Annotated in this window: 48 protein-coding genes (2 of these 48 running past the window's edge); 21 read left to right on the forward strand and 27 right to left on the reverse strand. The window is 63.4% G+C overall.

Going from position 1 to position 57671, the window contains the following annotated elements:
• Together ASF00_RS08065 and ASF00_RS08070 are read right to left on the reverse strand one after the other, a co-directional pair.
• On the reverse strand, window positions 1–345 hold the 5' portion of the coding sequence (locus tag ASF00_RS08065; RefSeq protein WP_055876770.1) for a carboxymuconolactone decarboxylase family protein. It extends 264 nt beyond the left edge of the window; the window shows 345 of its 609 coding nt (coding positions 1–345); its start codon is at window positions 343–345; its stop codon lies beyond the left edge, outside the window.
• 87 nt (window positions 346–432) lie between these two features.
• The gene (locus ASF00_RS08070; RefSeq protein ID WP_055876773.1) at window positions 433–1554 is read right to left on the reverse strand and encodes an alpha/beta hydrolase; all 1122 of its coding nucleotides are present in this window, start codon (window positions 1552–1554) and stop codon (window positions 433–435) included.
• 94 nt (window positions 1555–1648) lie between these two features.
• Here ASF00_RS08070 and ASF00_RS08075 point away from each other — a divergent pair, with 94 nt between their 5' ends.
• Window positions 1649–2428, forward strand: a complete 780-nt coding sequence (locus tag ASF00_RS08075; RefSeq protein WP_156348238.1) for a Crp/Fnr family transcriptional regulator — start codon at window positions 1649–1651, stop codon at window positions 2426–2428.
• A gap of 222 nt (window positions 2429–2650) precedes the next feature.
• Here ASF00_RS08075 and ASF00_RS08080 read toward each other — a convergent pair whose 3' ends face one another.
• Together ASF00_RS08080 and ASF00_RS08085 are read right to left on the reverse strand one after the other, a co-directional pair.
• Window positions 2651–3397 (reverse strand): FadR/GntR family transcriptional regulator, encoded by a 747-nt coding sequence (locus ASF00_RS08080; RefSeq protein WP_055876779.1) that lies wholly within the window; start codon window positions 3395–3397, stop codon window positions 2651–2653.
• An 87-nt stretch (window positions 3398–3484) separates the two neighbouring features.
• Window positions 3485–6193 (reverse strand): TonB-dependent receptor, encoded by a 2709-nt coding sequence (locus tag ASF00_RS08085; RefSeq protein ID WP_200910500.1) that lies wholly within the window; start codon window positions 6191–6193, stop codon window positions 3485–3487.
• 381 nt (window positions 6194–6574) lie between these two features.
• Between ASF00_RS08085 and ASF00_RS08090 the strand changes: the two genes are divergently transcribed.
• Window positions 6575–7615 (forward strand): sugar kinase, encoded by a 1041-nt coding sequence (locus ASF00_RS08090; protein WP_055876787.1) that lies wholly within the window; start codon window positions 6575–6577, stop codon window positions 7613–7615.
• A 5-nt stretch (window positions 7616–7620) separates the two neighbouring features.
• On the opposite strand, the gene ASF00_RS08095 is transcribed toward ASF00_RS08090, so the two are convergent.
• The 5 genes from ASF00_RS08095 to ASF00_RS08115 are packed head-to-tail and all read right to left on the reverse strand — an operon-like array spanning window position 7621 to window position 15058.
• Entirely contained in the window at window positions 7621–8475 is an 855-nt protein-coding gene (locus ASF00_RS08095) for a rhamnogalacturonan acetylesterase (RefSeq protein WP_055876789.1), read from the reverse strand.
• Window positions 8476–8507: 32 nt separating this feature from the next.
• Complete coding sequence (locus tag ASF00_RS08100; protein ID WP_055876793.1) at window positions 8508–9260, reverse strand: SDR family NAD(P)-dependent oxidoreductase; 753 nt, start codon at window positions 9258–9260, stop codon at window positions 8508–8510.
• Window positions 9257–10597: an MFS transporter gene (locus tag ASF00_RS08105; protein WP_055876797.1), complete on the reverse strand. Its 1341-nt coding sequence runs from the start codon at window positions 10595–10597 to the stop codon at window positions 9257–9259. Before ASF00_RS08105 ends, ASF00_RS08100 begins: the two co-directional genes overlap by 4 nt.
• Window position 10598: 1 nt before the next feature.
• Window positions 10599–12761, reverse strand: coding sequence for an alginate lyase family protein (locus ASF00_RS08110; RefSeq protein ID WP_200910501.1), 2163 nt, complete (start codon window positions 12759–12761; stop codon window positions 10599–10601).
• A 56-nt stretch (window positions 12762–12817) separates the two neighbouring features.
• Window positions 12818–15058: a polysaccharide lyase 6 family protein gene (locus tag ASF00_RS08115; protein ID WP_327196352.1), complete on the reverse strand. Its 2241-nt coding sequence runs from the start codon at window positions 15056–15058 to the stop codon at window positions 12818–12820.
• Window positions 15059–15605: 547 nt separating this feature from the next.
• Here ASF00_RS08115 and ASF00_RS08120 point away from each other — a divergent pair.
• A complete protein-coding gene (locus ASF00_RS08120; protein ID WP_156348239.1) occupies window positions 15606–15926 on the forward strand; it encodes a hypothetical protein in 321 nt (106 codons plus the stop codon).
• A gap of 490 nt (window positions 15927–16416) precedes the next feature.
• On the opposite strand, the gene ASF00_RS08125 is transcribed toward ASF00_RS08120, so the two are convergent.
• The 7 genes from ASF00_RS08125 to ASF00_RS08155 all read right to left on the reverse strand — a co-directional run bounded on the left by ASF00_RS08125 (window position 16417) and on the right by ASF00_RS08155 (window position 23566).
• Window positions 16417–17331 carry an SMP-30/gluconolactonase/LRE family protein gene (locus ASF00_RS08125; RefSeq protein ID WP_055876808.1) on the reverse strand — a complete coding sequence of 305 codons (915 nt, stop codon included), beginning with the start codon at window positions 17329–17331 and terminating at the stop codon, window positions 16417–16419.
• Entirely contained in the window at window positions 17331–18308 is a 978-nt protein-coding gene (locus ASF00_RS08130) for an alpha/beta hydrolase (RefSeq protein WP_055876813.1), read from the reverse strand. Before ASF00_RS08130 ends, ASF00_RS08125 begins: the two co-directional genes overlap by 1 nt.
• 88 nt (window positions 18309–18396) lie before the next feature.
• Complete coding sequence (locus tag ASF00_RS08135; protein WP_156348241.1) at window positions 18397–19446, reverse strand: hypothetical protein; 1050 nt, start codon at window positions 19444–19446, stop codon at window positions 18397–18399.
• Between the two features lie 60 nt (window positions 19447–19506).
• Window positions 19507–20025: a hypothetical protein gene (locus ASF00_RS08140; protein WP_055876820.1), complete on the reverse strand. Its 519-nt coding sequence runs from the start codon at window positions 20023–20025 to the stop codon at window positions 19507–19509.
• Window positions 20026–20070: 45 nt separating this feature from the next.
• Entirely contained in the window at window positions 20071–21180 is a 1110-nt protein-coding gene (locus ASF00_RS08145) for a glycoside hydrolase family 130 protein (protein ID WP_082463302.1), read from the reverse strand.
• Window positions 21177–22073, reverse strand: a complete 897-nt coding sequence (locus ASF00_RS08150) for an ROK family protein (RefSeq protein WP_055876823.1) — start codon at window positions 22071–22073, stop codon at window positions 21177–21179. The genes ASF00_RS08145 and ASF00_RS08150 overlap by 4 nt, the downstream gene beginning before the upstream one ends.
• On the reverse strand, window positions 22070–23566 hold the full coding sequence (locus tag ASF00_RS08155; protein ID WP_055876827.1) for an MFS transporter: 1497 nt from the start codon (window positions 23564–23566) through the stop codon (window positions 22070–22072). The genes ASF00_RS08150 and ASF00_RS08155 overlap by 4 nt, the downstream gene beginning before the upstream one ends.
• A gap of 136 nt (window positions 23567–23702) precedes the next feature.
• Here ASF00_RS08155 and ASF00_RS08160 point away from each other — a divergent pair, with 136 nt between their 5' ends.
• The 7 genes from ASF00_RS08160 (at window position 23703) to ASF00_RS18395 (ending at window position 31699) form a co-directional block, all read left to right on the forward strand.
• A complete protein-coding gene (locus ASF00_RS08160) occupies window positions 23703–25991 on the forward strand; it encodes a TonB-dependent receptor (RefSeq protein WP_055876830.1) in 2289 nt (762 codons plus the stop codon).
• A complete protein-coding gene (locus ASF00_RS08165; protein ID WP_055876834.1) occupies window positions 25978–26970 on the forward strand; it encodes an alpha/beta hydrolase in 993 nt (330 codons plus the stop codon). Before ASF00_RS08160 ends, ASF00_RS08165 begins: the two co-directional genes overlap by 14 nt.
• Window positions 26967–27671 carry a TetR/AcrR family transcriptional regulator gene (locus tag ASF00_RS08170; protein ID WP_082463303.1) on the forward strand — a complete coding sequence of 235 codons (705 nt, stop codon included), beginning with the start codon at window positions 26967–26969 and terminating at the stop codon, window positions 27669–27671. The genes ASF00_RS08165 and ASF00_RS08170 overlap by 4 nt, the downstream gene beginning before the upstream one ends.
• Before the next feature lie 10 nt (window positions 27672–27681).
• The gene (locus ASF00_RS08175) at window positions 27682–28917 is read left to right on the forward strand and encodes a glycoside hydrolase family 1 protein (RefSeq protein WP_055876835.1); all 1236 of its coding nucleotides are present in this window, start codon (window positions 27682–27684) and stop codon (window positions 28915–28917) included.
• A complete protein-coding gene (locus ASF00_RS08180; RefSeq protein ID WP_200910503.1) occupies window positions 28917–30170 on the forward strand; it encodes a serine hydrolase domain-containing protein in 1254 nt (417 codons plus the stop codon). The genes ASF00_RS08175 and ASF00_RS08180 overlap by 1 nt, the downstream gene beginning before the upstream one ends.
• A gap of 106 nt (window positions 30171–30276) precedes the next feature.
• Window positions 30277–31230 carry a hypothetical protein gene (locus ASF00_RS08185; RefSeq protein WP_156348242.1) on the forward strand — a complete coding sequence of 318 codons (954 nt, stop codon included), beginning with the start codon at window positions 30277–30279 and terminating at the stop codon, window positions 31228–31230.
• A gap of 61 nt (window positions 31231–31291) precedes the next feature.
• The gene (locus ASF00_RS18395; RefSeq protein WP_156348243.1) at window positions 31292–31699 is read left to right on the forward strand and encodes a hypothetical protein; all 408 of its coding nucleotides are present in this window, start codon (window positions 31292–31294) and stop codon (window positions 31697–31699) included.
• A gap of 744 nt (window positions 31700–32443) precedes the next feature.
• On the opposite strand, the gene ASF00_RS08190 is transcribed toward ASF00_RS18395, so the two are convergent.
• Entirely contained in the window at window positions 32444–33370 is a 927-nt protein-coding gene (locus tag ASF00_RS08190; protein WP_082463304.1) for a DMT family transporter, read from the reverse strand.
• A gap of 248 nt (window positions 33371–33618) precedes the next feature.
• On the opposite strand from ASF00_RS08190, the gene ASF00_RS08195 reads away from it, so the two are divergent.
• Window positions 33619–34500, forward strand: a complete 882-nt coding sequence (locus ASF00_RS08195; protein WP_055876841.1) for a LysR substrate-binding domain-containing protein — start codon at window positions 33619–33621, stop codon at window positions 34498–34500.
• Window positions 34501–34732: 232 nt separating this feature from the next.
• On the opposite strand, the gene ASF00_RS19155 is transcribed toward ASF00_RS08195, so the two are convergent.
• From ASF00_RS19155 to ASF00_RS08205, 4 genes are all read right to left on the reverse strand, one after another.
• Window positions 34733–34855: a hypothetical protein gene (locus ASF00_RS19155; RefSeq protein ID WP_268795092.1), complete on the reverse strand. Its 123-nt coding sequence runs from the start codon at window positions 34853–34855 to the stop codon at window positions 34733–34735.
• Window positions 34856–34906: 51 nt separating this feature from the next.
• On the reverse strand, window positions 34907–35794 hold the full coding sequence (locus ASF00_RS17940) for an SGNH/GDSL hydrolase family protein (RefSeq protein WP_082446296.1): 888 nt from the start codon (window positions 35792–35794) through the stop codon (window positions 34907–34909).
• Window positions 35795–35833: 39 nt separating this feature from the next.
• Window positions 35834–36025 (reverse strand): hypothetical protein, encoded by a 192-nt coding sequence (locus tag ASF00_RS08200; RefSeq protein WP_055876845.1) that lies wholly within the window; start codon window positions 36023–36025, stop codon window positions 35834–35836.
• A gap of 96 nt (window positions 36026–36121) precedes the next feature.
• Window positions 36122–38353: a beta-glucosidase gene (locus ASF00_RS08205; RefSeq protein ID WP_200910504.1), complete on the reverse strand. Its 2232-nt coding sequence runs from the start codon at window positions 38351–38353 to the stop codon at window positions 36122–36124.
• Window positions 38354–38444: 91 nt separating this feature from the next.
• Here ASF00_RS08205 and ASF00_RS08210 point away from each other — a divergent pair, with 91 nt between their 5' ends.
• Window positions 38445–39104, forward strand: a complete 660-nt coding sequence (locus ASF00_RS08210) for a TetR/AcrR family transcriptional regulator (RefSeq protein WP_082446298.1) — start codon at window positions 38445–38447, stop codon at window positions 39102–39104.
• Window positions 39105–39315: 211 nt separating this feature from the next.
• Here ASF00_RS08210 and ASF00_RS08215 read toward each other — a convergent pair whose 3' ends face one another.
• On the reverse strand, window positions 39316–40458 hold the full coding sequence (locus tag ASF00_RS08215) for an FAD-dependent monooxygenase (protein WP_055876850.1): 1143 nt from the start codon (window positions 40456–40458) through the stop codon (window positions 39316–39318).
• Window positions 40459–40539: 81 nt separating this feature from the next.
• Between ASF00_RS08215 and ASF00_RS08220 the strand changes: the two genes are divergently transcribed.
• The gene (locus tag ASF00_RS08220; RefSeq protein ID WP_055876853.1) at window positions 40540–41190 is read left to right on the forward strand and encodes a TetR/AcrR family transcriptional regulator; all 651 of its coding nucleotides are present in this window, start codon (window positions 40540–40542) and stop codon (window positions 41188–41190) included.
• A gap of 73 nt (window positions 41191–41263) precedes the next feature.
• Window positions 41264–41509, forward strand: coding sequence for a hypothetical protein (locus tag ASF00_RS18400; protein WP_156348244.1), 246 nt, complete (start codon window positions 41264–41266; stop codon window positions 41507–41509).
• A gap of 434 nt (window positions 41510–41943) precedes the next feature.
• Here ASF00_RS18400 and ASF00_RS08230 read toward each other — a convergent pair whose 3' ends face one another.
• From ASF00_RS08230 to ASF00_RS08245, 4 genes are all read right to left on the reverse strand, one after another.
• On the reverse strand, window positions 41944–43350 hold the full coding sequence (locus tag ASF00_RS08230) for an efflux transporter outer membrane subunit (RefSeq protein ID WP_055876861.1): 1407 nt from the start codon (window positions 43348–43350) through the stop codon (window positions 41944–41946).
• Window positions 43347–44513: an HlyD family secretion protein gene (locus tag ASF00_RS08235; protein ID WP_055876866.1), complete on the reverse strand. Its 1167-nt coding sequence runs from the start codon at window positions 44511–44513 to the stop codon at window positions 43347–43349. The genes ASF00_RS08230 and ASF00_RS08235 overlap by 4 nt, the downstream gene beginning before the upstream one ends.
• 4 nt (window positions 44514–44517) lie before the next feature.
• Window positions 44518–46134 (reverse strand): MFS transporter, encoded by a 1617-nt coding sequence (locus ASF00_RS08240; protein WP_055876871.1) that lies wholly within the window; start codon window positions 46132–46134, stop codon window positions 44518–44520.
• Window positions 46135–46199: 65 nt separating this feature from the next.
• Window positions 46200–46907, reverse strand: coding sequence for a TetR/AcrR family transcriptional regulator (locus ASF00_RS08245; RefSeq protein ID WP_082446300.1), 708 nt, complete (start codon window positions 46905–46907; stop codon window positions 46200–46202).
• A gap of 52 nt (window positions 46908–46959) precedes the next feature.
• Here ASF00_RS08245 and ASF00_RS08250 point away from each other — a divergent pair, with 52 nt between their 5' ends.
• The 3 genes from ASF00_RS08250 (at window position 46960) to ASF00_RS08260 (ending at window position 50661) form a co-directional block, all read left to right on the forward strand.
• The gene (locus ASF00_RS08250) at window positions 46960–48279 is read left to right on the forward strand and encodes an NtaA/DmoA family FMN-dependent monooxygenase (protein WP_055876875.1); all 1320 of its coding nucleotides are present in this window, start codon (window positions 46960–46962) and stop codon (window positions 48277–48279) included.
• Between the two features lie 26 nt (window positions 48280–48305).
• The gene (locus ASF00_RS08255) at window positions 48306–49010 is read left to right on the forward strand and encodes a nitroreductase (protein WP_055876878.1); all 705 of its coding nucleotides are present in this window, start codon (window positions 48306–48308) and stop codon (window positions 49008–49010) included.
• A gap of 622 nt (window positions 49011–49632) precedes the next feature.
• A complete protein-coding gene (locus ASF00_RS08260; protein WP_055876880.1) occupies window positions 49633–50661 on the forward strand; it encodes an alpha/beta hydrolase in 1029 nt (342 codons plus the stop codon).
• A gap of 46 nt (window positions 50662–50707) precedes the next feature.
• Here ASF00_RS08260 and ASF00_RS08265 read toward each other — a convergent pair whose 3' ends face one another.
• On the reverse strand, window positions 50708–51589 hold the full coding sequence (locus ASF00_RS08265; RefSeq protein ID WP_055876883.1) for a LysR family transcriptional regulator: 882 nt from the start codon (window positions 51587–51589) through the stop codon (window positions 50708–50710).
• Window positions 51590–51750: 161 nt separating this feature from the next.
• Between ASF00_RS08265 and dctA the strand changes: the two genes are divergently transcribed.
• The 4 genes from dctA to ASF00_RS08285 form a co-directional block, all read left to right on the forward strand.
• A complete protein-coding gene (gene dctA / locus ASF00_RS08270; protein ID WP_055876886.1) occupies window positions 51751–53067 on the forward strand; it encodes a C4-dicarboxylate transporter DctA in 1317 nt (438 codons plus the stop codon).
• A gap of 37 nt (window positions 53068–53104) precedes the next feature.
• On the forward strand, window positions 53105–54268 hold the full coding sequence (locus tag ASF00_RS08275) for a mandelate racemase/muconate lactonizing enzyme family protein (protein ID WP_055876890.1): 1164 nt from the start codon (window positions 53105–53107) through the stop codon (window positions 54266–54268).
• A 94-nt stretch (window positions 54269–54362) separates the two neighbouring features.
• Window positions 54363–55862 (forward strand): alginate export family protein, encoded by a 1500-nt coding sequence (locus tag ASF00_RS08280; RefSeq protein ID WP_055876894.1) that lies wholly within the window; start codon window positions 54363–54365, stop codon window positions 55860–55862.
• Between the two features lie 36 nt (window positions 55863–55898).
• Window positions 55899–57671, forward strand: the 5' portion of a protein-coding gene (locus ASF00_RS08285) for an NADP-dependent malic enzyme (RefSeq protein ID WP_055877267.1). Its footprint extends 501 nt past the window's final position; the window shows 1773 of its 2274 coding nt (coding positions 1–1773); the start codon lies at window positions 55899–55901; its stop codon lies beyond the right edge, outside the window.

The following is a 57671-nucleotide window of genomic DNA, read 5'->3' on the forward strand; positions in this document are numbered from 1 at the left end:
GGCGATCGTCGCGACCTTCTCGGGGGACAGACCCGCCGCCTCGCCGACTCGCTCGTGCGCGTAAAGTTCGTAGCGCGAGTTGAAGACCGCGCCGGTCGCCAGGACCGCGACCTCGTGCGCCGCCTTGGGCAGCGTCGCGTTGTCGATCAGCGCCTTGGTATACGTCCAGGCGGCGCGACCGAACGCGGGAAAGCGTAGCATCGGCGCGAACGGCCCGACCAACGCACCATCCGCCCGATGCGAGACGAAGCCCTTGAGATGCTCGGTGATGTAAGCGTCCATCTCGTCGTGAAGCGGACGCAGATCCGCGGGCATGGCCGCGGGCGGATAAGGTGGGGTACGCATCGCTGGCTCTCCGTTGTCAGACCGCGCCGGCCGGATGCCGGTCACGCAATGATCGACGGGGCGGCACCAGCCACCCCGTCGAACTGATTAGCGGCGGGGCGCCCCTGCGAACGCTGCCTTCAGGCGCGCGACCGCCAGTTCGTTGGCGTCCTTGGCACCGCGAACGACCTTCGCCATGCCGAAGAACTCATGCGTCACGCCGGGGAAGGTCTTCTGCTCGACCTTCACGCCCGCGGTGCGCATCGCCGCGGCCAGCGTCTCGCCGTCCGAGCGCAGCGGATCGATCTGCGCATTAATGATCGTCGTCGGCGGCAGGCCGCGCAGGTTGGCGGCAACAACGTTCAGCCGCGGATCCTGCGCATCGGCGGCGCTGGTCTGGTAATAATAGCCGAACCACTTCAGCATCGCGGCGTTCAACGGCTTGGCGTTCGCCGAGTCCTTGCGCGACGGCAGCGTCATGCTGCTGTTGGCGATCGGATAGACCGAGACGATGTACCGCGGCAGCGTCAGGCGATTGTCGCGTGCGTAGATCGCCGTCGCGACCGCCAGATTGCCACCTGCGCTCTCGCCCGCCACCGCGATCTTCGCAGGATCGCCGCCCCAGCTCGCCGCATTCTGCAACGTCCAGCGATACGCCACCGCGGCGTCGTCATGCTGCGCGGGGAACTTGAACTCGGGCGCATGGCGGTACTCGACCGACACGACGATCGCGTTAAGCGCCTTGGCCATCGCGCGTGGTGCCGAATCATACGTGTTCACGTCCGCGATGACCCAGCCGCCGCCGTGATAATAGACTACGACCGGCATCGGCTTGCCATTCGCGGGCGCTGCCGCGGGCTTGTAGATCCGCGCGAACTGCTGGGCGTCCGAGCCATACGGCACGTCCTGCGTCGTTACCGAAGCGTCGGGCGCGGTTGAAATGCCCTGCTGAGCCATCGCCGCCTTGGCGCCATCGGCGGCCGAAGGCTGCATCCGCGCTTGCGCCGGGGTCAGCGTCTCGATCGGCTTGCCGCCGAGACCCGCGAGCGCGTCGAGCACCTTCTGCATGTCGGGCGCCGCCTTGGGGGGCTGCGTCGCGCTTTCCGGCGGAGCGGCGGGTGGCGGTGCGCTAGGCGAGCGGGCCGATTGCGCGAGCACGCTGGCCGATGCCGTCAGCAGCGCCGCCGCGAAAAGGCTGCGCGCGACGGGGCGTTTCGATATGGAAACCATGTGATCCTCCTGTTTGATCGCTCATGAACAAAGCAGAATGGCCAACGTTGCTGTACGGAACCGTGCAAAGTCCGCCGGTTAGAAGGAGAATTGGGTGTCGACGATCGTTTCAATCACCGGCGCAACGCCTCGCGCAGCGGTCGATCGCGATGAAGCTCCTGTCGAAAGAATGGTCGGCAATCGTCTGCTAGCCAGCCTCTCCCCGGAAGATTTCGGCTTGCTGGCGCCGCATCTCGAGCCGGTATCGTTCGCGGTCGGGGATTTCATCACGCGAGCCGGCGATCCGATCTACAGCGTGTGCTTTCTCGAACAGGGCATTGCAGGCGTACTCGACTCGCTCGATGACGATCGTCGCTATGCGGTCGGTCTGGTCGGCGCGGAGGGCTTCATCGGCTGGCCGCTGGTGATGGGCGACGATCGCTCCCCCTACGACGTCACCATGCGCGCCGAGCGCGGCCAGGCGCTGCGCATGCCCGCTAAGGCGTTGCTGGCAGCCGTGGACCAAAGCCCTCCGTTGCGCATGACACTGCTCCGCTTCGCGCACGTGTTCATGCTGCAGATGGGCCGGACCGTCGTGTCATCGCTGGCGCATTCGATCGAGCGCCGCATGGCCCGGTGGATCCTGCTCTACCACGACCGTGTCCAGGCCGACGAGATCTGCATGACGCATGAGGAGTTCCGTCTGATGCTCGGCGTTCGCCGTAGCAGCGTTACGGACGCACTTCACCGGCTAGAAGAGGAGCATGCGATCCGGGCAGTCCGGGCCAAGGTTCTGGTCCACGATCGGACAAAGCTTATGGCCCTGGCGGGCGATACATATGGCCAACCAGAGCAGGACTATGCCCGCCTCCTACAGATGGACCGGAACCGCTAAGGCCTCGCGCTAGGTGACCCACTTCCAGTCATTTCGCAGCCGGAATGCGCGTCCCAACTTCAGACATTCGTTCATTTCAATGAATTGCGACTGCCGGAGCTGTAGTTCCGAGGAAGCTACCCGCGGACGTGTTGAACCGTTTGAGATGAATAGACGGCAAGGCTCATCTGCCTGATGTCCTAGCAATAGCGCAGACAGCCGCCGCCTTGCGACATAAGCGATTTATACCAACTGGGCGCTCATCAGGAACCTTGCGCGGCTCGCGGCGGACTTCAGCTTGAGCGCCTGGGCTTCGCGCTGTTCGGTCGCATCCAGCATCGCCTCTAACAAGCGACTGAAATGCTGGCGCATCGCCGCGCGCGCTGCGACAGAGTCCCGTCGCCGCAAGGCGTCTACGATCGCAGCATGCTCCCGGTGACGTACGCTTGCGTCATGATGGCACACCGATTTGTGCGTATCGCGGACATCCTGAATTTCGGTCCGCATGCGCCATAAAGTCTCCACCGTGTGCGTGATCGCCCGGTTGCCCGATGCCGAGGCTATGGTCAGATGGAACGCACGGTCGATTTCGGTGATGCGATCATCATCCGCACCTTCCTCGGCCATGTCCTTCAACAACGCGTCCAGCACTTCGATCTGGTCGTCGGAGATGATCGGCGCCGCCAAAGCCGCCGCCTCGGACTCGAACAGCGAGCGTGCCTCGGTCAATTCGAACGCGCTGACCGCAGGAAGCTCGCCGGGCTTTGCCGCCGGCGTATCCGACACGTAAACGCCCGATCCGGTCTTGATGCGGATGACGCCGGTCGCCTGCAGCGCAATCTCCGCTTCGCGGATCGTGACGCGACTGACGTCGAATTGCTCGGCGAGTTCGCGTTCGCCAGGAAGACGCGTACCTGGCGGGAAAACGCCCTCCGCGATCATCCCCGCAATGCGATCCGCAACTTCCTGAAACAGACGACGCTCGGCCATGGCGCTGCAAAATCCTTTAATCCTTCGGTTGTCCTACCAATTTCACACGCCAATGAAAAGCCGCCAGTCGCCGGGCCTAAGCGCCCCTCAAAGTCGGACGCGCACCCCTACAAAATATTTGGCGCCGTAATAGTGATACTGGCGACTGCTTCCCTCGACCGGCATGTCGGTCACCTTGGGCTCGTTCAACACGTTCAGCGCTTCCAGCCTCAAGGAGACATTGCGATTGATGTTGTAGGAGGCACGCAGATCGAGCGTATCGGAACCCCGGACATATCGAAGTTGCGAATTGCCACCGACGAAATCCTGATAATATTTCGATCGGTAATTGTAGATGCCCTGGAGCGAAACCGGACCCAGCTGATAATAGAGCTGGCCCGAGACGACATGTTTGGAATAGCCGCTGAGATTTGCAGGAGGAACGATCCCGGGCGTGACGACCCCGGTCGACGGATCAGTTACGTCACCCAGACGGATATCGTAATTCTTGAAATTCGAATCCGAGTAATTGTAGCTCACCTTACCGCCCAGGCCATCGAACGGTTTGGGCAGCCACGAAAATCGATTGGAAAGCGTCACTTCCAGTCCATAGACGCGGCTTTTCTCGTCGCTGTTCTGACGTTGCGTCACCGGCACGGTCACCGTTTGCCCGTCGATCTCGAACTCTTCATCTATCGTCACCGGCACAAAGCCGCCCGCGAATTGCTTGTAGTAGACCGTCCCCGAGACGATCGTGTCGCGGTTCGGATACCATTCGAGCGCCACATCGCCGTTCCACGACATGATCGGTTTCAACCGCGGGCTGCCGTTGGCGATTATCTGGCCGAGCGCATCCTCGATCGACCCGAACCCCGTGCCATCTTCGAGCCGCACGGTCCGCCCGCCTGCTAGATCGCTCGGCGCTGGTCGCGACATCGCACGGTACGCCGCAAGGCGCAGTATGACGTCGCTCGCCAGGTCGAAATTGGCGTTGACGCTGGGCAATGCGCGGAAATAGCTGTTCTTGATCGACACCTCGTCGAACGCACCGGTGCCGACAAGCGAGATCGAACCATCGGCGCCCGTCACGACGTCAAGGCCGCTTCGCAATCCGACGGACATTAGCCTCGTATCGACGAGGCGGACGCCGAAATTGCCGCGGACCGGCAGGTCGCCGAGATTACCCTTGTACGATCCCATCAAATATCCCGACCAAACCGTTTCCTTCACATCCGCATTGGCGACCGAGCGAGTGTCCGCATTGCCGCCCGGATCTTCGGTGCCGAGATAATTCTGAAATTGGCAAAGCGTATCGAATGTAGCCCAACTGGTGATGGACTGCGTCGGCGCATCGGAAAGGAAGCCTTGTTGCGGGAAGGCCGTACGGCATTTTTCGCTGACGGCACGATCCACTGTGCGATCATCCTGCAGCGTTTCGACCAGATCGTCATAGGCGGTATAGCGCCGATGCGAATAGCGGGCACCTGCGTTGATCCGGCTTAGAAATCCGTCGAACGTGTACGCGACGTCGAAACGGCCGGCGAGGATTTCGTCAGTCTTGTACTCGTCCGCGCGACGAATGCGGGCGTCGTCGCTGAACAGCTTCCAGTCGTTCACGTTGAACCGTGGATCGAGCGTGACGGTGGGGGCGAACCCGTTCCGCGCGTCATAGATGTACGGCACACGCTGGTTGTTCAGCGGCGTCCGTACGCCGTTGACGTCCAGCGGATCGGTCCGCAGGCGCACGCTACGTTCGAGCGTCCGCCGTTCCGTGCGCGAATAGGAGGCATCCGCCGTGATCGTCAGCCGGTCAGTAGGTGTCCAGGCGATATTGCCGCCCCCGCCGATATATTTCTCGTCGCGCGTCAGCAGGTTGCCGGTCGACTCCACGGAGGTCATGCCCTCGGCATAGAGCAGGCGATGTTGGTCGTCATACTGGACGTTCTTCAAGCCGTAGCGCGTCTCGGACAGGGTCAGATCATGACGGTCCTCGCTGTAATCCCGCTTCGAATACTGGAAATCCAAGTTGATATCGAGCGTATCGGAGGGCTGCCACTGGAGCGAACCGATGAAGGCGTTGCGCTTATCCTTCTCCGTGATCTGTCGGAAAATCGTCGAGTTCGGCGTAAGATAGAACGGTGTTCCCCCAGCCCCCTGCTCGCGGGTCACCTCAGAGCAGTTGCCTGCCGCAACGACGACTTTGGGGTTGCACGCGCCCCATGTACTGCTGCCGGCGTAGGTCTCCTCGGGATTGTTCACCGAGTTGCGCTGGAAGCCGAGTGCGATGCCGACCCTGCCGAGTGAGCCGAGATCATATTGATCGATGTAACTTGCGGTACCACGCCAGCCCCAAGCGCTCTCGCCGCGAATACGGTCCTGATAGGGGTTGTAGTTAGCCTTTGCCTCGACTTGCAGCGCGCGTTTGCCATAGTCGAGCGGCCGGATCGTCTGGAGTTCGATCGAACCGGCGACGCCGCCTTCAAGCAGGTTCGCCTGCTGCGATTTGTAGATCTTGATGCCGTTGACCAGTTCGGACGGGAACTGGTTGAAATTCACCGCGCGGTCGCCGCTGCCGTTCGTCGCTTCACGTCCGTTGAACGTCGTGTTGCTCAGGAAGCTACCAAGCCCTCGCAGCGAGATTTCGGACGCGCCGCCCTTCTCGCGGTGCGTCGTCGCGCCGGTGATCGTCTGGATCGCCTCGCCGATCGACAAGGCCGGCAGGTCGCCGATATCCTGCGCCGATAGCGCATCGACGATCGCAGTCTCGTTGCGCTTCACGTTGATCGAGTTCTGCAATGTCTGCCGAATGCCGGTCACGACTATGTCGGCATCGCTCGAGGGTGCGGATGGCGGAACAGCGGGGTCGGCTGTCGCGCTATCAGATTCAGCGGGTGCAGGAACCGATGGGACTGCCGACTGCGGATCCGGCGCAGGTGTCTGCGCGCCCGGAAGCACTTGTCCAACCGCAGGCGTACCGACGACGAGTACCGCTAGTGCGGCGCCTGCCAACAGGGCGGCCCGCCGCTTGCGCGCGGCTGCGGCCTTAATGGTGCGTGACGATATCCTCACCCTCGACTCCTATTTTGATTTGCCGATCAATGCCGAGTCATCAGGCACTGTGTCAATGAGGTTCGATAAATATGTGGATACCAGTTTGTCATACCTATAGAGCAGTCCTCTACTAGGAGATCGGATGTGATGAAGCCCGAACGGTATTTACCCGCGGACATCGTGTGTTTTGGCGAAGTGCTGATGCGACTTACCGCCCCCGTCGGGTCGCTACTGGCTCAGGCGGATACGCTCGGCGTGCGGATCGGAGGGGCGGAGGCCAATGTCGCGGTCGCCCTGGCTGCGCTCGAGTGGCGCAGCGCGGTTGCAAGCGTCGTGCCGAGCGGACCGCTGGGCAGGCGCGCGCGGACGTTTCTCCGTGGCGCCGGCGTGGACACGACGCGGATCGCCGAAGCGCCGGGGCGGCTCGGGCTGTATTTCTTGACGCAAGGAGCGTCGTTACGCGCGAGCGACGTAACCTACGACCGTGCCGGCAGCGCGTTCGCCACGACAGATTGGCGCGCCCTCGACTGGGATGCGATGCTGGACGGCGCCCGCTGGTTGCACGTCTCGGGCATCACGCCTGCACTCGGCCCAGAGATGGCCGACGCGACGATGACAGCGATGCGGACAGCGCGCGCTCGCGGCATGCGGATATCTTTCGACGCGAACTACCGCGCTCGCCTGTGGGAAAGTTGGGACAGCGATCCCCGCGCCATCCTGCGCGAACTCGTGGCACACGCCGATCTGTTCTTTGCCAATCACCGCGACATGGCGCTGCTGCTGGATGCGCCGTTTTCAGGCGATGGGCCCGAACGGCGCCGCGAAGCGGCCGAGGCCGCCTTCGCCGCCTTCCCCAATCTCTACTGGATCGCATCCACCGCGCGCGTCATCGCGCATGTCGACTGCCACCGGATCACCGCCCGGCTCGATACCCCGTCGGACTCCTGGCAGACGCGCGAAGTCGAAGTGGCGGGGATCGTCGATCGGATCGGTGCAGGCGATGCCTTTGCGGCGGGTGTCCTGCACGGACTGATGGGGAACGATGACGAGGACGGTCGAGAAGCCCTGGCGATTGAATACGGCCTCGCACTGACCTGCCTCAAGCACAGCCTCGCCGGCGATGCCGCGCTGTTCGACCAGCACGACATCGACATGTATCTGGCGGGCGGCCTCGACGTCCGCAGATAGGCGCCTCAGGGCACCATCTGACCTTGCAAGGCAGGCACCGCCGCTGCCAGATCCTGCGTCACCATCCGGGCGAAGACCTGGGCGCCGGCCGCCCCGACATGCGTGTGATCGAACTTCAGCCCGAACTGGCCACGTGGACCGTTGGGCTTGGCGGGCGCCTCGGGCAGTTTCGCCTCCTCCGCCGTCCGCGCCTTGAGCGTGGTGCCTGACTGTGCCGCCGCCAGTTCGGCCGGCAGTGGTTCGGCCATCGCGAGCTTCGCCGCATCCACCGCGCCGAGTTGCTGCACGAGCGCGGCGCTATGCGCGTTGAGATCGACCAGAGGCACCTTCATCGCCGTCGCCACTTTCCGCACCTCGTCGGACCATTCCGCCAACGTATTCTGCAACCTGCCGTCCTTGAAGTCGCGTCGCGTCAACGGCGTCACCAGCACCGGGATGGCCCCCGCCCCCCGAACCTCCTCGACATAGCGCTTCAGGTTCGCGGGGAACTCCGTCGTCCGGTCGGTCCACCGTTCCGATTTTTCCGACTGGTCGTTGTGCGCGAACTGGATCAGCACATAGGTCGCCTTGTAGCCGCGCACCTTCGCCTCATCGAGCGCGATCGCCCACGACCCTTCCGCGCGATAGCTGCGCGTGCTGCGACCGCCCCGCCCCAGGTTGAGGCAGGCGATCGACGATTTCACATGGCTTGCGCAGAACGCGGACGCCCAGCCGCTGCCAGGCGCCATCGTCGAGTCCCCCACCAGGATAATCTTGTACGCCTGGATCAGCGGCGCGTCGGTACGCGGCTTGGGCACGCCTTGCGCCCAAGCTCCACTAGCCAGTGAAAGCGCTGCGAACGTTACGGCCGTCTTGCGCATCATTCCTCTCCCTTTCTTGCGGACGTCCGGTCTTACGAGAAGAACAACCCGCCATTGATATCGACGTTCGTGCCGGTCAGGAACGACGCGTCGTCGGACGCCAGGAACGCGACCGCGGAGGCGACTTCGTCCGGATGCCCCTCGCGCCGCAACGGGGTGTTGCCAGCGGTCGCCTTGCGCCCCTCAGGCTTGGAGAAGATATCGTGGAAGCTGGTGCCGATAAGACCCGGGCACAGCGCGTTCACCCGGATACCCTGCGGGCCCAGCTCCTTCGCCAGACCGCGCGTCAGCGACATCAGCGCACCCTTCGACGTCGCATAAATCGTTGCGCCCGGCCCCCCGCCATCGCGTCCGGCGAGCGAGGCGATGTTGACGATCGACCCACCGCTCGGGATGTACGGCAGCGCCGCCTTGGTCACCAGGAATGCCGATTTCAGGTTCAGGTCCATGACCGTGTCGAAGAACGCCTCGTCCATCTCGGCAATGGTTTTCCGCGCGATCATCCCACCGGCGAGGTTGACGACAATGTCGATCGTCCCGCCGAATGCCGCCACCGTCGCCTCGACCATCGCCGTGACCTCGGCCGCCTTCGTCACGTCCGCCCGGAACAGCACGGCCGTGCCGCCCGCGGCGGTAATCTCGTCGACGGTCGCCTGTGCTGCGGCCTCGTCGCTGCGATAGTTGACGAGGACCTTGGCGCCTTCGCTGGCGAGCCGCAGCGAGACCGACTTGCCGATATCGCGCCCGCCACCCGTGACGATGGCCGTTTTGTTCGTGAACCTCATGGACGTAACCCTTTGTGCTTGGTGGTGATGCCGCCCTCGGGTGCGACTGGAGCGTGCGAGCCGCCCAGCAGCCAGAGGGCGGCGATGGAAACCGGAACGATCGCCGCGCTGAGCGCGAAGATCGGTGCGTAGCTTTGCGCGGTCATGCTCGGCACAAGCCAAGTCGTGATCAGCGTGCCGGCAACCGCTGCGGTGCCGCTGATCCCGGCAAGACTGCCGACCGCACCGCCGGCGAAATAGTCGCTCGGCAGCGTCTGGATGTTGTTGATGGCCACCTGGAAACCGAACAGGACGACGGCGATCAGCAGCACGGCGGCCAGCGGCGTCGCCGCGCCCATCGTCAGCAGCAGCGCCGGCAGCATGATCGCCCCGCCCCCGGTGATGACCACCTTACGCGCACGCAGCACCGGCCAGCCCGCCTGAATCAGACGCCCCGACAGCCAGCCGCCGCTCAGGCTGCCGAGCATCGCGCCGACATAGGGCACCCAGGCGAACAGCCCGATCTGCTTGACGTCGAACCCGAACGTCTCCGCGAGATAGATCGGCAGCCACGAGACGAACAGCCACCAGACCGGATCGAGGAAGAAGCGGCTGACGATGATCGCCCAGCTCTGGCGATGCCGCAGCAGCCCGCGCATCGTCGGCGCGTAACCGGTCGACGCCGCGGCGCCGTCCTCGTGCGCGCCGTTGATATGCGCCCGTTCGGCCTCAGTCAGCCAGGGATGCGCGTCGGGATCGCCGCGGTACAGCCACAGCCACGGCAACAGCCAGAGGAAGCCGAGGATACCGACCATGAGGAACGTGGCGCGCCAGCCGATCTGGACATAGAGCAATGCCACGAGCGGCGCCGAGATGATCGCGCCGATCGCCGCGCCGGAATTGAAGATGCCTTGTGCCAGTGCGCGTTCGCGCGGCGGAAACCACGTCGCGTTCGCCTTCACCGCGCCGGGCCAATTGCCCGCCTCGCTCGTCCCCAGCGTGACGCGCAGCACCGCCAGCATTCCGAGCGAGCGGACGGCCGCGTGCAAGGCGATCGACAGCGACCACACCGCGATCGACACCACGAAGCCGAGCCGCGTGCCGATCACGTCGAGAATGCGCCCGAACAGCGACTGCCCGACCGCATAGGCCAGCATGAACACCGTCACGAGCAGCGCGTAATCGGCCTTGTCCGCACCGATGTCCTTCGACACTGCGGGCCACATCACCGCCAGCGCGTTGCGATCGATATAGTTGATGACGGTCGCCAGCCCGATCAGCCCGATCACGCACCACCGCAGCCCCTGGATTTTCCGCCCCGGCCCGTCGACCTGAGGAGTCTTCGACGTCGCGACCATGTTATTTCACCGCCTTGGGCGTGTCGAAGCGTGCGAACGGCCCCTTCCAGCTGACCGCCCGCCCCTCGATCGCGACGCTGTGTGCGGCCGCCGGATCGGCGTTCTCGGCGATGCCGAGCGTGACGGCGCCGCCGTTACCGAGATCGAGCACCACGACATCGCCGTCTTTGCCGCGGACATGGTGCAGGGCAACGATCCGTGACTTCGCGCCCACCGTCGTTTCGGCGGATGGATCATAGGCGCCATGCGGCTCGAGTACGCCGACGAAGTCCGTCGTGGTCGCGCCCGTCACGCGCTGGATCAGCATCGGCTCGCGACGCAGGTTGAACCGCGGATCGTTGGCGCCGCTCTCGCCGAGGATCATCGTCGCTCCCTGCGGAGGCAGCACGCGATAGGTGTAGAACCGGCCACCCTTGAGCCATGTGACATTCGCGTTGGTCGGATCTGGCGTACCGACGGCATCGACCCAGATGTGCTGATACCCGTTCGCCGTCCCAAGCACCGGCCGCGCCTTGCCGTTCGACTGCACCGGGAATCCGACGTCGGTGATATGGCCGCTATAATGCAACGGCAGGTCATAGGTGGCCGGCGTGCCGCCGGCCGCATGGAGCAGGTCGACCACCACCGGCGTCGCACCGCCGGGGATCGGCAGTTGCACCAGCGTCCGGCGGAAGACGACGCCGGGATAGGCACCGGTCATTTCCGCGATGCTGACCTTGGTCGCGCCGTCGCCGGAGAAATAGATCTGCTTCGGCGCCAGCGTCTGGCCGACCTTCCACTTGCCGCCGAAATGACTGGCTTGGTCGACCACCAAGGTGTTGTGCGCGACGGTCTGCTTTGCCCAGCTCTCGTTTTCCTTGAGGTATCGCCCGCCGTCCTTGCTCTCGACGTTCAGGAAGCGCGCGGCGCCGTAATCGGTCACGACCGCGTTGCCATTTTCGTAGAACAGCCAGTTCAGCTTGTCGAAATGGCCATGCCCGAGGCCCATCGCGGTGTTTTTCGCGACCACCACTTCGTCTCGGTCGCCGGGTCCGGCACGCATGACCGCGATGCCGCCCTGCTTGCCGTCGGGTCCGTCGCTGAATAGCTGCGAGGTATAGACGAACGGCCGGGCCTTGCCTGCCGCCAGATCCTGCGACACGAGCAGTCCGTCGGGGGTCAGCACGGTCTGCCCCTGCCACTGCGCGATCGACAGGAACGTCGGGTCCCTGGTCACGCCATACCCGATCGCCACCGCCTGATAGAGCTCGTCGGTTTTCAGGCTCTTGTCCGGCATCGCGTCGTTCAGCGGAAAGAAATAGCCGTCATAGGTCAATTGGATCGATGTACGGATCGCCTTCACCAGCACGCCGTCGCGGTGCGCGAAGATGCGCTGGCCAGGATCGTTGGTCTCGATCGCCTTGGCGAACAGCACGAACGGCAGCATCGCATAGCGCTGGTAATAGGGCCCTTCGGTGTAATAGCCGGCGGGCGAGAACAGCTGGTCGACCTGCGCGATGAAGCCCGATTTGCCGCTGAGGTCCGATCCCTTCAGCGCCTTGTCGACCAGCGCCCGGTCGCGCAGCACGTACCCGGTCATACCGACCGCCGCGACCGCCCAGGTGGCGTGGTTGTGGATCAGGTTGAAGATCTTCGGCTGGCCCTCCGAGAGGAACGTCGCCATGCGCCGGAACACATTATCGTCGATCGTCTTGCGGTCCGCTGCCGACAGCGTGTCGCGGATCGCATCATAGCCCTGCACCGCATAGACCAGCCAGACGCTGTCATTGAGGCTTTGCCAGAACAGCCGCCCCGCCGCCTCGTTCGCGGCCGCCGGATGCGCCCCGAGCGTTGGATATAGCCGGGCATATTCGAGCAGCATGCGCCGCGCGTAATCGGCGTAGATGCGGTCCCCGGTGATCCGGTACAGGATCCCAGCCCCATAGAGCGCGATGTAGTTGCGCTTGTGCTGCTCGTGGGTCGCCCCGCCGCCGGGGTCCTTGGGCACCGGAACGTTGATCCCCGCCTTGATCGCGGCATCGACCGTGCGGCGAACCCGGCGCAGCTCTTCGCCGAACAGCGGAGACTTGGCGCCCGATCCGGTCATGGTCGCCATCGCGGCAGGCTTGAATAGTACGGGCGCAGCGACCGGATCGGGGGCGACCACCGACTGTGCAGAGGCCATCGATGCGACGATGGCGAGGCCGGCGGCCATACTGGGGAAAAGGCGCGATACGCGCATTACTGGGATCCTCTCACGGTGTTTTCGGCGATCAGGGCTCGTGGCGGCCCCTTGTGGAAAAGTTCGCGGACGACGGGCGTCGCGGTGTCGACGAAGACGTTGTCGGCGATCCGGGTCAGCGGCGACCCGACGCTATGCGCCGCGACGATTCCACCGCTGCGCGCGAACCGGTTGTCGCTGATGTCCGTCTCCTGCACGCCCGACAGCAGGATCGATCCCGCCGGCTTGCCGCTGTTCGTGATGGTCGACCCCGTCAGCCGAAAATGGGGACCATAGGTGCTCTCGTCGGCACCCCCGCGGAACACGTCTGCGATCGTCCCGACGCGCGTGAACCGGGAGTTGTCGATCAGCACATGCTCGGCGCTGTAAAGGCCCTTGGCGCCGTGCTCGGCATGGGCCGCGATCACGGCGCCGGATACGTCCGCGAAGTCGCTGCCGCGGATAGCGATCCGGTCGGCTAGCGACGCCTCGGCAGTCGCGACGACATCGAAACCAAGTGTCTGCGCCATGCCGGAAAAGCCGCTGTCGTCGATCTCGATCGCATAATTGGACAGCATCGGCGCGGCACGGATGACCGCATTGCCAGACAAGTTCGGGGTCGCGGCACCGGAGACGGCAAGATGGTCGAGCCGCAACCTGCCTCCGTCGCGGACGACGAACAGCGCTGCCGGCGTGTAGCTGATCACCGCCGTGCGGCCGACCGGCCCGGCAAGCGTCAACGTCCGATCCACCACCAGCGGCGCGGTGAGCCGATAGCGTCCGGGCGACAGCGCGATCGTGTCACCGGTCTCGGCCGTCGCCACCGCCTTGGCCAGCTCGACGGCGTTACGCACCACGGGCCGCACGTGCCCGCTCCCGAACGCGACCACCATGCTCGCCGGCTTTGGGTACCAAGCCACGCCCACATCAGACTTCACGATGGGTTTCAGCCCGCGCGACGCACCAAGTTCGGCAAAGGTCTTGTCGGTCGGATACAGCAGGCCATTGGCGGCACGCGCGAGGTTTACCGCCCTACCATCGATCGGAAGCGCCAGCGAACCCGTCGTCGTGCGGACATTCCCCTCGAACCGAATACCGGCGATGGACGCCTCCGCGCGAAAAGGATCGGCCCCGCCGGTATTGACGATGAGGTTGTCAGTGAACCGCGTCGCCATCGGCGCCACAGATCGCTCGTCGCTCGCGCCTGCGCCAAACGTGATCCGCGAACCATCGATGACGCTGTTGCGCTCGATCAGCGCGTCGCTGACGGGTACGTAGCGGTTGATCGGCGAGTTCGGTACGCCGTTCATCACCGTGACCGCGCTGGTGAACTCGGTTCCGGCGAGCCCCTCCATGTAATTACCCCGGACAATCTGGCCGCGATTAATCACGCGTACGCCGCCGGTATGTTCGATGCCGCCGCCAAGAAAGACGTTGTCCTCGACCAGATTGCCGTCGCCGTGGCGCAAGACCACCGAACCCTGCGACTGGAGGAACACGTTACGCCGGACGATGTTGCCACCCGACTTTACCGAGACGATCTCGACCTCCCCGTCGCAGCGCTCGAAGACATTGTCTTCGACGATGGTATGCGAGGCGCTTGCCGATTCCGTGCTCGTACCGATGCGGATCGTCTCGCCGCCGTTCGATCCCAGCACGGGTCGCGGTCCGAAATAGTTATGGTCGATCCGGTGACGATTATCGAGCGGCCGCGCAGCATCGCGTACCACGACCATCATCGCCCCGCCGTTCTCCTTGCCCTCGAAGTGCGCGTGATCAACGCGGTTATCGCGGCCGTATAGTGCAACCCAATGGTCCTCCTTGCGGCGATCGGGCTGATTGAACCGATCGACGACGACATCGGTCAGCCGGGAATGTTCCGCCCATTCCTTGGAGCCGTTGCGGAAAGCGATCACCTCACCGTTCGGTGCATAGCCATCTCGGAATACCAAGCCCGACACGACCATATGATGGCCGGCGATCTTAAGGCTCGAGCGGCCTGTGATAACAACTTTGCCAGGATGTTCGGCGCGCAATGTGATGGGATGTCCTGCAGTCCCCCGTCCCGCCATCACGATGGCGATATCGGACCAAGTACCATTCGCCATGAGTATCGTGTCGCCGGGCTTCGCATTGCGAATAGCGGCAGCGAGGGACCCTGCGGCGTTGGCCGTTACGATCTTGGCGTTAACGCTGATCGGGGCCGCCGCGGCAGTCACGATCGCCAACAGCACCCCACAACCTCTCATTCCCGCTCCCATCGTAATTGCCTGACGGCTAATTGATCATGAGCATACCTATTTACAAACCAGAATCAAACCCCTGTCTATACCAGTTAGCTTATCGGGTTTGCGACGTTTGCACTGAATGCTGCCAATTGGGGCTTTGAGGACCGAAGCGGACAGAAGGTAGATCGTCCGTCGCGGCCGGACGATCACCGTTCGATGCCGTCGCTGTGAACGCACCAAGGCTTGAGTAAGCCATCAAAGCGAGCGGAGGGCCATACGTGCATCAGCCGATGTCAACGTCGTGTTAGATGGTGAAGGAAGCATCCCTAACACTTTGAGGGGTGCCAAAGCACGGCATCTGCTTCCAGACCCAAAAGCAGACGCTCAGAGCATCGGGACAGCTCCCCAACTCCGGCCGCTTGTTCATGTCCAATCCCAGAGTGAAGTTAGGACGGCAAGCCCCTCCCTTTGACCGCTAAGCTTTCTCAAAAAAGATCGAATTTCGGGAATTAACCGCCACGTCGTATTGTGGTGTCGAACGAGGATATCGGACCGAGTTGTGCAGTCTTACCCAATAGGCATGATCTTACCGGTGCCAGGCTTGGGGCGTCTGGTTCTGTTCGATGCGTATCTGGCGAGAGATGTCATTCACCGGGAGATCTGGGGACGAGAGGTGTTCCTGTTCGACGCCAGCAACTGGCCTGTGTGGCAGATTGCGCCGGAACAGGGCGCGACGGACGACATGCACCTGAATTTCGATGCGACCCGCCCCGCGACCGACACCTTCTCCGCCATCAGCAATATCGACGGAAGGTTCTATGCGAGCCGGATCGGCGGTGATACCTTCGTGATCGATATGACGACCGGCGCCGCCTCGTATAGCGGCGGGGCACGGACATAGTCCGTGCGTAGCGGTCAGATGGCGGGATTGACCCATTTCCGGTCGCTCAGGTGCCTCTCTCCGCTTCCCATCTTCAGACGCTCGCTCATGATCGCCCGACTAGCATCCTTGGCTGATATCGCGGATTCAGGGGCAAGACTTTGACTGGTTTAGCAGCGCCGGCCGACGATCACGGGTAGGCAGCCTTGAGCGGCAGCTTCAAAGCAATTAGCTATTTAGCGGCAAGCTCACCGGCGCCGCATGCGCTCAAATTCCACGACCAGGAACGCAATCGACCAGCCTAGCACTGAGAACAGCCCGCGGTTGATGCCTCCGATCGCCGCAACTTGTTGCCACGGTAGCCACCGCAGATTTGGAAATAGCCGAGCTCTGCGTGGGTGACGGCTGAGAAATACCATGCATCTAGGACAACAACTGGAGGTTCCTTTTCAGCTTGGGTAGTTTTGATGCTGCATGCCATCGGCCGATTTTGAGACTGGAGCGGGCGCCGCTAGAACGCCAGCCTCAAACCCGGCCGCGCCCAATTGGCACTCGCCAGCCTGCCGGTCGCCGATAGCGTGACGAACGCGGTACGGTGGTTGATGCCGCCCCAACAGATATTGGTCGTGTAGGGATCATCCGTCGCGACGGTTTCGACCAGCCCGCCACGCGGCGAGATCACGGTGATGCCGCCCGTCCCAAGGGTCGCGACGCAGATGTTGCCGCTCTCTTCGACGCCGAGGGAATCGAAGAATGCATAGCCGCCGGGAGCATACAGGAAACGCCCCCCGCTGCCGCCTGACGGACCACCGCCAGCAACCTGCCCAGGACCGATGATATCGAACGCCCAGAGACTGCGGGTAAAGGTCTCGGAGACGTACAGGGTGCCTCCATCTGGCGACAGGCCGATGCCATTCGGGTTCTCGAGTGGGAAAATGACTTCTCGACACTCTCTGCCGTCGGCCGTTGCGTAGAACACGCCGGTAACGTCGCGCTCGCGCGTTCGGGTCTTGCCGTGATCTGTGAACCAGAAGCCGCCATGCGCATCGAAAACGATGTCGTTCGGAGCCCGCAGCGGGGCATTGACGGCTTCGCTGTAGAGCGTTTCGACATAGCCCGTGGCAATGTCGATTCGTTCGATCCGGCCGCCGCCATAGTCGTCGACCTGTCCATGAGGGATCAGGTACCCGAACGCCTCGCGCCATGCGAAACCGCCGTTGTTGCAGCAATACAGCTTACCGTCGGGCCCCACGGCCAGTCCGTTCGGCCCCCCGCCGGGTTCGGCGACCACGGTCTTGTTGCCGTCTGAACCGACGCGGGTGACCCGGCCGGCCGCTATTTCGACCAGGATGACGCTGCCATCGGGCATCGCGACCGGCCCTTCTGGAAACCTCAGCCCTTCGGCGATTGTGACCAAATTCTGCATCACCGCTTACCGCCATGATCCGCGTTCGCCGCCGAGAAGCGATGCGCGGCGAGCCAGGATTCAAGCCACTGCGGCCATTGCGCCGATGGCGTGCCCGCGACGCCCATGCCGACGCCGTGCCGACCGGACGGCAGGCGGTGCAGTTCGACCGGGATGCGCGCTCTCTCGCACGCATCGCGGAGAATGAGCGCGTTGTGCGGGTCGGAGATCGGATCGTCCTCGGCCTGGACAAGGAATATCGGCGGACAGGCGGCACGCACATGTGTCTCGACCGACCAGTCAGCGCTCACCGCCGCACCGGGATGCGCGCCGATCAGCACGCGCCGCGTCGATGTATGGTCATAGGGTGGCTTCAGCGTCACCACCGGATAGATCAGTGCCGCGACATTGGGCCGGGCGGATTGCCGGTCTATGACGTCCATCGGAGCATATGACGGGAAGTTCGACCGCGTCGCGGCCAGCCCCAGCAGATGACCGCCGGCCGAGAAGCCCAGGACGCCGACGCGTTCCGGATCGATACCTAGCGAACCTGACCGCGAACGGATCAGGCGGAGCGCACGCTGCGCGTCCTGCAACGGCGCCAACGGGCCATCCGCCCACCCCTCGCCGGGGAGGCGATAGCACAAAATGAACGCGGTGATGCCATAAGCCGCCAGCCACGATGCCGCGGGAATAGCCTCCTTCCCCTCCTCGATCCGCTTGTATCCGCCGCCCCCGGCGATCAGTATTGCCGCTCCGGTCGGACGATGCGGCCGGACGACGGTGATCGTCGGGACCGCGATGTTGCTGACGGCGCCGCGCCCGTCGATCGCGACCGGGCCGGCGGGGCCACCACCGCCCGGCGGCGTCGACCAGAGCGGCCAAACGTCCTGCGGCGGCGCGGCGCGCAACAGGGCGGGCATGAGCCCCGCTCCCGCGACCATTGCCAACGCGGTCCGTCGATCGACATTCCAGGGAGCGTCGGGTTTGATCGGCATCGAAGTACCTCGCATTTGAGATTGGTGCTTGTCGGGGTCTTCGAAAGAACCTTCACGGCTATGCCGCGTAGGCACGCGGACCGGTCCCTTACGGTTGCGCCGCGGGGCCGCCGGGAAATGACGGACGCGCCCGTACCGCCATCGTACCGCGATCGGCATCGTAGAGGATATCGTAGGCTAGATACGGGGTCACACCCATGCGTAGCTGCGCGGCCTGCTCGCCCGGCTTGTCGATCGCCGAGTATTTCGTCATCTGGCGGCGGTCGTTCAGGCGAAGCGTCATGCCGGGTGAGCGGGCGTCCGGCGCGCCGAACACGAACCGCGCAGGTGCGCCAGCTATCGCTTGCGGGAACATGCCCGCGTTAAAGACGCCGATCCCAGGTGCGCCAGTATCCAGTGTCGCGTTCCCGCAAGCACGCGCGGGCCTTGGCGTCGGCCGGTACAGGCATGCCAGCACCTGACCGGGGTTTTGCCCTGACGGCACCTGGCGGAAGCCGGCTTCGTCACGCGCGTTCGGGTTCAGCATCAGCGTGCCAGGTCGCCCCGATCCGGGTTGCGGCAGGCTGACGATCCAGCGGTGAATGCCGAGCTGGACGAACGGATTGCGTGGGATCGCGTCAAGATTGGGCTTGATGCCGATGATCCCGAGAAAGCCTTCGCCGGGAAGACCGTCGCCCATCACCCGGTATCGCCCGATACCCAGCCTGGCCGCACATGCGTTGCCTCCCTTTGCGCAATGGACACCGAGCACCTGTTGAACGCCGATGACGGCGGACCGGTTGCCGACCCCGATCTGGCCACGGGCAATCGGGCCATCGAGCACGACGCCGCTGCCGAACGGTTCGTGATTGGCCTTGCCGGTCGACTGCAACCCAGCCTGTGCGTCTGGCAGAAGACGCAACCCTGCCGATCCGGTATCAAGTCCGACTAGCACGGGTTGGCCACCGACCGAGATCGGTATCGCGTACCGGGTGGTGCCGTTGCTGAGTTGAAGCTGGCGGATCGGCACCTCCGCGCGTCCAGAAGCCGGTCCGGAGCGAAAGTCTCCATCGACGCGCTGCGCGATCAGCGGCGGCGACGCAGCCATGGTCATCACCACTGCGCTGACAACGCCTGACGCGGTCCTTCGATAGGTCATGGGTGTCGTTCCTTGTATCACGTCTCGCTGGGCAACGATTGCGGTGTGCGCCGCGCCCGCCTATTGCTCGCCGGACGCCTTCTTCAGGCTTGCAAGCGCCGCGGAAGACCCTGCGAGCACACGCGTTACCAGCCTGCCGTCCGAAGATGCGGGCTTCGCAGCATACGCCTCGGCATAGCTGCCCGAGGTCGCCATGCTGAACCCCAGGTCGACGAGTTTGCCCTGCGCATATCGGCGAGCGAGCATTCGACGCGAGACGGCCGTCCCCAGTACCTTGGGATTGGGATCGAGCCAGACGGTCCCGTGGGAGTCCGCTTTGCCGATGTGGCAATCTATCGGCTGCGCGGTCTGCTCACCGTTGTTCATGCGTGCGACGCAGGTGCCATGATCCGCGCAGAACGAGAGCCCGGTCGCATCGCGCCGAACGAAGTCCGCCGTCACGATCTGACCGGTCCTCAACCGGTTCCCGCTATCGTCGGCGACGGGGCGCAGGATCCTGACCTTGCACTCGGGCGTCTCCCTCGCGATCGCCGCAGTGGAGAGGAAAGGCAGGACGACGAGCAGGCCAAACAATTTCACGGGGTTTCTCCGTATTGTGACTATCAAACACATAAATAGCGGCGCTCAGGCCGGTAGCGGTGGTCCCTGCGACACGCCGAGCCGCGAGTCCGCGAGGCCGACGAACAGCCACCAGCGGCCGGCGAACGCCACGAGCCCCTGCGCGAAACACACATTGCCGACCTGCCCCGCGGCTTCCGCCGGGTCGATGCGCAGGAAAGGCTCCGGCAAGCGCCCGATCACCGCGCTCGGATCGCGCGCGTCGAGCAGCATCTGTCCGGGCTGGTAGGCGAACGGCGGCGCGTCGGCGACGCCGCCGTCGAAATGGTTGGTGCCGTTGTAGATCAGCACAATGCCGTCATGGGTCAGGACCGCGGGGGGCCCCGGTTCGGTCAACAGCGAGTCGAACCGGTGACCACGCGGCCCGGCGATCGCGCGCAGGCCGCGCGGCCCCTCAATCCGATCGATCGTCCAATGTCCCATCAGGCCGCTCGCACTCGGATCCCAGGTTAGATAGCGATCGGGCGCGGTTTCCGATTCCAGCGGCGTCCAGCGGATCAGGTCGGTGGAGGTGGCGGCAAAGACCATGCCTTCCCCCCAATACATCCAGTAGCGACCGTCGATCCGAGCCGCGACGAGCCGCCCATCGACTAGCGCGGTCACGATCGCACCCGCTTTCGTCGGTCGGCGGACATAGGGCGAGCCGGCAAAGGCTGGGCCGTGCTTGGTCCAAGTCCGCAGGTCAGGCGAGGTGGCGACGAACAGGCATCCGACCTTGCCGTCGAACGCGGTGTAGGTGCAAACGAAGCCGCCATCAGGTGACGCGACGACACGCGGGTCCTCCACGCCGCCGGGCCATTCCCATGCCTGCCAGCGGTCGTCGGCGGGAAACAGCACAGGCTCCGGATCGATATCGAAATGGACCCCGTCGATGCTGGTCGCGAGACCGATGCGCGAAGTACCGGCGTAGCGGCCGACGCGATCCTCGCCACGAACCAGCAGGCAGATCTTCCCCTCATGCACAACTGCACCGGGGTTGAAGATGTCCTTTTCGGCCCAGGCAATACGTCGCCCGGCCAGGGGGCAGTCGAACGCGATGTCGGCACGCTGCTCCAGAATGCGGCGCGGCGGCGCGAACGGTCCGATGCTCCAATCAGGCTGCTTGGGGATCGTCATGCGAAATCCTTCAGACGCGCAGGGACCAAGCCCCGCGCAATCAATAGAGCGCCGTCGAGACCGGCATCTTCCAGCATGGCCGGACGGATGAAGTCGGCAGCGGTGGCGGCTGGTCCGATGCCGTAGCCGCGAACCGCTTCGGCAAAGGCGGAGCGGATGGCCGCCAGCATCGACGGTGCACGGCCAATCCCGCCACCGATCACGATCCGGTGCGGCGACCAGGCGAGCACGATCGCGACGAGCAACTGGGCGATATAGCCTGCGGTCAGATCACGCACGTCCTCGCGGGCGATCAGCGTCTCGCCCGTGCCCAAACGCTGCGCTACTGCTGGACCGGCAGCGAGCCCCTCGGCGCAATCGTCGTGGAACGGGCAAGTCGACGGCATGATATCGCCGCGCCGCCGGACGATCCTCAGATGACCGATCTCTGGATGCAGGGCACCACGCAGCGTACCCGTTGCGGTGGCAAGCCCTGCGCCGATCCCCGTCCCGATCGTCACATAGGCGACGCTGGTACAGCCCTGCCCTGCCGCGAGTTCACGCTCGGCCGTGGCGGCAGCGTTGACGTCCGTATCGACTGCCACCAGTATGTTCAGCGTCTCGGCGAGTTCGGCGCGCAGGTTGCTGCCGGTCCACCCAGGCTTCGCGGTGGCCAGCATTTTGCCATATTCGGGGTGAGCAGCGTCAATCAGGATCGGCCCGAACGCCGAGATACCGACTGCGACTAGCGGATCATCGCTGACGTCGAGCGAGCGAGCGAACGCCACAAGGCCAGTCAGTGCGGCTTCGGGCGTGGTGGTCGGCCAGCGACCACTCGCCATTACCATGCCACCGGCCGCCACGATGCGCGCGACGATCTTGGTCCCGCCGGTCTCGATCGCGAGCCAGCTCATGCTGTTACCGTCACGCGTCGTGCGTCGAGATCGCGGAGGATGCCCGCATGCCGTGTGGCGTCCAGCCGGTAGAAGAAACACGTCGATGCGGCCGCGAGCGCGAGCAGCCCTGCGCCCGGACCGTTGATGATGCCTATCCACATCACCGTATCGGGCGCCAGATGCACCGCGCCACTGCCGGCACTCCTGAACCCGATCGCCTGTAACGCGATCCCCGACACCAGCGAACCGATCCCGGCGGCGGCCTTGGTCGCGAACGCCCAGCCGGCGAAGTACAAGCCTTCGCGACGCGCGCCGAACAGATGTTCGTGCTCGTCAGCGGCGTCCGCCATCATCGAAGCGAACGCAATCCCTGCCGCCGCCATCAGCACGCCGCCGATCAAGACCGAACCCGAGAGGACGAGGACGAGCGTCTCGCCCTCGAACGGGAACAGCCCGATCAGGCGCAGCGCGGTCGGCAGCGACGTCGAGAGCGCGAGGCCGATCATGCCGATCAGCAGTACCGTACGCTTCTCAATGCGCGCCAGCATCGGCGCGGCGAGTGGCGCACCCAGCAAAAGCCCGCCGAACAGCGACAACGTCACCATCTGCATCTGGCCCGCCGTCATCCCCCAGAAATAGGTGTTGGCGTGGATGCCGAGTGTGCTGTGGATCGCCAGCGAGGTGAACAGTAACAGTGCACCGACGAACAGCGTGCGGAACGACTGGTTGCGAAAGATCTCGCCGACCTCGGCGGCCAGCCGGTGGTGGATGCGTCCCGTATCGACCAGCGGGGGATGCTGGCGATGCTGCATCGACGACAGCGCGCGCATGCCGATCACGGCGCCTATGGCCGCCACCAGGGCCATGCTGAGCGCCAGCGGCAGATAGCCGGACCGGCGCGCCAATCCCCCCGCCCCGCTGAGGAACACGCCGAAGCCGAGCACGATGGCGACCAGCGCGCCGAGCATTGCAAAGCCCCAGCGCCACATCGCGATCGACGACCGCTCCGCATAGTCGTCGCTTAGCTCGGCGCCGACCGCGTTATAGGGCAGCAAAAACAGCGAGATCGAAATCCGCAATCCGATCGACAATGCCGTCAGCCACGCGAACAGCGCAAGCTGGCTCCAGCCCACAGGCAGGGCGAAGATCAGGACGAGGAACAGCGCAGTACCCGGCAGGCCGATCATCATGAACGGCAACCGCCGGCCGAACCGCGACCGCCAACCGTCCGAAAGCGAGCCGATCAGCGGATCGACCACCGCATCCACGACCAGGCCGGCAGCCAGAGCCACACCCGCCAGCGCCGCCGACAGGCCCGCCACGGTCGTCACATAAAAGAACAGGAAGATGCCGACGCCTTGGCTGGCGATGCCGTCGAGCAACGCGCCCGCCGCATAACCGAGCTTCGGCGCCATCGTCAGCGGCGTCATGCCACGGCCTGCGGTGGCAACTGCACCGCGACCGCTGTCCGCCGCCTGGACGGCGTGGTCGTTGCACAACGACTCGTCCATCAACCTCTCCATTTTTATCGTTGGCGGCGATGTAGCACTTCTCAATACGATCACAACAAAAAGAATGGACGTTTTGTTTATGACCATGTAGAGAACCGTATATCGGCGGCATTCGATCGTCGAACGGAGGGGAAGCATGGACGCTAGGATTTTCGCTGCCTTGTGCAGCACCGCCTGTCTCACGGCATGGACGCCGGGCCTCGCGCAGACCGTTGCGCCGAACTCGACCGCGGTCGCCGCGCCAGCGGAGGAACAGGCCGAGGCCGGTGACATCGTCGTGACCGCGAACAAGCGCGAAGAGCGGCTAAAGGACGTTCCGATCAGCGTCAGCGTCGTTTCCGGCGACCAGCTCACCCGCCAGAACGTCAACGAGGTCGCCGATCTGACGCGCAGTGCGCCTGCGCTCAATACCGCCGGCCCGTTCGGCGCGCTGAGCATCCGCGGGATCGGCAGCGTCTCGTTCTCGCGCTCGTCGGAAGGGAGCGTCGGCGTAGTCGTCGACAATGTCGCGCTGGCCGGCACCTCGACCAATCCACCATTGCTGTTCGACGTCGCCCGTGTCGAAGTGCTCGAAGGGCCGCAGGGTACGCTGTTCGGGCGGAACTCGTCGGCGGGCGTGCTCAACATCGTCACCAACGCGCCCGACCCGACGCGGCTGGAAGTGATCGCGCATACCGACATCGGCACGCGCGACACCTATGTCGGTCGCGGGGTCGTCAATTTGCCGATCGCCGGGAATGCGGCGTTGCGCGTCGCCGGGTCGTTCGCCCAGGCGCCCCGCAACCAGTATAACCGCTTCGACGACAGCTGGCAGCGGCAACGCAACTACGCCGGCCGCGCGCGCTTCCTGTGGGAACCGACGTCCGACATCACGATCAACCTGATCGGCGATTACAGCAATGCCGACCGCCGTGGCGGAGCGCCCTGGTCGGTGTTCGCCTCGACGCCGGGCAGCCGGTTGACGCAGCGTCTTACTGCGTGCGGGATCGCCCTCGGAACCGAGAACCAGCAGGGTTGCATCAATGGCGGCAACCGGGGCTGGACCGAAAGCTACGGCGTATCGAACCAGATCGACATGCGGATCGGCGCGCATACGCTGACCTGGATCAGCGCCTATCGTGCGGTCGAGGGCGAGGTGCCGGCCTATGACGTCGACAGCGTGCCGGTGTACCGGCTGAACCAGACCGGGCCGTCCGACACGCATAATTTCAGTCAGGAATTCCGCCTGACGTCGCCATCCGGCGGCACGCTCGAATATGTCGCCGGGCTATATTACTTCGACAGCGAATTCGACGGCTCGGTCCAGCAGCTCGGGCCGGTCGCCACCGACGTGGGCGTCCCCTTCCCGCTCGGCCAGCGGCTGACGACGCACGCGCAGACCACCAGCGTCGCCGCTTTCGGGCAGGCGACGGTGCGGTTGGCGCCGGCGCTGCGCCTGATCCTCGGCGGCCGGTACGGCAACGAGAGCGTCGCCGCGCGCACCGGCGCGACCCTCGCCACCGGCGCGTTCGCACCAATCGGCAGCCTCTCACCGGTTCGCGGCAAGGCCGACGACGATTATTTCTCGTACCGCGTCGGCGCGCAGTTCGACGTGACCCGCGACGTCATGGTCTACGGCACGTATACGCGGGGCTATAAGGGGCCATCGCTCAACGACCAGGCGTCCGGACCAACCATCCCGGTGCTCGTCCGCCCGGAGATTCCGAAGTCCGGCGAGGTCGGGATTAAGGCCTCGGCATTCGGCGGGCGGATGACCGCGAGCCTTGCCGGCTTCTATACCAAGGTCGACGATTTCCAGGCGCAGTTCTTCGACCCGGTCGCTGCCGCCTTCATCTTCGGCAACGCACCGTCGCTGACGACCAAGGGCGTGTCATTCAACCTGTTCGGGCGACCGACTCGTGGCCTCTCGTTCAATCTCGGCGCGGTCTATAACGATGCGCGTTACGGCGACGGCTATCTGGTCGCGTGTGCGCAGCAACAGACCGCGGCGCAGGGCTGCGTGCCGCAGGTCATTGGCGGCGTTGCGCGCGGCGCTGTCGACGATGCCGGTGGCAACCGGCTGGTCGGCACGCCGAAATGGAAGGTCACGGCCAGCGGCGAATACGCCGCCGACCTGTCGTCCACCACGCAGGCCTATGCGCAAGCGGACATGGTTTACACCTCGCGCATTAACTGGGATGCGGCGTTCAACCCGATCCTGCAGAACGCTCCGGTCGCGCTGTTCGGCGGTCGCCTGGGCATGCGGTTCGCCAGCCAGCGCTTCGGCGTCGCGGTGTTCGGGCGCAACCTGTTCGACGTCTATCGCCCGGCGGTCCGGTTCGCGACACCGACCGCCGCGTTGCAGCTCGATCCGCGATCCTATTCGCAGATCAGCGGTACGGATTCGCGCCGCGTCATCGGACTAAGCCTCGATGCCAAGTTCTGAGCCATCCGGTCCCGGTGTTAGCCGCGAGGCTGACGATCCACGCCTGTTCGTCGCCGCATCGGTGTCGCCCGAAGCTGGCGCGATCCTGCGGATGATCGGTGCGATGATCGCCGCAATGCCGCCGCAGCCGATCCCTGTATCGCAGGAGGAGTTCGATGCGGCGGCCTCGCAAGCGGCGGCTTGGGCGGAGACGATGATCGCTGCACCACTCGCGAAACTGTCGCCGACGCTGTCGGCTTGGGACGCAGGCGGCGTCCCGGTGCTGTCGATCACGCCGCAGGACGCGAAGGTGGGTGCGACCTCCCTCGTCTACATCCACGGCGGCGGGTTCGCCACCGGCTCTGCGCAGTCCTCGCGACTGACCGCGACGCTGGCAGCAGCGAGCACCGGACGCGTCGTGCATTCGATCGACTATACCCTGTCCCCCCGCGCCGATCATCGCGCGATCCTGGACGAAATCGTAGCGGCCTGGACCGCGATCATCGACTGGGAAGGCCATGTGCCCGGTCTGTTCGGTGACAGCGCTGGCGGATGCATCGCAGCGGCTGCGACACTGCTCCTGCGTGACCGTGGCGAGACGGTCCCGGCGGCACTCGCATTGCTCTCCCCGGTCGTCGATCTCGCAAGCGAGGGCGACACGAACCAGACCCTGGCGTCGGTCGACTATCTCGATCGAAACCGGTTGGAGATGGGCGTGCGTGGCTATGCCGCGCCCGCCGATTGGAGGTCACCGCTGGCCTCGCCGATCCACGGCGACGTCACCGACTTCCCGCCGACGCTGATTCAGGTCGGCACGCGCGAACTGCTGCTGAGCGACAGCGTCCGGCTGCACCGCGCGTTGCGGGCCGCCGGGCGATCGTCGCGCCTCGAAGTGTTCGAGGGCATGCCGCATGTCTTCCAGCCGCTCCTGGCCGACACTCCCGAGGGCGTTGCGGCCTGGGCCGACATGGCGGCCTTCTGGCAGGAGCATCTGGCATGAGCCACGGCATGCTGGTGCCGCCGCGCCGCCCCGTTAGGGTGCGTCGCATGACCGATCCGAACCCTAAGTCTCCGTCTCCGCGCCCGTCTCAGCAGCGCCGTCCGCAGGCCGAACGCAGCGCCGACACGCGCGCCAAGCTGATCCAGGCGGCGATCGTCTGCCTGCACCGCGTCGGCTACAGCGCGACGACGATCACCACCGTCGCCGAGGAAGCCGGCGTCAGCCGCGGTGCGATGACGCACCAGTTTCCCGCCAAGACCGATCTCATGCTCGCTGTCGTCGAGGCCGTCTTCGAAGAGGATGGTGCACTATACGACCGCACCACCACGACGATGGACCCGGTCACCTGGCTGCGGGTGCTGCCGGACACGATGTGGGAGGTGATGAGCCGTCCCGCGGGCATCGCGGTGATGGAGATCATGCTCGCCTCGCGTTCAGATCCGAGTCTGGGCGAACCATTGCGCGCATTGCAGAGCCGCATCGACCAACAGGCCCACCGCTGGAGCAACGAGCGCATTCGCGCCGCCGGCCTGGAGCCGCATCCCGAGGCCGAGGCCGTCCACGAGCTCTATGTCGCCGCAGTTCGCGGGCTCGCGCTCGAGGCCACGTTCATGAACAACACCGACGGCGTGCACCGCTCTCTCAAGGCGCTCTCCGACACGATGCTGCGGCTCTATCCCCCGCTCGATCCCAAACCGTAAAGGATTACCGTTGCCCGACAGTCCGCGCCGCCCGATACCCCCAGGCTTTCTCTGGGGATCTGCCATCTCGGCGCACCAGACCGAAGGCAACAACGTCAATTCGGACGCCTGGCTGTGCGAGACGGTCAGTCCCACATCCTATGCCGAACCCTCCGGCGACGCCTGCGACAGCTGGGATCGCTACGAGCTGGATTTCGACATTGCCGCCGGCCTCGGCTTCAACTGCCACCGGATCGGCATCGAATGGTCGCGGATCGAACCCGAGCCCGGCCGCTTCTCGCAGGCGGCGCTCGATCATTACCGGCGCGCGTTGGAGGCGCTGCATGCGCGCGGTCTCGCACCGATTGTTACGTTCAATCACTTCACCGTACCGCGCTGGTTCGCAGCACGCGGCGGGTTCGAGGTGGCGGACGGCGCCGACCTGTTCGCGCGCTATGTCGAGCGGACGACCGGCGCGCTCGGCGACCTGATCGCCTATGCCATCCCGTTTAACGAGGCGAACATCCAGCGGCTGCTGGTGCTGCTGCGCGGTGGCACGGTGATCGGCCCGACTGCAGACGCCATGCTGGCGGAATGCGCGCGCTTGTCGGGCTCGGACCGTTTTTCGTCGTTGCTGTTCGCGCCGCTCGCCGCCTGTGAGCCGGTCATGCTCGATGCGCAGGCGAAGGCGGCGGCCGCGATGAAGGCGGGGCCGGGCAATTTTCCGGTCGGCGTCACGCTGACGATGCAGGACGTCCAGGGCGTCGGCGAAGGCCATCTGGCCGATGCCGTGACCGAAATGCTGTACGGCCCGTGGATCGCGGCGGCGAAGGCGGCCGATTTCGTCGGCGTGCAGACCTATACGCGGATACGGGTCGGCGCTCAGGGACAGATCCCCCCTACCCCCGATGCCGAACTGACCGCGGCTGGGTATGAATTTTATCCGCAGGCACTCGGTAACACGATCCGTTTCGCACACGCGCGGATCCGTCGCCCAATCCTGGTGACAGAGAGCGGTATCGCCACGCACGACGATACGCGTCGTATCGCGTTCATCGACGCTGCGATCGCCGAAGTGCGGCAATGCCTCGACGACGGCATTCCGGTCGCCAGCTATATCTGTTGGTCCCTGCTCGACAATTTCGAATGGACCCGCGGCTATGGCGAGCGCTTCGGACTCGTCCATGTCGACTACGACACGTTCGCCCGCACGCCGAAACCCAGCGCGCATCATCTCGCCGCGATCGTGCGATCCGGGACGATCTGATGGCGGCGGTAGAGATGCCGGTGGTCACGCCCGAAACGGTCGGCCTGTCGAGCGCCGGCCTGGCCGCGATGGATGAGGCGATCCAGGCGCATATTGATCGTGGGACGATCGCCGGTGCGGTCATGATCGTCGCGCGCCACGGCCAGGTCTGTCACGAAGTGGCGCTGGGGAAGCGCGACATCGCCAGCGACGCGCCCGCCGCGATCGACGACCTGTTCCGTATCTTCTCGATGACCAAGCCCGTAACCGCCGCCGCGATGCTCGTGCTGTGGGACGAGGGCCGCTGGACGCTCGACGATCCGATCGCGCAGCACCTGCCGGAGTTTGCGGACCTCCAGGTTTTCACCGGGCTGAACCCCGATGGCAGCATGCGCGTCGAACCACCACATCGCGCACCGACCTTGCGCGATCTTTTCACGCATACCGCCGGGTTCAGCTATGGCACCCGGCTATCCAATCCCGGCGATCCGGTCGACGCTGCCTACCAGGCTGCAGGTGTATGGGACACGGACACGCTGGCCGAGATGATGGCGCGGCTGGCACGGGTTCCGCTAGCGTATCAGCCCGGTACGTCGTGGCGGTACAGTCTCGGCATGGACGTGCAGGGCGCGATGATCGAACGCCTCACTGGCCAAGCCTTCGGCGCGTTTCTCTGCGAGCGCGTATTCGAACCGCTCGGCTTGCGGGATACGGGGTTTCAGACACCGCCAAGCGAGCAACACCGGCTTGCGACGCTTTATCTCAAAGCGCCGGACTCGCCGCTGGCCTGGATCCCGAACCCGATGTTTACCGACGCCACGAGCGAGCCAACGCGATCGCTCGGTGGCGCCGGCCTTGTTTCCACCGCCCGAGATTACGCCCGGTTCGCGGCTATGCTGCTCGGCCGTGGACAGTTGGCGGGTGTCAGGATCGTGTCCGAACGCGCGGTCGCCCTGATGACGCGCAATCACCTGCCGGACACCCTGATCGAGCACGGTTTCGTAATGGGTCACCAGCGCATTGGCCCCGGCCGTGGCTTCGCCCTGAACGGCAGCGTCGTCACCGATCCTGCGCTTGCCGACGTGCCCGTCGGCATCGGCACCTATCAGTGGGACGGGGCGGCAGGAACATGGTTCTGGATCGACCCCGCCAACGACCTGCTCGTCGTCGGTATGACCCAGACTCTGTCCTATACCGCTCCGCCGTTACAGGCGGAAACGCAAGCATTGATACGCGCAGCGCTCGCTGGCCGAGATGTTAAAGACAATGCTTAGGGAGATCTTCTCGTAACTCGAAGATCAAAACATCTCTGAAATGACAAAATTACTCTAACCTGTCAGATACCCCGTGATTCGACAGCAATAAGACAGGATACGTTTTATGCGTTTGCCCATGCTCTGCGCCATTTTTGCTATGCTTCTTCCGCAAGTTGCGTCCGCGACGACCTATCAACCTACGGGTCCGATCGAACGCCGATATGCCGCGGATGGCCCGTGGGCAACGGCGACCATGGTTACTCGCCCGTGCGACCGCGAAGGCAATGTCTGCGATATTTGGTATCCCAGCGATCTCGGCTCAAACCCGCTGAAGCAGGAAACGACTGGTTTTCACCATCCAGCCATAGTATTTGCAGACGGCACGTCGGACGGGATCACTGCAGACTACGCCGCTTTCTTCCTTCGCCATCTTGCGAGTTGGGGGTTCATCGTCATCCGTTCGCGCGACGGCGCGACCGGACAGGGAGACACAGTACTCGATACGGCTAGTTTCCTGCTTGATTTAGCCAAGAATACCGGCAGCATTTTCTACGAAAAGGTCGACGCCGATAACGTCGGTCTCGTCGGTCATTCGCAGGGAGCCGCGACGACGACGCTTCTGTTCTCGCGCAATACGCCGATCTTCAAAACGTACGTACCGATCGAGACGCCAATCCGGCCGTTCTGCGTGATCGCCAAATGCACGATCGATCTGGGTGCGTTGGCGAAGGTAACCCACGGTTCGATTCTCTACATTGGTGGCGATTTGGATGCCGCATCCAGCTTGCCGACGAACCTCGGATATTACGCGCCGACATCGAGTAAGATCGATAAGGTAATGGGCATGATTGCCGGCGGAAGCCATGGCGAGATTCAGGGTAATCCAGGCTGCGAAAGCGTTGGCATACCGCTATACTGCAACATCGGCGCCTATCCGCTGCTCGGCTATCCCACCGCCTGGTTCATGTGGAAATTGCAGAATGCCGCAGACGGACCGGCGGCTTTCTCGGAAAACGGTGAACTTTCCCATGCGGCACCCAACTGGCTTGGCGTACTCAGTAACGTCCGAAACCGATGAGCTACGAGCAGTGACTACATCCTCTCGTCTACTGCCGTTGGGCCTTTTGGTGGCATGCTGCGTGACCGCGCTAACTTTGGCGGCGATGTTTGCCAGGCAAAACCATGCTGATCATCAGACGGATGACAAGCTGCGGATCGTAAGCGTGAAAGCACCGGTGGGCCATTCATCACCTGGTAGTTCGTCCAACCGTTATAATAACACCCCAACGGACGAGTCCGATTGGGAGGCAGCTGAACGGAATTCAGTCTTGCGCGCGCTCGCCGTGCCTACTTCAGCGCATATTCGTATCGAAATTGGTTCCGATCCGAAACGGCAATCGCTATGCGGAGAGATGCGGCCGACACAGGACCGACCTTTTCGCCGCTTTATCTACATCAGGACCGCCAAACTTGCGGCATTAGACGATGGCAGTTCAGATTTTGCGGTCACCTATGATCAATTGTGCCATTTATACGCTTTAATTTAGTCCGATGACAGCTGCGCTACACGAACCATTTATTCATAGCCTACCTAGCTCGCACAGCTTCGTTCTCGCAAAGAATTTGCCAAGATGGGCCTCAAATCCCTTTAGACATCATGACCCATAAGTCGCCATTCCCGGAGCCTTTTCGTGTTCCCAACTTCCGACATTCATTCATCGGTCCGCTATCAACCTTCAGCGCCGCGGGAACGGCGAAAATTGGGACTTAGCCGCCGTTCCAGAGAAGTACTTTGAATGGCGGGTTTCGGACGGACCGGCCATTCGGGGCACTTCGGGGATCGGCCCAGCAGCGAGCGATCCTGACCGATAGCGAACTGTTGGGTTTGGTGAGGCCGTGCAAAAACTGCGGTCGTTGCTCACCTGACGGAAAACCATGCCTTCGAGGTTGTCGCATACATTCTCAATGCGACAGGGGTTGTCGGACAGTCGCGCCAATATGGAGATAGTGCGATGCAACGTTCACGTTAATTGTCGTGAATTTGCGGACGGTGCTGTGTCGCCAAACATGTGTTTTACGTCACTCCAAATTTCCCGTTTCCCCATCAAAATTCGCGATTTCGAGAAATTCGATTCGGGAACAGATTTTGGGAAAGGGAAACCCGCCTGTGGCCGTCAGCTCGATTGGCAGTGCCGCTTCCCCCGCCCCACGTTCCTTTTTGGGAACGCAGATATTGGCAGAAACGCCCAGAGCCGGACATTGGCCGGTGTGCGACAGATATGTTTGAGTGGTCAGATCGACGCTTCACCTTCGGGGAGCAATGGATCGCCGCGCAGTACAGCGATCAGACAGCCGCTGACAATTAGGACCGTTCCCGCCAGCGTTGTCACCGTTAGCGTTTCGTCGAAGAACAACCATCCGGCCATAGCTGCCCAGATGAATATAGTGTATTCCATCGGTAGCAGTACTTGCGCTTCTGCTCGAGCGTAAGCCCACGACGTTAGCAACAGCGATACGACCGCGAAGCCGGCCGCTGCCACGATTGCGCTCCATTGCCCGACACCTTCAGGCAGCGTCACGAAAAAAGGGGCACCAAGTGACAGAAACGCAAGCACAAAGGCGTTCTGAAACGCCGCGATCTCAAGCGGCTTTGCCAACTGCGCTTGGTGGCGAGCCATGACCAGATTGATTGCATAGAGTACGGCCGACCCTAGAATAGCTCCCGCGCCCCACCATGCCTGCTCTTGGACGCCTTCCCCAAGGCGACCGGAAAGAATTACGGCAACGCCGAGCAGGCCAAGTACCGATCCGGCGACGGCGCGTAATCCGACCGGCTCCCTCAGAAAGAAGGCAGCCAAGCCCAAAGCAATCAGCGGGGCAACAAACGATAAAGCTACAGCCTCTGCAAGAGGTAACTGCGTGATACCCCAGAAGAAAGCGACTCCCATGACGGCAACGACCAAGCTTCTTGCCGCGTGCAACTTAAAGACTGATCTGGTCGGCCATTCATTCCGTTGCGGAAGATATAGCGAGCTCGTGATGAAGACACCCGCCGCCATACGCCAGAATAAGGCTGAGTAGGCACCAATCGCCAGCCCCAATTCCTTCATTAACGTATCCATCCCGGCGTACATGCTGACTCCGAGGCAGGCGGCAAGGATGGGCAAGCCTAGGGAGGTACGCATTGGAGAGTAGGAAGGCGCTTGGAAGGTCGGCATCAGCCGCGGGTCCGCGTTCTGCGGCGCCAAAATCCCGCCGATCCCATGTTCCTCAGGCGGATCACAATACGAGCTATGCCGGTCGACAAATCGGCGCTGAATTGCGCTTGATGGTCAGCCCACTCCTTCGAAAGCCAGTCGTCCATGGTCTGCTCCAATGCTGTGTCTTGGAACGCAACTAGGGTCGTGGCAGCGGCCCGACTAACCGAATAGTGGACGCCGCTTATAAGCCGTCTTATTCAACAAGAATGAGACGACTGCCCCCATTACCAGCTGTAAGGGCGTTCGAAGCGGCGGCCCGGCATGGCACGTTCAGCGCCGCCGCGGGTGAGCTCGGCATCACCCAAGCGGCGGTCAGCTACCAGGTTAAAGTGCTCGAGGAGCGGCTCGGTGCGCCCTTATTCATCAGGGCCGGACGGCGGGTGTCGTTGACGCCTCCTGGCGCGCGCGCTGCTGGCCGATTGACCTTGGCCTTGGACGAGATCGACGCGGCGTTCCAGGAGTTGCGCGGCGATGACGATGCCATCCTTCGGCTTACCGCAACAGCCACCATGGCGAATGGCTGGCTCGCGCGCCATCTCGGTCGCTTTCAGGCTGAGCAGCCCGGACTGGACATCCGATTGGACGCGACCGACCGCCTTGTCGACTTCGCCGCCGAGGATATCGACATCGCGATCCGCTCAGGCCGCGGCAATTGGCCGGGATTAGCCGCGGACCGCTTGTTCGATCTGGATTTTGCGCCGGCGTGCCACCCATCGCTAGTCGCGCACCTCTCAAAACCGATCGCGCCTTCCCATGTGCTGCGCCTGAGGCGGCTAAATCCAGGCGATCACTGGTGGGACGTTTGGCTGAGGGCGCAAGGCTTGACGGCGCACACCATTCCCGTGGCCGGCATACAGTTGGACTCTCAGAACGCCGAGGGTCAGGCGGCGCTTGCCGGACATGGTCTGGCGATGCTGACGCCGGCTCTCTGGCGGAGGGAGTTAGCCGATGGTCAACTAGTCATGCCGTTCGACCATCTCGCGACCGAGGGCGAAGCCTATTGGATTGTCTGCGCAGCCGGACGCCGCAACACCCGGAAGATCGCGCGGTTTAGACGCTGGATATTGGACAGCATCAATCTTGCTTAAGCGGGATGTCCGCTTTCCTGCCCAACTCGGACATTCCCGAAATTCGATCGATTTCGGGAATGCCCGTGCCGTCTCGCTGGCCGTTCCCAATTGGGGGGCGGTGACACCCTGCGGCCTGAACCGGTTACGGAGAGCCTTGTCTATTAGGCCATGGCATGACACGCCGATCGAGCGGACGGAGATAATGCGAGGCGACACCCGATCTCCGAACCGCGATCGGGTGTCACGGTCGTTACTGGGTCGCGACCGGATCGCCGACCGACCAGGCGAGCCCGGGACCACGATCAAGTGCGGCCAGCGTCTCCATGTCCGCATCATCGATGGTGAAGCCATCGAGCGCCAGATTCTGCTTCAATCGATCCGCGTTCAGGCTCTTGGAGGTCAGCCAAGCCGATCCACCAAGAGCCTATGAACGTATCTGTGTTATCGTTGCGTCTAGAGCCCGAGCGACGGCTGCCATCCCGTCAAGGTTCGGGTGGTAAGGCACGAACCGGGGCTGGCCGGGCAAAGGGAAACCGTTAATCCATGGCGTAGCACTGCATGCGTCGTGGCCGCTCGATAGCGACGACGCCCGCACCAAAGTTGCGCCGCTCGAACGGGCAGCAGCAGCGGTCGCAACTGCTAGCCGATTTGCGATATTCCGGGCAGCATCTGCCTTTCCGGTCGACATTGGCGTTGCGGCGCATCGTCCGCTCGAGGGAAGCACAATGGGGTAATCGATGAAGACAAGCCGCGCCCGAGGTGCGCGAACACGTACTTCGGCTGCGATGCGTTCCATCGATACGGCAAGATTGCGCCACGTATGCTCGGTAAGCTTTGGCGGTTTAGGGCACTTGCCGCCAAGCAGCTGCTTCCCGATACCCAACTGGCGGCATGACGCCGATCCCAGCAAAGTAACGAAGCCGACGTCGTTACCGCCGATCGTGACGGTCACTAGGCTTGTCTCGGGAGTGATGGCATCGATCTGAGCCGGCGTGTCGCTCGACGCGGTAAGTATATCGTTCGTGGTTGCGCCGCTGCACGACACGTCGATCAACGTTAACCCCCGTTTGCGGGCAAACTGATGCGCGTAATTGTTGGTCGAGCGGGCGCAGCGGGTGTTGGCGTCGACCGGATCGGGTATACCGGGTCCTGCGGCATATGAGCTGCCCATTGCCACGTACCGTGCTTTAGGCGGCAAGGGCGTTGAGGACGTCTGGACGCTAGTCGAACCGGCGATGACAACGGCCATCCCCATTGCCCCGACGATGAGCAATTGCATGCTTTCGTATCCGAACAAGATGAAGAGAGACAAAAGCCGGCGGTTGGCTTTTACACAACCGCCGGCATGATTTTAGTCTGCGACCGTGCCTACGACGGCACCACCGGCACCACCCACAGCCGCGCCTTTTTCAACGCTACCTCCAGTGGCAGCGGCCACACCGGCGCCACCCGCCGCGCCGACGCCCGCGCCCTTCAAGGTTGAGCAGGCCGACAGGCCGCTCACAGCAAGGGTCAGGGCGGCAAGAGAGATGATGGTCTTCATGGTCAATATCCTTTGGTTGGTCGTTATCGATCGTGGGTACGATGATCAGGTTGATGCCGTGGCGTTAGGCAGTCCTTCGGGACCGGCAGACAGGCGTCAGGGCGCTAATGTCGTTGCAGGAAGTTCAAGTGTCGCCCGGATACCCGGATCGATTGCGGTGCTCGCCAGCCGCACTTCGTAGGTGCCTGCCGCGATCCGCCACATGGACGCGTCAGCGTCATACCGTGCCAGAAGACGAAGGTCGATCTGCACCTCGATCTGCTCGCTTGCGGCCGGGGCAAGATGGACGCGGTGGAAGCCGACCAGGCGCGAAACGAATCCGTCCGTGCCGGGGAGCGCGACATAAACCTGAGGCACGGCAGTACCCTCACGGTCCCCGATATTCGTTACCGAGAAGGCAGCGGTGAGGCTGCCTTTGTAGGCGTGAACGGACAGGTCGCTAGTTCGGAAGCTGGTGTAAGACAGGCCGTGTCCGAACGGGAACAACGGCTTCAGCTCCTGCCGCGCATACCAGCGGTAACCGACGTCGGACCCTTCGACATTATAATCGACATGGAACACGCCGCCCTTTGGTTCCATGCCTGGGTTCGATGTCGTTGTCTCGGGATCGCGTTGCTCGGGGTGCGGCAGCTGATTGACGCTGGCGGGGAATGTCACGGGCAGGTGTCCCGATGGGTTGATCCGTCCGAACAACACGCCCGCGATCGCTTCGCCACCACCCGACCCTGGATAGAACGCGGCGATGACGGCGGACACTTTTTCCAGCCACGGCATCGCGACGGGACCACCCGATTCCACGACGACGATCGTCCTTGGGTTGGCGTCCGCTACGCCGTCGATAAGTGCGTTCTGGTCATCCGGCAGATCGAGTCCCCGCATATCGAGCCCTTCCGAGCGCCATTCCTCGGCGAGGACGATGACCGCATCAGCCTCGCGCGCTGCGGTGATGGCAGTAGCAAGATCGTTACCGTCGAGAAAGTCGACGACGGCCGCATTGCCCTCCGCTCTGATTGCAGTCAGCGGCGAGGAGGGGTGGTAGACCTTCTCCATCTCTGTGCCCATGAACGACAGGCCGTCGGTCGACAGACTGCCGACCGGCGCCACCGTGGAGGATCCTCCACCAGCCAGCACACCGACATCGGCATGCCGGCCGATAACCAGCAGGCGCTTTGCCCCTTTTGCGAGTGGCAAGGCATCGCCTTCGTTCTTCAGTAGCACCAGACCGCGTTCGGCCGCGCGCTGGGCGACCAGACGGTGCGCCATATAGTCGATCGGCGCTCCCGGCTGGGGTGGGCGATCAATGACGCCGATCGCGTAAAGGCTGCGTAACTGGCGCCGAACCATGTCATCGATCCGCGCCTGCGGCACCTTGCCCGCTTCAACGGCCGCACGGAGCGGAGCGCCAAAGTAGGGTTCGGGATCGAGGCTGGCGCCCGACTGCACGTCAAGTCCGGCAAGCGCCGCCTTGACCGTGGAATGGGTGGCACCCCAGTCGGACATCACCCAACCTGGATACTGCCACTCGCCTTTGAGGACCGTGTTGATGAGGTAGGCATTTTCCGACGCCCAATCGCCATTGACGAGGTTGTAGCCCGGCATCACCGATCCCGGCTTTCCGATCTCGATCGCAATCTTGAAGGCAAGCAGATCAGACTCGTGCATGGCGGCCGGGGACAGGTCGGAGCTGACCAAGACCCGCCCGGTCTCCTGCGCGTTTACCGCGAAATGTTTGACGGTGGCGACGACACCCTGAGACTGGATGCCGGCGACCGAGCTGCCCGCGATGACGCCGGTCAATAAAGGATCTTCGGAGACATATTCGAAGTTGCGCCCGCCGCGCGGCTCGCGGATCAGGTTCGCGCCGCCTGCTAGCTGGACGTTAAAGCCCTTCGCACGCGCTTCCTGTCCGACCAGCGCCCCTGTCTCATAGGCACCCTCGGGATCGAATGCGGCCCCCAGCAGCAGCGAGGACGGTAAAGCGGTTGCGTTGTCGCCCGGCCGTACCCCGCCCAGATTGCTGATCCCGAGACTGGCGTCGGTCTGTTGCTGAGCTGGAATGCCGAGGCGAGGAATAGCCGGATAATATGCGGCCGAACCCAACGCTCCTGCCGGCTTCTGCACGTCACCGACGGGAATTGCCATCGGACCAGATATCCACGCAAACTTCTCGTCCTGCGTCATCTGCGCGACCGTTTTGGCCGCGCGCTCTTCGGGCGACCCTTTCGCGCCTGTCGTCAACTGTACGTCAGCGCTGGATTTTGCGGACGCGTGCGGTGGCATCGACGGTAGTGCAACGCAAGATGAGGAAGAACGGATCTCGGCAGGCATGATAGACTCCAGCAAGTACGCCGCTAAAAGATACCATGGGTATCTTTAGTTCCGCTACTAGGTCGATAGTTCGTACCTCGTCGTGTAATCGATGATCATGACTGAAGATCGATCGACGCAATCAATGGAAGGATCGAAGCGGAAGCGAGGCCGGCCGAGCGAGGCCGAACGCCGCGCGATCGATGAGCATGTCATCGATGCCGCCTTTGCAATATTCCGTGCGCAAGGGTTTGACGCTACGAGAATGGACAAGGTGGCCGCTGCAGCCGGTATCACCAAAATGTCGCTGTATCGGCGCTTTCCCGGCAAAGGCGAACTGCTGGCCGAAGTGATCGAGCGCCAGTCGGCGCAATTGCAAATCGACATCCCACTACCGAAAGCGATTGCCGACCCTATCGCCGGTATCAAGGTACTGATGTGGACCTATAGGGAACGGATCGGCGCTGACAAAATGCTCGCTCTTCAACGACTTGCGTTAACAGCGTTGCCGGACGCCTCGGTCCGCAGAGCCCTGGCTGACGTACGCGCCCGCTATGTCGCGCCGGTTGATGTGCTAGTCGACGCTGCAAAGGCATGCGGCACATTGCCTCGTCTGCCGACGGAGGAACTGCGCGAAATTCTGTTCGACCTGCTTGTCAACGACGCTGCGTCGCTGCCGTTGCACGGTTATTCGTCAGTTGACGACCAACGCCGCGTCTTTCTCCAGCGCTGGAGCGTCCTCGAAAAAGGGCTCTTGCGAGTTGATACCTGAGTGCTTTTGCCGTGTTATTCGTGGTGACTCATACATGCGCGCACCCCAAAGGCACGAGCTAGATTACGTACGTCAGGTCGTCGCTAGTCCAGACGCGTCTAAAGAGGTCGAGATCTTCGGCCTTAGCCCTTTTCTCCTCGAGCGCGACCTCACCATCTCATGCGACAGCGACGACGCTAGCCGGTAGGTGGCGCCGCGCCGTGCGGCAAGCCTACATGTCCATCTCACCCGCCAAGAGCTTGCGATCACGCTCTGCAAGCTCGGTCTCGTCGGCAGGAAGCATCATGGCCAAGCCTTTAGTGGCGGCGCGCTCCTGAACCTCTTCGACGAACGGCCGCAACTCGTTTTCGTAATGGCGAAAGGCCGCACCGTGATCGTCGGGATACCGCTCGAGCGCGTCCGCTAGCCGGCCCGCGCCAATGATCGCCATCGAGCCGCCAAATCCTGCAAGCGGCGAGACGCAGTAGCCCGCGTCGCCGACCAGGGTCACACGACTGCGCGACCAGCAGGGCATCCTGATCTGATTGATCCTGTCGAAATAGAAGTCGTCGTCCCCGTCCACGCTGGCGAGCATTGCCGGCACCTTCCATCCCAAGCCGTCAAACTGATCGTGGATCAAACGACGTAGCTGGCTCCGATCGCGGTAATCGTAGTCGATCTCGCCGACCGTTCGAAAACCGAAGCCGATATCAGTTCGATCGTCATAGCCGTTGAGCATCGCCATGCGACCGGGCACGTTGAAGAGCTGTGACATATTGGCAGGAAGCAACCCGATGTGCGGCACCACCTTCAGGAAGAAATAGCCGCCCATGAAGTAGGTGAACTGCTCGCCCTCGCCAAAAACGAGCTTGCGCGTGTTGGACCGGTTGCCGTCGCACCCGAAGACCAGAGCATAGTCGCGCCGGTCGCCGTTGCTGAAGCTCACCGACACGCCGTCTGTGCCCTGGTCGAGCTTGACGATCGATTGGCCGAACAGGATTTCGACCCTGTCCTCCACCGCGGCAGACAGGATATCGAGCAGATCATCACGGTGGATCTCGTATCGTTCGTACGCCGCTGGTTCGGTGCCGATACCGATCGATCCCAAGGTGGCGTCATCCGCGTCCTTGAACTCGAAGCCCCCCGGGGGCAGCGCCTTAGCGCGCACCGCATCTGCAAGTCCCATGCGACCCAGGATTTCGATCGTCTCTCCTTCGATATCTACGGGCGTGCCGCCCCGCCGCAGTTCAGATGCCGTTTCGACGATCGTGACGTTGTGCCCGAGCCGGTGCAGCCAGTAGGCAGTAGCGAGGCCGGCAAAGCTCGCGCCACTGACGAGCGCGGATTTGTGGTCTGCTTTGATCGTTGCTGGCATGACGGTTGACGAGTGCATAGGAACGGCCTCAGAATTGGATACGCTACAATACTATACTGGGTATATACCTATGTTCAAGCTATGACTGGACCGACTTCAGACCGGCGAACGCGCAAGAGGCTCGTGACCCGACAGGCGATATCCGATGCCGCCACGCGCCTGTTCATGGAGCGCGGCTTTGACCGGGTGACCATCGACGAGATCGCGGAGGCGGCCGATGTCGGACGCATGACGGTCTTCAATCACTTCCCGCGAAAGGAAGACATGTTCTTCGACCGCGAGCAGGAGGCTCATGATGTCGCTTTCGAGGCCATCAGGTCGCGCTCACCGGGCACGTCGCCAATCGGGGCCCTTGGCGAGCTTGCCCATCGCATGGCCGACCAGCGTGAACCGGCCTTCCCACTATTTGCGGATACCAAAGCCTTTGTTGAGACGGCACAGGCAAGCGAGGCGCTGAAAGCTCGGGCACGGCAGATGCGGGACGACTTTATCCGCGCTCTGGCGGTTGTCTTGGCCGAAGCTGCGGATCGCTCTAGCGATGATGCCGATGCCTACCTTGCTGCCGGGCTTATTACCTCGGCGTGGAGCACCGCTTTCGTACGTTCGCATGCTAAAATGAGCGAAACGGGCGACCTTGATGCAGCGAAGGGCACTTTCCTGGCTTTAGTCGACCGAGGAGTGCGCGGGACGCATGCTGCTCTGTCTGATACACCTTACGCCGCAGGATCTTGACGCTTAACCCACTGTTCCTAGCCTGAGACCCACTTCCTAACTCCGGCCATTCGTCATATCGATAGCGGCTGTAGTGCCGCGCACGCGCCGGACGATCGCGCCGTTCCCGAAAAATGGTGTATCGGAAAAGCAGACCGAGGCAGCCTATGGCGCCTCGGTTGTGCGTGACCGTCCCGCCTTGGTGACCAGATCGACAGCGTTGTTGATGCGCCGCGATGATGCTGCATCCAGTTGTTCGCTCTCGTCACCGATCGATGCACGCATTTGGTGGGGGACAAACACCATGTCGATGAACCGATCCGCAATCTCCGACGCCTGATAGATCCGGTATGGCGCAGCGTCTTACCCGACAATCGCCTATGCAACGCACGCGATGCCGCCATCGCGGCCGATCCGGTCCACCAACCGGGCAAGATGAGGCATCCCGGTGCAATGGTGACGAAGACGCGCATCAGGGCGGCCGCGTATGGCATCAACTGATGCTCGAGCCGACTATAGCCCGACGCTCGCAGCCGGTCCTGGACCGGCAGATGCCAGTCGCCATCACAGCAACTACCGAGTTGCATGCTCATTACCGACCGTAGCGGATTGCCCCTGTTGCTGGCGCCAGGAAGATCCGGGACGTGACGTCACGCACGCATGCGCGCCATGTTTGACGCCACCGTGCGGCGCTGGGCGCGGGAAGCGGGGACCTGCGTGCTCGGCGTCGCTGATGATGCGCTTAATACCAGCAAGAGCTGCCGGCCGCATCCTTCACCGACTGACCGTCGCGGCGGGCGGGGGCGACGCTCCGCCCGCCCACCCGCCGCCCAGCGCCGCCCATAGCTGGATCAAATTGGTCAGTTGCTGTTCCCGGACTGCGATGGCGTCCAGATCGGCCTGGAACAGGTTACGCTGGGCATCGAGTTCCTCGATATAGGCGGCATAACCGCCGCGATAGCGATCTCGGGCGAGGACAAGCGAGCGTTGCAGGATTGCACGACGCCGGTTGACGCGGTCCGCCTGCTCGCGCAGCCGGCGTTCGCCGGACAGGGCGTCCTCCACCTCGCCGAACGCGGTCAGGACCGCACCGCGATAGGCGAACGCCGCCTGATCGCGTTGTGCGGTCGCCACGTCGAAATCTGCGGTCAGCCGCCCCCCGGCAAAGAGCGGCGCCAGCACACTGGCCCCTGCATTCCACAACGTCACCGGGTTCCAGCCGAGGGCGTCGCTGAACAACGCACCCGCCGATCCGGTCAGCTGCACGTCGGGCAGGAACTCGGCGCGGCGCGATGCCAGCACGTGGTCAGCGGCGACCAGCGCATATTCGGCGCTAACCAGATCCGGCCGTCGACGCAGCAGGGTCGAGGAAAGACCGGCGGGCGTGGCTGGCAGGGCGACGCGCGCCAATGCCCCCCGTACGATCGGACCGGGCAGGTCGCCAGTCAGCCGGCGCAGCGCATTCTCCTGCACCCGCATCGCCTGTTCGAGCACGGGGATGGTCTGCGCCACCGCCTCATATTCCGACTGTGCCTGCGTCAGCTCGAACTGCGAACTGTAACCCAGCCGGGCGCGGTCGCTGGCGATGCGCAGCGCTTCGTCGCGGCTGGTCAGCGTGTTCCGGCTAACCTCCACTTGTGCTGCGAGTGACAGCAGGGTCACATAGCCGCGCACGGTCGCGGAGATCACCGCGAGGCGCGCTGCGTCGCGGTCTGCCCGGCTGGCGATATAGCGAGCGCGCGCAGCCCCTTCCAAATTACGTACCCGCCCGAACAGGTCGAGGGTCCACGCGCCCGCAAGACCCGGCTGTACCGAAACGCTGCGGGCCGACCCGCCTGTCTGGCCGGGTGCCTGCTGCACCACGACGCCAGCGCTGGCGTCGAGCGACGGCAGGCGCGCTGACCGCGCCTGCCGGGTTAACGCCTCCGCCTCCTCGACGCGGGCGACCGCGGCCAACACGTCGGTGTTGTTGGCAATGGCGCGATCTACCAGCGGGGGGATGGCCGGGTCGCCGAGCAGCCGCCACCAGCCCCGATCGGCCACCACGGTCGCCGCGGTCGGTGTGTCGCGCCACGCTGGCGGAGGAACCACTGCGGCCGAGATCGGGGCTGGCCGGATCGTGGGCGCACATCCGGACAGTATGATCGTGGCGACGCCCGCAAGGATCGACGCGCGCATCATCGTTCCTGCTCGCGCGGCGACACCGCCCCGCCGGTATCGACCTGCGCAACCACCGACATGCCCGGCCGCAGACGACGGGCGAGTGGCTGGCCGGGATCGATGCGGATCCGCACCGGAATGCGCTGGACGATCTTGGTGAAGTTGCCGCTAGCGTTGTCCGGACGCAGCACACTGAACTCCGACCCGGTGGCGGGCGCGATCTGTTCGACGTGGCCGCGCAGGCGCGCACCGTCGAGCGCATCGACGCGGAAGCTGGCAGGCTGGCCGATCCGCATCCGCGCGGTCTGCGTCTCCTTGAAATTGCCGACCACCCACAATTGCTCAGGCACGAGGAACATGAGCTGCGATCCCGCGGCGACATATTGGCCGACGCGTACGGACGCCTCGCTGATCTGGCCGTCGCGCGGCGCGCGGATCAGTGTGTTCGACAGGTTGATCCTGGCAAGATCGACCTGCGCCTGCGCCTGTTGCAACGCGCCTTCCAACGCGGCGCGCGAAACCTGGGTCGACCGTATCGTTTGGCGCTGGCTGTCGATGTTTGCCTCACTGCGGATCACGCCCGCCGCTGCGGCCAATCGGGTCGCACGCACCTGATCGCGCTCGCGCAGCGACACGGAGCCACGATCCGCCAGCTCGCTGACCCGCAACAGGTCGGCATCGGCGCGGACCAATTCGGATTGCGCCTGTTGCCGGTCGGCGATCCGGGTCCGAAGCGTCGCAGCATTCTGCGCGACCGTCTGGTCCCAGTTTGCGAGTTCGGCCGTGGCGATCTTCAACTGCGCCTGCGCCTGGTCGAGCTGCTGGCGATAGATGCGGTCGTCGATCCGCAACAATAGCTGCCCGCGCTTTACCGGCGCGAAGTCGCGCACCAGCACATCGGTGACATAACCGTTGACCTGTGGCGCCATCGCCGTGATCTGGCCGCGGACATAGGCGTTCTCGGTCGTCCGGTCGTCGCTGGTGAACGGCCACAGCCGCCAGGCGTACAGCACGACAAGCGTCCCGATGACGAACACGATCGCCATTGCGATGACGGCGCGCCGGGTCGGGCGGATTGTCTTCGGCGGATCGTCCGGCGCGGACGAGGTTGCGTCCGTCATCGGCTCGGCCGGTGTGGCACCATCGGTGGTTTCACGGTCGAGCGTGGTGCGGGGATCGGTCATCGGATCATACCGTTGCGGAACTGGCGGAGGCGGAAGTACCGGCCGCGGGTTGGGTTGTCTTGCGCGCCGCACGTGTCGTGACGGCGACGCGGTACAGCGACCAGAGGAGGAAGATCGTGGCGACGATGGCGTTCAGCGTGAACACGTCGTTGAATGCGCGGACATGCGCTTCGCGCGTCGCGGTCTGCGCCAGAAGGCCGACGCCCTGTGCCTGACGACGCACCGGATCGGTGATCTGCGCGGCATACACCTGCCCCTGCTGGGCGAGCCGCTGCGCCACCACCGGGTCGCCGGGGTCGAGATTGGCAGTGATCTGCGCCGAATATTCGTGCTGCCGCACCTGCTCGAACGTGCCGTACAACGCTGGGCCGGCGAGACCGCCGATCGACTGCGTCACGGCGAACAGCACCGAGAAGGTGACGATATGATCCGCCCCCTTCGACAGTGCCTTCATCACGCCGGTCAGCAGCAGCGGCCCGATGAAGAGGCCGGATGCGATCGCCAGCAGCAACTGGCTGACCATCATCGTCTGCGGCCGGGTATCGCTGGTCGCGTCGTTGTCGATCAGCGATCCAATGATGATGAGCAGGATCGCGCCGACGAACTGGACAGGCATTGTCTTCGGCCCGAACGTCACCGCCGATACCGTCATCCCAAGCAGCAGGCCCGCGAGCATGACGGCGTAGAACAGTTGCAACTGGTCCGGTCCCATTCCCAGCGTGCGGAGCAGGCCGGTCGCGGCATAGCTCTGTTCGGACAGCAGCAGCCGCATGGTCAGGGCACCAATCGCGAAGCGCAGCGTGTCGGCGGTGCCGAGCCAGCGCGTCTTGACCAGCGGGTTGCGGCGATGATGCTCGATCATGAACGCCACGATGAACAGCCCCAGCGCTGCGATCAGCGCGAACGCCATCCAAGGCTGCTCCGTCCACCATTGCGTTCGCCCCTGCGCCAACACCGCACCGACCAGCGCGAAGGCGGGCGCCATCAGCGCGAAGGTTAGGAAGTCGAGGCGCTCGAACGAGGCGATGCGGATGCCCGGTGGCAGCTTCAGTGTCACGCACGCGGCCAGCGAACATAGCGCGAGTCCGAACTCGAACAGGTACAGCGTCTGCCATTCGCCCAGATCGAGGAGTGCGGGCGAGATCAGCCACGCGACCGGCGTCCACACCTGCGACAATCCCAGCGCGACGCATAATCCCTTGCCCAGCTTCGCCTTTGGAAACGCCTGCAACACATAGAAGAAGCCAAGGACGCTCATCGGCGCGGCAGCGAACCCCGCCACCGCGCGGACGAGGATCGCCATCTCGTAACTTCGGATCATCAGATACAAGATCGTGATGGCGATATACGCCAGCAGGCTGCACTCGGCGTAGCGGCGAATGCCGAATTGCTGGCGGCATTTGAACAGGATCAGGTTCGACGAGACGTTCGTCATGACATAGGCGGCGGGCAGCCACGTCCCCTCGACCGGGGTCAGGCCCAGCGCCCCCTGGATCTGCGGTAGGTTCGCAGAAATCAGGGCATTGCCAAGGCCCCCGGTCGCGCTGACCAGCACGCCGACCAACAAATATGACGCGCGCAGAGCGGGGCGATGCCGCGGGGTCGATGGCGACCCAGGCATTGAAGGCTTCTCATCCTCCTCCCACGCGGGGATCGGTTCGAGCGGCTGAAGTTGCATGGTAAAGATCAGCGGCCATCGGTCAGCGGGTGCGCGGGGTGGTGCTCGCCGATGTTGCCAGAGCTCCCGACATCGTCTGCAGACCACCCATTGCGGAAAAGGTTTCGCAGCCGGTCCTGCGTGTCGGTACGCGCCGACGTTCGCCCGCTCGCCCACGCGACTGCGAGTGATCCAAGGAAGATATCCGTTGCCGAAGCCGTTGCTTGGGCAAAGCCGTCACGTTGCGCGGCACGCAGGAAAGTATCAGTGCTTTCGATGATCCCGTCGCAAGTCGATTTGAACGGCGACGCTGTCACAGACCAGCCCGCACGCAGGGGTTCTGGCAGGCCGTCATAGGCGCGCATCCATTCGCCCAGCGCGTCAATCCATCGTTCCAGCACCTTTCCGCTGTCGCCGCCCGTCGCCACAATCGCTGCCTTTTCCCGATCGAGGCGCTCATGATGTGGTGCAAGCAGCGCAAGCAACAACGTGTCGCGCGTCGGAAAATGACGGTACAGCGTCGCGTTGCCCACGCCCGCAAGCTTTGCGATCGCGTCAATCGACACATCGACGCCGCCCTCCGCGATCGCACGACCGGCTACCTCGAGAATGTGCGCGCGGTTCTGCAACGCATCCTTGCGGGGCATTCGCGTGCTGGGCGACAACGTCACGACATTCTCCTTGATAAACAGGGAGTCTCCCCATATCTGATTTTTCGAAACGGGGGTAGTCCCCATTAAACTTTATCGGCTGCCCGGCGAGGCGTGGCCGGCAGGATCGGAACCTCCAATGTCCAAGAAACTGCTTCTCGGGATGGTGTTTGGAAACGGCTATGGCGCACAACCTGGGGCATGGCGGATGCCCGGTGTCGATCCGACGGGCTTCACCAATTTCGACACGCTGGTTCGCTATGCGCAGACGGCTGAGCGGGGGAAGTTCCAGTTCCTCTTCATGCCCGACTTCCCGACCCTGAAGCCCAATACCGGTACCGATGCACAGCAATTGAACATCGAGCCGATGATGACTCTTGCCGCCGTCGCGCGCGGAACGGAGCGGATCGGCATGGTCGCGACCGGCTCCACGACGTTCAACGAGCCGTTCAATCTGGCGCGGCAGTTCAAGGCGCTCGACCTGATGAACCATGGTCGGACCGGCTGGAACGCGGTGCCGACCAGCGACCCCGCGATCGCCGCCAATTACGGCCGCGCCCTGCCGCCACGCGGCGAAAAATACGAGCGCCTGCACGAATTCGTCCAAATCGTGCAGGCGCTGTGGGGAAGTTGGGGCCGTGATGCGTGGCTGCACGATCAGGCGTCAGGGCGCTTCGCCGACATGGCGCAGATTCAGCCAGTCAATTTGCGCGGCCGGCATCTGGCGACCAGCGGCCCGCTGGCGTTGCCGGCGTCCGAACAGGGCCAGCCGGTGATCTTTCAGGCGGGCGGTGGCGATCAGGGGCTGGAAGTCGCCGGACGCTATGCCAGCGGCGTGATCGGCGCGGTGTTCTCGATGGAAGACGCCAAGGCACAACGCGACGCGCTGCGCGGCGCGGCCGAACGCGCAGGTCGCGATCCGGACGAGATCAAGTTCTTCGCCGGGCTGATGACGACAATCGCACCCGACCGGCGGGCAGCGCTGGACCGCCGGATCGCGATGTCGGGCGCCAGCTTCGAGCAACGTATTGGGTACCTCGGTCAGATGATCGGGCTGGCGCTTGAACCGTCGCAACTTGATCAGCCACTCAGCGCCGCGCAGCTCTCCGCCGCTCGACCGTCGCCGCAGGACCCGCGTGCCGGAAATGCGCTAAAGATCGCTAGCGAGGGCTGGTCGCTCCGCGACGTGCTGGCGCACGGCGTCATCGATTATCATCCAATGATCGTCGGGCCCGCGGTCGAGGCGGCCGACCACATGCAGACATGGTTCGAAGCGGATGCCTGTGACGGCTTCTGGCTGTGTCCGGACGTCTTTGAAGACGGCCTGCCGAAGCTGGTCGACGAACTGGTGCCGATTCTTCAGCAGCGAGGCCTGTTCCACGACGACTACGAAGGGACGACGCTGCGCGATCATCTCGGCGCGCCCGCGCAATATGGCCGCGACCCGCGCCTGAACTGAATGCTTGATGTTACAGCGAGGTATCTATGACTGACACTCTATCCATTACTACCCCCGACGACACCCAGTCATTCCAGCAGACAGTTCGGGGCCGGCGATCCTATCGCGGTTTCCTCGATCGCGTCGTCCCCGACGACGTCTTGGCCGCAGTGCTGCAGGATGCGCAATGCGCGCCATCGAACTGCAATACCCAGCCATGGGACGTGCATATCGTCCGAGGCGCGAAGCTGACTGATCTGTCGCGCATCCTGCACGCGAAGAACGATGCGGGCGAGTTTACCGGCGACTTCTCGTTCGACATGGGGGCGTTCTACGGCTGCTATGGCGATCGCAAGAACGCGCAGGGCAAGGCCTATTACGAGGCAATGAACGTTATGCGCGAGGACAAGGATGGTCGCCGTCGTGCCGCAGCTAAAAACCTGTCCTTCTTCGGTGCACCGCAAGTCGCGTTGATGTTCATGCCCTCGTTCGGCGATGACGTGCGCACCGCGGGTGACATCGGCATGTACGGCCAGACGTTCCTTCTGTCGCTCGCGGCGCGGGGTCTAGGCGGTATCCCGCAGACGTCGCTAGGGTTCTATGCGGGCACGATCCGTGAGTTTCTGGGGATCTCGCCTGACATGAAGATGCTATTCGGCATGTCATTCGGCTACCCCGACGATGATGCGCCGGGCAACCGGATGCGGATGGGCCGCGTGCCAGTCGCCGAGAGTGTACATTTTCACGACTGATCCGGTTGGGCGGCTCGCCTATGGTTTTTAGGCTGTTAGCAAACACTAGGCAGGCCGCTATAATTGAACAGTTACCAGCCGGACTTGGCCCAACGAGACGCGCACGGCAGGGACAGCTATTAAGGCTACGGTCAAAGCAGAAGCGAAGACGAAAAGATAATCGCTAGGACATGATCATTCGCGGCGGTGAATACGTTTGCCTCCGCGAGGTCGACACGCTCCCCCTCCCTCAGCCAAACACCGCCGGCCACGGCGTTTGGCATTCCGGACGACGTTTCGGCAAACAGGTATGCGCGAGGACCAAGTTTGCAGCGTGATCGACGCAAGGTGCTTCGAGAGTGGTGCCGTAGCCAGATCGCGCATCATAAAGCGCTCACGCAGATACATGTCGTGGGGGCATTCCAGTGACCGACAAGATAAACAAAATCGCGATGTGCGATACTATAGCCTCGTGTGCTGATGTCAAAAGTATCACGGGCAAGATGACAGGAAAATTAGAAAACATGCGCCATGCCTAATCCGATCCATTCTCTTTCCAGATTACCTCGATTGATGAGCGAAGCACTTTAGGAAGATTCTTATTGAACTTGTTTTAGTCTTATTTTCTCGAAAGGAGTAGCAGATGAACCGGGCATGGTTGACGACAACAGGATTTCTGGTGATGGGATTAGCCGGGAGCAGTACCGTATTGGCGAGAACAGTCCCAGCTGGCCAAGTTGCGGGTCCACAAACGATCCGGGTCGAGGTGACGACCGGGCAGGTCGATACGATTGGGGGGGTGATCTATTCGCAGGTGAAATCAACGCGTGCGATGCGTCAGCTCCGGATGACCGTACTGGTGCCGCGCACCGAAGATCTGAAGCCGGCGATCATTTATTTCCCCGGCGGTGGCTTCATCTCTGCGGACTATGAGAAATACAGCGAGATGAGGACGGCGCTGGCGCGCGCGGGTTTCGTCGTCGCCGCAGCGGAATATCGCGTCGTGCCGGACAAATTCCCGGCGCTGGTCCAGGATGGCAAAGCGGCGGTCCGTTACCTGCGCGAACACGCGGAGGAATACGGCATCGACCCGGCGCGCATCGGCGTGATTGGTGACTCCGCCGGCGGCTATGTCGCCCAGATGCTCGGGACGACCAATGGCGAACGCACCTTTGACAAGGGCGACTTCACCGACAAATCCTCCGACGTTCAGGCGGCCGTATCGTTGTACGGGATCTCCGATCTGCGCAGTATCGGCGAAGGCTTTCCCAAGGCCGTGCAGAAGGTCCACCAATCACCCGCAGTCACAGAAGCGCTGTTGGTCAACGGCACGGCCTTCGGAACGTTTCCAGGTGCAACGATCAACAGCGATCCCGAAAAGGCTCTCGCGGCGAGTTCGATGGGGCATATGCAGGGCAAGAAGCCACCCTTCCTCATCATGCATGGTACGGCCGACACGCTGGTATCGCCCATGCAAAGCAGGCACCTGTACGACGCTCTCAAGGCCGGCGGAAACAAGGCCGAGCTTATTCTGGTCGATGGTGCGGGGCACGGTGACATCTACTGGTATCAGACACCGATCATCGATCGGGTCGTGACATGGTTCAAAAACACACTGGGTGGCCCGATCAAAGGAGCAGCGAAGCCAAAGGCGCGTGACGCCAACCTGTAAACCTGAACAGCAGCCCCCGCCGCGCCCCGTCCGCCTGCGGGGGATTTCAGTTCCCGCAGGCGACCGACCAGAGAGCCTCCGAAATCTTCGACAATGACGTGGTGGGCCGCGCCAGCGTGATGGCGATCTCTGTCCGGTAGGTTTCGTCTGCGGCATAGGTGATCTTGCCCGCCGCCAGTGCCGACGACGCAAGCGATAGCGGCACCCACGCCACTCCAGCCCCGTCGACCGCCATCGACAGCAGCGCTGCGGCGAGCCGGGACTGCAGAACTGTCGCCAGCGGGGGCTTCACGCCTCGCGCTGCCCAATCTGCATGGAGGATCCGGCCGAGCCCCGATTCTGGGCTGTAGGCCAAATAGGGGACTTCGGCCTGATCCAGCGTCCATCGCGGCTGCCCCGCCCCATCCGGCTGACAGATCGGCACCAGCAGATCGCTTCCGATCTCGACACGCAGGAAATCTCGCGTGTCGAGCGAGGTCTGAAGGAGCTGGTGATGGTGGGACAGCAGAAAGGAAGCCTCGCCGCGTTGCATCATCCGCTCACACGCCTGAAGGCTATCGGACTTCAAATTGATCGGCTCATGCGGCGCATGTTCCACAATCCAGTGCGGGAAAAACGAGAACGACAATGCGTGGGTTGCAGCCACGGTCAGAACGGCTCCCGTTTGGTCTGCCACTTCCAGCGCCGAAGTGCGGGCACGGTACAGATCGCGTACGGACACCTGAACATAGCCTAAGAACGTCTCGCCAGCAGGACTGAGAGCGGTTCCAGCCGTCGTTCGGGTGAACAATGTAGCACCCACCCATTGCTCCAATGACCGGATTCGCCGGCCGAACGCGGGCTGTGTGATATTGCGACGCTGCGCCGCGCGCGAGAAATTGCGCTCCTCCGCGAGGGTCAGGAAATCTTCCAGCCAGTCTAAATGCACGGCTTACCTCGCTGCTGTCCCGGAACCGGATCAGAAAGGTGCTTTATGCCGAACGAGCATAAACGGCAACCGTATCGGCATTTGATCCCGGTGCTCGCAGAGCCGACAAGACCGGCACAAAATAAGAAAAATCGTTTTAGCGAGAGAGCCGGAGAGAAGCCATGGCGCGACGCCTTCTAGGCCAGTTATACGTACAGGTACTGATTGGCATTGCCATCGGTGCGCTCATCGGGGTCATATTCCCCGACGTAGCAGTAATGCTTCAGCCGCTTGCCGATGCGTTCATCAAGCTCATCAAGATGCTCCTTGCACCGATCATCTTCGGCACCGTGGTGCTCGGGATCGCGAAGATGGGGAACGTCAAGGAAGTCGGCCGCATCGGCGTCCGGGCGCTGATCTACTTCGAGATCGTCTCGACGCTGGCGCTGGTGATCGGCCTGGTGGTCGTCAACGTGATGAAGCCAGGCGTTGGCATGAACATCGACGTTTCGACACTGGATGCCAGCGGTATCGCGAAATACCAACCTGCTGCCGGCGAGCAGCACGGCGTCGTCGATTTCTTCATGAACATCATTCCCAAGACGATGGCTGATGCCTTCGCGCAGGGTGCGATGCTGCAGATCATCCTGATCGCGGTGCTCATCGGCTACGCACTGGTTTCGATCGGTAAGCGCGGCGAGCCACTCATGGCGGTGATCGAGTCCCTGCTTCAGACGCTGTTCCGTATCGTTGGGATGGTCATGAAGCTGGCGCCTATCGGCGCTGGTGCCGGTGTCGCGTATACCATCGGCAAGCACGGGCTCGGCTCACTTTGGGGCCTCGGCCACCTGATGCTAGCGGTCTACCTCACCTCGATCATCTTCGTCGTCTTCGTGATCGGCAGCGTCGCGCGCTGGGCTGGCTTCCCACTTCTTCAGTTCTTCCGCTACTTCAAGGACGAGCTGCTCGTCACCTTCGCCACCTGCTCGACGGAAGCCGTGCTGCCGCGGATGATGACGAAGCTGGAGCGCCTCGGCGTCGCCAAGCCTGTCGTCGGCCTGGTCCTGCCGACCGGCTACACGTTCAACGCAGACGGCACCTGCATCTACCTGACGATGGCGGCGATCTTCATTGCGCAAGCAACCAACACGCCGCTGACCCTGTGGCATCAGATCGTCATCCTCGGCGTGCTGTTGCTGACGTCCAAGGGGTCGGCGGGCGTTGCGGGCGGAGGCTTCGTCACGCTGGCGGCCACGTTGTCGACCTTTCCCGACATCCCGGCAGCGGGGCTCGTCCTGCTACTCGGCGTCGACCGCTTCATGAACGAGGCGCGCGCCGTCACCAATCTCATCGGCAACGGTGTCGCCACCATCGCGATCGCGAAGTGGGAGGGTGCACTCGACGCCGAGACGGTGCGGACCGTGATCGCGGAACAGAAGGGCGAAGTACCGCGCAGCATCACCCTCCATCCCGCCGGCCCCACCGAAACCCATTCCTGATTACCACCCACAACCATAGATCCAAGAGGAGCAAAACATGCGCATCATCGACGTCTGCGAAATCACGCAGCCCATCTCGTCCCCCATCCGCAACGCCTATATCGACTTCAGCAAGATGACCGCCAGCCTCGTCGCGGTCGTCACCGACGTGGTTCGCGACGGCAAGCGCGTCGTTGGCTACGGGTTCAATTCGAACGGTCGCTATGGCCAGGGCGGACTGATCCGCGAGCGCTTCCGTGACCGGATACTCGAAGCGGCTCCGGAAAGCCTGCTGGACGACAATCGCGACAATCTCGATCCGCACAAGATTTGGGCGGCAATGATGACCAACGAGAAGCCCGGCGGCCACGGCGAACGCTCGGTCGCGGTCGGGACGCTCGACATGGCGATCTGGGATGCGGTCGCGAAGATCGAGGGCAAGCCGCTGTTCCGCCTGCTGGCCGAGCGCCACGACCGCGAGGCAAACCCACGCGTCTTCGTCTACGCGGCTGGCGGCTATTACTACCCTGGCAAGGACAACAGCCAGCTGTGTGCGGAGATGCGCGGTTATCTGGATCGCGGCTACAACGTCGTGAAAATGAAGATTGGCGGCGCTTCGATCGACGAAGACCGTGGCCGTATCGAAGCGGTCTTGAAGGAGATTGGTTCGGAAGCACAGCTCGCCGTGGACGCCAACGGGCGCTTCGACCTCGAGACCGGCATCGCCTACGCCAAGATGCTCCGCGAATACCCGCTGTTCTGGTACGAGGAGATCGGCGATCCGCTCGATTACTCGCTGCAGGCGGCGATCTCGGAATATTACCCTGGCCCAATGGCGACCGGCGAAAACCTGTTCTCGCATCAGGACGCCCGCAACCTGCTGCGTCATGGTGGTATGCGTCCGGATCGCGACTGGCTGCAGTTCGACTGCGCTCTGTCTTACGGGCTGGTCGAGTATCTGCGCACGCTTGAGGTGCTGAAGCAGTTCGGCTGGTCGCCGTCGCGGTGCATTCCGCATGGCGGTCACCAGATGTCGCTCAACATCGCAGCCGGCCTCGGGCTTGGTGGCAATGAGAGCTATCCGGACCTGTTCCAGCCCTATGGTGGGTTCCCGGACGGCGTGAAGGTGATCGACGGCCACATCACGATGCCAGAACTTCCCGGCATTGGCTTCGAGGGCAAGTCCGACCTCATCAAGGTGATGCGCGAACTCGCGGAATGACGTGGGCTCGGCAGGGCGGCACGACTCCGCCCTGCCGATCTTCCAGCAGACATATGACCGGCTTGGCATTGACCGGTCGGCGGAGAGGTACGGCATGAACCGGCTATCGCTACTGCAGGGCTGCGGCCTTGCGATCGTAGGCTTGAGCGCCACGCACCACGCTTCCGCACAGGAGCAGCCTCCGTCTCAGGTCGAGGCGCAGAACACGCAGGTGCCGGCGACACCGGTCGCCACCCCATATCCTGACGCAGCTGCCGGCGACGGCAATACGCAGCAGGGCTACAATCCACTGCGTTGGGCTGAAGATTGGCGCAGCATGCGCGATCCAGCCAAGCGCGACGACGTCTTCGACCGTTTGAAATACATCCCGATTGGTTCGGACGACGTGTACCTGACCCTGTCGGGCGAACTGCGCACGCGCGTAAACTACTTCTCCAACCCGCAAGGCCGCAAGTCCGAGCATCAACGCCAGGACAGCTACCGCATCTTCCTCGGCGCCGACCTCCATCTGGGCGAACATTTCCGTGCGTACGGCGAACTCGCGCGCGGGCCGATGGATGGCAAGAACATCGGTTCGCCCTCGGGCACGTTGTCGAACAAGCTGCTCGTCCAGCAGGCGTTCGTCGATGGCACGTGGCAAGTCGGCCAGACCGATGTCGGCGCGCGTGTCGGCCGACAGGTCTTCATCGATGGCTCGAACCTGCTGCTGGCGAACCGCGACAATAACACGGTGCAGACCAGCCTGACCGGTGTGCGGGCATGGGCGCGCGGATCGACGCTGCGCGCCGACGTGTTCGACCTTTACTACACAACCTACGGCAATGGCGGCCTCGGCGATGACCCTGTCGATTGGGGACGCCGCTTCAGCGGGGTTACCGCGGGCATCGTCCTTCCAAAGCATCTGTTCGGTGGCTCGAAGCTGTATCTCGACCCGTTCGTCTGGCGTCTGCGCAACCGGGCGGTTACATGGGGCGCCGAGACGGCACGCGAAGAGCGGACCTATGTCGGCGCGCATCTCTGGGGGGAAGCTGGACCGGTCACGATCGACTGGACCGCCAACCATCAGGGCGGCAGCTATGGCGGCCGGGATCTCGATGCGTGGCAGGTGCTCTTGGCCGGGACGTACCGCCTTGGCAAAGCGAACACTGCTCCCCGTCTGGGTCTTCACTTCGACTATGCAACGGGTGGCGGTGCCAATGGGCAGGGGAAGCTAAGGAACGCGTTCGCGCCCTACGGCAACAATATCTACTATAGCTATCAGGGCTATCTGACCCCAACCAACCTGGTCGCTATCGCGCCTAGTATAACCGTCACGCCTGCCAAGACCGTGCGCGTGACGGGCGAGTACCAGTTCACCTGGCGCGAGACGACGAGCGATGCCGTCTACCGGTCGAACGGGACCCCCTTTGCGGGCACGGCCGGCATGGGCGGTCGACGGACTGTCGATGTCGCACGGCTACAAACGATCTGGACCGTCAGTCCGCGGCTGTCATTGACCGGCCGTCTTGAGCACGCTTTTGCCAAAAACGGTCTGACCGCGGCGGGATACCGGGACTCGTCCTACGCCGCCTTGTGGGCGAGCTTTCGCTTCTAACCGGCCAGCAGAACGCAGGAAATTGACCTTATGAGCATCGACGACGACTTCCGGCAGGCAGCGCTCGATTACCACCGCTTTCCCGTTCCGGGGAAGCTCGGCGTTCACGCCACCAAGCGCATGGAAACGCAGCGTGATCTCGCGCTGGCCTACTCGCCTGGCGTCGCCGCTGCCTGCGAGGCAATCGCCGCCGACCCGATTACCGCGCGCGACTATACCGCGCGCGGCAACCTCGTCGGCGTGGTGACCAACGGCACGGCGGTGCTTGGACTGGGCAACATCGGCCCCCTCGCATCCAAGCCGGTGATGGAGGGTAAGTCCGTCCTGTTCCGTAAGTTCGCGGGCATCGACTCTTTCGACATCGAGGTCGATGCGACCGATCCCAAGGCATTCTGCGATGCTGTGGCCGCGCTCGAGCCGACATTCGGCGGAATCAACCTCGAGGACATCAAAGCGCCCGAGTGCTTCGCGATCGAAGCCGAACTCCGGCGCCGCATGAACATCCCTGTGTTCCACGACGACCAGCACGGCACCGCGATCGTCGTGGCGGCAGCCGTTCGCAATGCTTTGCTGCTCCAGGACAAGCCGATCGAGGATGCAAAGCTGGTAACCTCCGGCGCGGGCGCTGCGGCCCTTGCCTGCGTGGATCTGCTTGTCGCACTCGGTCTGCCGGTCGAGAACGTCACGCTCACCGACATCGAGGGCGTCATCCACGCTGGGCGCAGCGGCATGCTGCCCAACATGGCGCGCTATGCCCGGCAGACCGATGCCCGTCTGCTGGCCGACGTCATCGCCGGCGCGGATATCTTCCTTGGCCTTTCTGCGCCCGGCGTCTTTCGCCCGGAGTGGTTGCCGCTTCTAGCGCCCAGGCCGATTATCCTCGCTATGGCCAACCCCGAACCCGAAATCCGGCCGGATTTGGTACGTGCCCAGCGACCGGATGCCATCATCGCCACCGGCCGCTCGGACTTTCCCAATCAGGTCAACAACCTGTTGTGCTTCCCCTACATCTTCCGCGGTGCGCTCGACTGCCAGGCGACCGAGATCAACGAGGCGATGAAGGTCGCCGCGGTCGAGGCAATAGCCGGTCTGGCGCGCATGGAGCCGGATGAGGTGGTGGCGAACGCCTATGGCGGCGAACCGCTGTTGTTCGGGCCGGATCATATCATTCCAAAGCCGTTCGATCCCCGGCTCATCCTGGAGGTCGCGCCGGCGGTTGCCGAAGCCGCGGCGCGAACCGGCGTCGCGCTCGCGCCGATCACCGACATGACCGCCTATCGCAGCAGTCTCGCCCGACACGCCTATCGTTCGACGCAATTGATGATGCCGGTCTTCGAGGCAGCGCGCACGCGGTCGCAACGGGTCGCCTATGCTGCAGGCGAGGCCGATGCCGTCCTGCGCGCGGCGCAGATCGTCGTCGACGAGCGGTTGGCCCACCCCGTCCTGGTCGGGCGACCCGGCATCATCGAACCGGCCATCACGCGTCTGGGTCTGCGCATCCGCCCCGGCGTCGATGTCGAGATATTCGATCCAACCGGTGTCGAGGACGTGCATGCACGGCTGGGCGACGCGTATTGCGACTTGGTCGAGCGCCGCGGCGTACCTCCCGCTGCTGCACGCAAGCGTGTCCGGCAACAACCCAGCGTTACCGCAGCGATGTTGCTACGCCTGGGGCTGGTCGATGCTGCGCTGTGTGGCACGCCGGCCGACTGGTGGGAGGAAACCCGGCAGGTTCTGGAGATAATCCCCCGATTGCCGAGCGCGACCCGCGCCTATGCGCTGACCGGGCTGATCCACGATGGCGGCACG

The sequence above is a fragment of the Sphingomonas sp. Leaf34 genome (assembly GCF_001421805.1).
In the GTDB taxonomy this organism is placed as follows: domain Bacteria; phylum Pseudomonadota; class Alphaproteobacteria; order Sphingomonadales; family Sphingomonadaceae; genus Sphingomonas.

Coding starts and splice junctions, on each gene's coding strand:
- ASF00_RS08070 (WP_055876773.1), bottom strand. CDS start 1,554: ATGGTTTCCATATCGAAACGCCCCGTCGCGCGCAGCCTTTTCGCGGCG.
- ASF00_RS08080 (WP_055876779.1), bottom strand. CDS start 3,397: ATGGCCGAGCGTCGTCTGTTTCAGGAAGTTGCGGATCGCATTGCGGGG.
- ASF00_RS08090 (WP_055876787.1), top strand. CDS start 6,575: ATGAAGCCCGAACGGTATTTACCCGCGGACATCGTGTGTTTTGGCGAA.
- ASF00_RS08095 (WP_055876789.1), bottom strand. CDS start 8,475: ATGCGCAAGACGGCCGTAACGTTCGCAGCGCTTTCACTGGCTAGTGGA.
- ASF00_RS08100 (WP_055876793.1), bottom strand. CDS start 9,260: ATGAGGTTCACGAACAAAACGGCCATCGTCACGGGTGGCGGGCGCGAT.
- ASF00_RS08105 (WP_055876797.1), bottom strand. CDS start 10,597: ATGGTCGCGACGTCGAAGACTCCTCAGGTCGACGGGCCGGGGCGGAAA.
- ASF00_RS08110 (WP_200910501.1), bottom strand. CDS start 12,761: ATGGCCTCTGCACAGTCGGTGGTCGCCCCCGATCCGGTCGCTGCGCCC.
- ASF00_RS08115 (WP_327196352.1), bottom strand. CDS start 15,058: ATGGGAGCGGGAATGAGAGGTTGTGGGGTGCTGTTGGCGATCGTGACT.
- ASF00_RS08120 (WP_156348239.1), top strand. CDS start 15,606: ATGATCTTACCGGTGCCAGGCTTGGGGCGTCTGGTTCTGTTCGATGCG.
- ASF00_RS08125 (WP_055876808.1), bottom strand. CDS start 17,331: ATGCAGAATTTGGTCACAATCGCCGAAGGGCTGAGGTTTCCAGAAGGG.
- ASF00_RS08130 (WP_055876813.1), bottom strand. CDS start 18,308: ATGCCGATCAAACCCGACGCTCCCTGGAATGTCGATCGACGGACCGCG.
- ASF00_RS08135 (WP_156348241.1), bottom strand. CDS start 19,446: ATGACCTATCGAAGGACCGCGTCAGGCGTTGTCAGCGCAGTGGTGATG.
- ASF00_RS08145 (WP_082463302.1), bottom strand. CDS start 21,180: ATGACGATCCCCAAGCAGCCTGATTGGAGCATCGGACCGTTCGCGCCG.
- ASF00_RS08150 (WP_055876823.1), bottom strand. CDS start 22,073: ATGAGCTGGCTCGCGATCGAGACCGGCGGGACCAAGATCGTCGCGCGC.
- ASF00_RS08155 (WP_055876827.1), bottom strand. CDS start 23,566: ATGGACGAGTCGTTGTGCAACGACCACGCCGTCCAGGCGGCGGACAGC.
- ASF00_RS08160 (WP_055876830.1), top strand. CDS start 23,703: ATGGACGCTAGGATTTTCGCTGCCTTGTGCAGCACCGCCTGTCTCACG.
- ASF00_RS08165 (WP_055876834.1), top strand. CDS start 25,978: ATGCCAAGTTCTGAGCCATCCGGTCCCGGTGTTAGCCGCGAGGCTGAC.
- ASF00_RS08170 (WP_082463303.1), top strand. CDS start 26,967: ATGAGCCACGGCATGCTGGTGCCGCCGCGCCGCCCCGTTAGGGTGCGT.
- ASF00_RS08180 (WP_200910503.1), top strand. CDS start 28,917: ATGGCGGCGGTAGAGATGCCGGTGGTCACGCCCGAAACGGTCGGCCTG.
- ASF00_RS08185 (WP_156348242.1), top strand. CDS start 30,277: ATGCGTTTGCCCATGCTCTGCGCCATTTTTGCTATGCTTCTTCCGCAA.
- ASF00_RS08190 (WP_082463304.1), bottom strand. CDS start 33,370: ATGCCGACCTTCCAAGCGCCTTCCTACTCTCCAATGCGTACCTCCCTA.
- ASF00_RS08195 (WP_055876841.1), top strand. CDS start 33,619: ATGAGACGACTGCCCCCATTACCAGCTGTAAGGGCGTTCGAAGCGGCG.
- ASF00_RS08200 (WP_055876845.1), bottom strand. CDS start 36,025: ATGAAGACCATCATCTCTCTTGCCGCCCTGACCCTTGCTGTGAGCGGC.
- ASF00_RS08205 (WP_200910504.1), bottom strand. CDS start 38,353: ATGCCTGCCGAGATCCGTTCTTCCTCATCTTGCGTTGCACTACCGTCG.
- ASF00_RS08210 (WP_082446298.1), top strand. CDS start 38,445: ATGATCATGACTGAAGATCGATCGACGCAATCAATGGAAGGATCGAAG.
- ASF00_RS08215 (WP_055876850.1), bottom strand. CDS start 40,458: ATGCCAGCAACGATCAAAGCAGACCACAAATCCGCGCTCGTCAGTGGC.
- ASF00_RS08220 (WP_055876853.1), top strand. CDS start 40,540: ATGACTGGACCGACTTCAGACCGGCGAACGCGCAAGAGGCTCGTGACC.
- ASF00_RS08230 (WP_055876861.1), bottom strand. CDS start 43,350: ATGATGCGCGCGTCGATCCTTGCGGGCGTCGCCACGATCATACTGTCC.
- ASF00_RS08235 (WP_055876866.1), bottom strand. CDS start 44,513: ATGACCGATCCCCGCACCACGCTCGACCGTGAAACCACCGATGGTGCC.
- ASF00_RS08240 (WP_055876871.1), bottom strand. CDS start 46,134: ATGCCTGGGTCGCCATCGACCCCGCGGCATCGCCCCGCTCTGCGCGCG.
- ASF00_RS08245 (WP_082446300.1), bottom strand. CDS start 46,907: ATGGGGACTACCCCCGTTTCGAAAAATCAGATATGGGGAGACTCCCTG.
- ASF00_RS08250 (WP_055876875.1), top strand. CDS start 46,960: ATGTCCAAGAAACTGCTTCTCGGGATGGTGTTTGGAAACGGCTATGGC.
- ASF00_RS08255 (WP_055876878.1), top strand. CDS start 48,306: ATGACTGACACTCTATCCATTACTACCCCCGACGACACCCAGTCATTC.
- ASF00_RS08260 (WP_055876880.1), top strand. CDS start 49,633: ATGAACCGGGCATGGTTGACGACAACAGGATTTCTGGTGATGGGATTA.
- dctA (WP_055876886.1), top strand. CDS start 51,751: ATGGCGCGACGCCTTCTAGGCCAGTTATACGTACAGGTACTGATTGGC.
- ASF00_RS08275 (WP_055876890.1), top strand. CDS start 53,105: ATGCGCATCATCGACGTCTGCGAAATCACGCAGCCCATCTCGTCCCCC.
- ASF00_RS08280 (WP_055876894.1), top strand. CDS start 54,363: ATGAACCGGCTATCGCTACTGCAGGGCTGCGGCCTTGCGATCGTAGGC.